We start from the raw sequence: 56,812 nt of genomic DNA, 5'->3' as shown, positions 1-56,812 counted from the left end.
GCGCGGGGTCGTCACCGACGAGGTGCGCGGCCATCCCGGCCACCGGCACGCCGCGCACGGGCCGGGCCGCCAGCTCGGTGCCGCGCCCGCCGGGCGCGGGCCCCTGCGCCACCTCCACCGCGCCGTCGAGCCGGCGCAGCGGCTCCGGCCACCGGCCCCCGGGCAGCACCCGTTCCGGCGGCCGGTCGATCGTGACCACCTGCCACCCGTCGCGCGGGCCGGCTTCGCGCGGGCGGCCACCCCGGAAGGGCCCGCGCAGCACCCGCGCCACCGCCACCCCGGCGACCGCGCCGGCCACCACCCCGGCGGTACGGGTCAGCGCCCGACCGCCCCGCCTGCCCCGTCCCATCCGTCCCACCCGCCTCTCCGGTGCCGGCGACGGGATCGCCCCGCCGCTGGTGGGCCGTCGACACGGGGGACCGCGCGGCCGACGGCCGGTGCCCCCAGCCTCGGCGGCGGCCGGGTGAACCGGGTTCCCCCCGAAGGGGTGAACCGGCCGGGGCCGGGTAACCGCCCGCCGCACGAGCCGGGGAGGGACGGGTGGCGTGGGGGTGCCGCATGACGCAGCACGAGGTGGACGGGACGACCGTGGCGGCTCCCGGCGTCGACCCCGCTCCCGCCGCAGCGGGCGCGACGCCGCTGCTGGCGTCCCGGCTCGCGCCGACGCCGCTGCCCGAGCCGGTGCTGGTCCGGCCCCGCCTGCTGCGCCGGCTGGACGAGGGCGCCGCCGGGGCGCTCACGCTGGTCACCGCGCCCGCCGGCTGGGGCAAGACCACCCTGCTCGGGTCCTGGGCCCGGACCGTCGAGCCCGCCCCGGCGTGGGTGTCGGTCGAGGCGGGCGACACGGGCGCGCGGCTCTGGGCGTACCTGACGACTGCCCTGCGCCCGGCGGACCCGCACGCCCCCGCCGGGCCTCCCGGTGACCCGTCCCGGCCCGACCGGCTGGAGCTGCTGGCCGCCGCGCTCGCCGCCCGGGAGCGCCCGGTGCTGCTGGTCCTCGACGACGTGCACCGGGTCGCCGACCCGGCGGCGCTGACCGGCCTGGAGTTCCTGCTCCGCCACGCCGGGGGGCGGCTGCGGGTGGTGGCCGGGGCGCGCACCGACCTGCCGGCGGGGCTGCACCGGCTGCGGCTCGCCGGTGAGCTGACCACCGTGGGACCCGGCGAGCTGGCCTTCACCGACGACGAGGTGGCCGACCTGCTCGTCGCGCACGGCGTGCTCCTGCCGGCCGCGGCGGTGCCGCGGCTGCGCGCGCGCACCGGCGGCTGGCCGGCCGGGCTGCGGATGGCCGCGCTGGCCGCGCGGGACCGGCCGGACCCGGTGCGCTGGCTGGAGCAGTTCGGCGGCGACCAGCCGGACGTGGCCGGCTACCTGCGCTCGGAGGTGCTCGCCCCGCTCGACGACGCGGCCCGCGACGCGCTGCGCCGGGGCGCGGTGGCCGACGCCGTCAGCGCCGGCCTGGTCGACGCGCTGACCGGCCGGTCCGACGCCGGGCGGGCGCTGACCGCGCTGGCCGCGGCCGGCGGCTTCGTGGACCGCGACGACAGCCGGCCGCCCTGGTACCGCTGCCATCCGCTGCTGGCCGACCTGCTCCGCGCCGAGCTGGGCGAGCTGACCGCCGAGGAGCGCCGCGACCTGCACCGGCGGGCGGCCGGCTGGTACGCCGGGCACGCCCGCCCCGCCGAGGCGCTGCGGCACGCCCTCGCCGCCGGGCACTGGGACGCGGCCACCGAGCTGCTGGTCACCGGCTGGCCGGAACTCGTGCCGTACGACCGCGAGGGCGCGGGCGGGCCCGTCCCCGCCGCGCCCCCCGAGGAGGAGGTGCGGCGGGACCCCGAGCTGGCGCTGGCCGCCGCCGCCGAGCGGGCCCACGCGGGCGACCGGGACGCCGCCGCCGCGCAGCTGCGCCGGGCCGCCGGGCACGCCCGGTCGCTGCCCGTGCCGCGCCGGGACCGGTTCCGCCGGCTGGCCGTCGCGCTGGAGGTCACCCTCGCCCGGTTGACCGGCGACCCCGACGAGGTACGCCGGGCGGCGGCGCGCCTGCTCGGCACGCGTACCCCCGGGGGGTCGGCCGACGACCCGCGCACCGGCGCCGCCGACGACGCCGACGTGCGGGCGACGGCCGGCGCGGCCCTCGGCCTGGTGGCGCTCGCGGGCGGCGACCTGCGCGGCGCGGCGGCCGAGTTCGACGGCGCGCTCGCGGCGGCCCGGACCGCCGGTCGGGCCCGCACCGAGCTGCTCTGCGTGAGCCGCGCCGCGCTGCTGCACGCGGCCCTCGGCGAGCTGCGGGCGGCCGAGCGCGCCGCCGGGGAGGCCCTGGCCATGCCGCCCTGCCAGGGCTGGTCCTGCCGCACCGACTGCGCGTACGCCCACCTGGCGCTGGCCGTCGTCGCGCTGCACCGGGACCTGCCCGACGACGCGCAGGCGCACCTGGCGCTGGCCGGCCCGGCCGCCGACGAGCCGGCGGCGGCGGCGCTCGCCGCGCTGTGCCGGGCGGCGCTGCTGCGCGATCGCGGCGACCCGGCCGCCGGCCTGGGCCTGCTGTCGGCCGCCCGGGACGCGCTCGCGCCCCCGCCGCCCGCCGGCGCCGCGCCGGAGCCCGGGCGGGGCGGTGGCGCGGGGGAGCTGCGTGGCTGGCTGCTGGCGGCCGAGGCGGACCTGCGGGCCGGCCCCGGCGACCCCGGTGCCGCCCGGGAGCTGCTGACCGACGCGCTGGCCCGGCCGGACGGCCCGACCGAGGCGTCCGCCGTGGCCCTGGCCCGGGTCGAGCTGCGCGCCGGCGACCCGGCCGCCGCCGCCCGCGCCCTGCCGCCCTGGGACGGCCCCGACGCCGCCGCCTGGCCGCTGCCGGTACGCCTCGACGCGGGCGTGCTCGACGCGGTGCTCGCCGGGCGGGCCGGGGACGCCCGGCGGGCCGGGCGGACGCTGGAACGGGTCCTGGAGCTGGCCGCCGCCGAGGGGTTCCGCCGCCCGTTCACCCGCGCCGAGCCCGGGGTGCGCGACCTGCTCGCCGCGCACCTGGACTCCGGCACGGCGCACTGGCCGACGGTGAGCGACCTGGTCCGGGCGGCGCAGGAGCCGCCCGCGCGGCCGGGCCCCGCGCCGGACCGGGCGCTGGACGAGCCGCTCACCGAGCGGGAGCTGACCATCCTGCGCTACCTGCAGAGCATCCTGTCCAACGTGGAGATCGCCGCCGAGCTGTCCCTGTCGGTGAACACCGTCAAGACGCACGTGCGCAACATCTACCGCAAGCTGGACGCCACCCGCCGCCGGGAGGCCGTCCGCCGCGCCCGCGAGCTGCGCCTGATCTGACCGCCCGCCTGCGCCGGGCCCGGGGCTCGGCGGTTAGGAGGGGTCCCTTCCTATGCAGAAAGCGTTAACAAGGTGCCCCTCCTTGCAGTGATGACGGTCGACAAGACGGCGCGTGGTCCGGCACGATCTCAGGCGGCGTTGACCGTCGGGAGCGGGGAGCAGGCGATGAGTGAGGTTCGCGAGGTGGCCCCGGCCGCCGCCGCCGGGCCGCCGGCCGACGGCCGGTGGTGGGCGATGGCGGGCCGGTTGGCCCGGCACGAGTGGACCCTCGCGGTGCTCGGGTCGCTGGTGCTGGCCGTGGTGTTGACCTGGCCGACCGTGCGCGACCTGACCGGCACCATCCCGCAGGACGTCGGCGACCCGACGTTGCAGGCGTGGCAGGTCGCCTGGGGCGGGCACGCGGTGCTCACCAACCCGACGCAGCTCTGGCACTCCAACACGTTCTGGCCGGAGCCGTACACGTACGCGTACTCGGACACGCTGCTCGGCTACGCCCCGTTCGGGTTCTTCGGCGACGGGCCGGTCGCCGCCGTGGTCCGCTACAACCTGCTGTACGTGCTGGTGCACGCGCTCGCCTTCGTCGGCGCGTACGCGCTGTCGCGGCAGCTCGGCGCGGGCCGGGCGGGCGCGGCGGTGGCCGGGGCGTCCTTCGCGTACGCGCCGTGGAAGCTGGCCCAGGCCGGGCACCTGCACGTGCTCAGCGTCGGCGGGATCGCCCTGGCGCTGGCCATGCTGGCCCGGGGCCACGGCTGGTCGCTGCGGCACGGCTACCGCCCCGACCGGGTGCGCCCCGGCTGGGCGGGGGCGGGCTGGGCGGTCGCCGCCTGGCAGGTCAGCCTCGGCTTCGGCATCGGCCTGCCCTTCGCGTACGCGCTGGCGCTGATCTGCCTCGGCGCGGCCGGCGGGTACGGCTGGTCGTGGTGGCGGCGTCGGCGGCGGCCGGCGTTCGGCCGCCGGCTGCTGGTGGCGGACCTGGCCGGCGGCGTGTTCTTCGCCGGGGTGACCCTGCTGATGGCCGCGCCCTACTTCGAGGTGGTGGCCCGGCACCCGGACGGCCGGCGCACGGTCGAGCAGATCGCGATGTTCTCCCCGCCGCTGCGCGGCTTCCTCACCGCGCCGCCGGAGTCGTGGCTGTGGGGGGAGCGGCACGAGGCGGCGCGGGCCTCGCTGAGCTTCGCCGGGGAGATGACGCTGCTGCCCGGGATGGTGCTGATCGGGCTGGCCGCCGCCGGGCTGTTCGTGTCGGCGTGGCGGGTGCGGCACCGGGTGGCGCTGGCCGTCGGGGCGCTGGTGACCGTGGCGCTGGCCGCCGGCAGCACGCTGGGCGGGGACGGCGACCCGGGGTACGTCACGCTGGTGGAGCACGTGCCGGGCTGGGACGGCGTGCGCACCCCGGGCCGGCTGGTGCTGTGGACGACGCTGCTGCTGGGCGTCCTGGCCGCCGGCGCGCTGACCATCGACACCGATTCGGAGCCGGCTGCGGCGGGGAGGCCCGGTGGCGGGTGGCGGCGCTGGGGACGGCTGGTGCTGGTGCTGCCGGTGCTGCTGGTGCTCGCCGAGGGCGTCAACCGGACCCCGCACGTGCCGGCCCCGGTCGCGCCGGCGGCGATGCACGGGCTGCGCGGTCCGGCGCTGGTGCTGCCCAGCGACGGCATCCGGGAGTTCCACGTGATGCTCTGGTCCACCGACGGCTTCCCGAAGATCGTCAACGGGCTGGCGTCGTTCGTCCCGGCCAAGCAGCAGGAGATCCGGGCGGCGAGCGCGGGCTTCCCGGACGCCGCGTCCGTGGCGTACCTGCGGGGGGTCGGGGTGCGTACGGTGGTGGTGCTGCCGGCGTACACGGCGGGCACGCCGTGGCAGGGCGCGGAGCTTCGGCCGGTGGACGGGCTGGGCGTGCGGCGCGAGGCCGTCGGCGACGGGTACGTCTACCACCTCGACTGATCGGCCGTCGCCGGTCCGCCGGCCGGGCGAGTTTGTTTGGAGTGCTTCCTAACTCGGCCCGGTAGAGGTTACCGTGAATGCCTTCCTCGGCAGCGGGAGCCGCGCGTGCCGGTGGGAAGCCCGGGCAGGCTTCCCGCGCCCCGACGTCGGGTCCGGGCACGGTCGTCCGTCGACCGCCGACGTCGTGCTCGTCCCACCATCACGGGCATCCCCGAGAGGAAACCGCAGATGCGGAGAGGTCTCGTCGGCGCGGTCACCACCGTGCTGGCCGCCGCCACGGCAGTCGTGGCCGTTCAGTTCACCGTCGCCCCGTCCACCGAGGCGGTCGCGGCCGCCGCGGAGCCGTACTCGTTCAAGAACGTGCGGATCGACGGTGGCGGCTTCGTCCCCGGCGTCGTCTTCAACCCCACCGAGAAGAACCTGATCTACGCCCGCACCGACATCGGCGGCCTGTACCGCTGGGAGCAGGCCAGCCAGTCCTGGACGCCGCTGCTGGACTGGGTCGGCGCGGACAAGTGGGGCTACAACGGCGTGGTCAGCGTCGCCACCGACCCGGTGCAGACCAACCGGGTGTACGCCGCCGTCGGCATGTACACCAACGACTGGGACCCGAACAAGGGCGCGATCCTGCGTTCGTCGGACAAGGGCGCGACCTGGCAGGTCACCGAGCTGCCGTTCAAGAACGGCGGCAACATGCCCGGCCGGGGCATGGGTGAGCGCCTCGCCGTCGACCCGAACAAGAACAGCACGATCTACTACGGCGCCGAGGGCGGCAACGGCCTGTGGCGCAGCACCGACTACGGCGCGACCTGGGCCAAGGTCGCCAACTTCCCCAACGTCGGCAACTACCGGGCCGACCCGAACGACAGCACCGGCTACCAGAGCCAGAACCAGGGCCTGACCTGGGTGTCGTTCGACAAGAGCACGGGCACGGCCGGCAACGCCACCCAGACGATCTACGTCGGCGTGGCCGACAAGGCCAACCCGGTCTACCGCAGCACCAACGGCGGGGCCACCTGGGAGCGGATCCCCGGCCAGCCGACCGGCTACCTCGCCCACAAGGGCGTCGTGGACCCGGTGGGCGGCTACCTGTACATCGCCACCAGCGACACCGGCGGCCCGTACGACGGGGCCAAGGGCGACGTGTGGAAGTTCAACCGGGCCACCGGCGCGTGGACGCAGATCAGCCCGATCCCGTCGTCCAGCTCCGACGCCTACTTCGGCTACTCCGGCCTGACCATCGACCGGCAGAAGCCGAACACCCTGATGGTGGCCACCCAGATCTCCTGGTGGCCGGACGCGATCTTCTGGCGCAGCACCGACGGGGGCGCGACCTGGTCCCGGATCTGGGAGTTCACCAGCTACCCGGACCGCAGCAAGAAGTACACCATGGACATCTCCTCGGTGCCGTGGCTGACCTTCGGCACCAACCCGGCCCCGCCGGAGGAGACGCCGAAGCTGGGCTGGATGAACGAGTCGGTCGAGATCGACCCGCACGACTCCAACCGGTTCATGTACGGCACCGGCGCGACCATCTACGGCAGCACCGACCTGACCAAGTGGGACACCGGCGGCCAGTTCACCATCAAGCCGATGGTCAAGGGCCTGGAGGAGACCGCCGTGTTCGACCTGGTCAGCCCGCCCACCGGGGCCCCGCTGGTCAGCGCGCTCGGCGACCTCGGCGGCTTCCGGCACACCGACCTCGACGCCGTGCCGGCGAAGATCTTCAGCCAGCCGGTCTTCACCAGCACCACCAGCATCGACTACGCCGAGACCAACCCGGCCGTGCTGGTGCGGGCCGGCAACTTCACCGACGCCGACCGCCCCAACGACAGCCACGTCGCGTTCTCCACCGACGGCGGGGCCAACTGGTTCCAGGGCAGCGAGCCGGGCGGGATCAACAACGGCGGCACCGTCGCCGCGTCCGCCGACGGCAGCCAGTTCGTCTGGTCGCCGGCCGACCCCGGCCAGCAGGTCGTCCGCTCGGTGGGCTTCGGCAACTCGTGGACCGCGGCGACCGGCATCCCGGCCAACGCCGTCGTCGAGTCCGACCGGGTCAACAAGAACAAGTTCTACGGCTTCTCCGGCGGCAAGTTCTACGTCAGCAGCAACGGCGGGGCGAGCTTCACCGCGTCGGCGGCCACCGGGCTGCCGAGCACCGGGAACGTGAAGTTCAAGGCGGTGCCCGGCAAGGAGGGCGACATCTGGCTGGCCGGCGAGGGCGGGCTGTGGCGTTCGACCGACTCCGGGGCCACCTTCGTCAAGCAGGCCGGGGTGTCGTCGGCGGTGAACGTGGGCTTCGGCAAGGCGGCCCCCGGGCAGACGTACCCGGCGGTGTTCACCTTCGGCACCGTCGACGGGCAGGCCGGCCTGTTCCGGTCGGACAACACCGGCGCGGCCTGGGTCCGGATCAACGACGACAGGCACCAGTACGGCAACGCGGGCGAGGCGCTGACCGGCGACCCGCGCGTCTACGGGCGGGCCTACCTGGGCACCAACGGGCGGGGCATCATCGTCGCCGACCGGCTCGGCGGGACGACCACCCCGCCGGCCACGACGCCGCCGGCCACCACCCCGCCGGCGACGACCCCGCCGGCCACCACCCCGCCGGCGACGACCCCGCCGGCCACCACGCCTCCGGTCACGACGCCTCCGGCGACGGGCACGCCCGTTCCGGCCGGGGCCTGCTCGGCGACGTACAAGGTGACCACCTCCTGGTCCGGCGGCTTCCAGGGCGAGGTGACCGTGAAGAACAACAGCGGCACGCCGAAGAGCTTCTGGGGAGTGGTCTGGAACTTCCCCGGCGGCCAGCAGATCACCCAGCTCTGGGGCGGCACCTACACCCAGACCGGGGCGCAGGTCGTGGTGCGGGACGCGGGCTGGAACGGGACGCTGCCCGTCGGCGGCAGCACCACCTTCGGCTTCGTCGCCAGCGGGACCGGGGCTGACTCGACCCCGGCGATCCTGACCTGCACGGCCAACTGACCGCCACCTGACCGCCCCGCGCGGGCCCGAAACCCCGGGCCGGCCTCCCCGCACGGAGGCCGGCCCGGTTCACGTCTCGAAGGGCCTCGGGTGCTCGCCGGGCCTCAGGGTCCTCGCCCGAGCCTCGGGCGCTCCTCGGCGGGGCCTCGGGGTCCTCGCCCGGGCCTCGGGCGCTCCTCGGCGGACCGGCGGCGACGGCCGGCCGTCCAGGCTCAGCCGTCCAGGCCGACCGGGGAGTTGGGCCGGTCGACGTCGACGAACTCGATCTCCTCGACGTCGCGCTCGCCCCGACGCCCGGCGGCCCGCGCCGCCGAGCCGGCGGCCCAGCCGATCGCCGCGCCGGCCAGGGCGGCCCCGATCAGCAGCCCCCAGGGCAGGGCGGGCCGGCGACCGGCGAGCGCGTCGAAGGCCAGCACCGCCCGGCGGCGCGCCTCGTCGGCCGCGGAGCCGACCAGCTCACCCGCGGAGCCGACCAGGTCGCCCGCGTCGTCGGCGAGACCCGAGCCGCTGCGCCGGGCGGAGCGGGCGGTGCCGCGGACGCTGTCGCCGGCGGAGACGACGGCGGAGGCCAGGTGCTGCCACGCCTGGTCGGCGATCCGCTCGGGCTTGCTGCGGCGCTCCAGCAGGTTGGTTCCGAACATCGTGCTACCTCCTCGGGTGCCGAAGCTTGCGGCCACTTCGGACTGCGGCGTGAGACCGGTGGGCGGTCCGCCGGCACGCCCGGCGCGGTCCGCCCACCGGGGCAGTGCCCCGCCCGCCGCCGCCGCAAACCCCCGGCGTGCCGGCCGTGCCCTCAGCGTACGGACACCACCGCCGAGCCCCGGGCGAAGTCGTCGTCGTCATCGTCATCGTCGTCCCCGGCGCCGCCGAAGCCGCAGGCCAGCATGAGTGCGAGCAGCGCGCCGACGCCGGCCAGGCCGGCCAGTCTCCGGATCATCAGGTGGTCCCTTCCGTGTCACGGGTGTGGACGCCGCCGATGCTAGGCGGGGCGGGCAACGGCGGCGAGTCGCGCGGGTGGCGGCCGGGTGGGGCACACGCCCGAAGTGCGGGGTGCGCGCAAAGGTCGGAGGAGACCGCTACCCTGGGTCGGCGACACCGGCCCCGGGCCGGTCGTCCGGCAAACAGGATCTGAAAAGTCCGGATAAGGGCAACGTGTTTTGCCCTGATCCACGAATTGCTCATCCCGAGGGGTGGCGACCGAGGCCATCGGAGGAATACTCTCGGTCGCGGCCCGCGTACTGATGAGGCGCCCGTCAACGGGCGAGTGGAGGTGCTCGCGTGAGCCTGTCGATCGTGAAGTCGGTTCTTTCCGGTGGTGTCATCGAGATCGCCCCGCGCGGCGAGATCGACGTCGACACCGCGTACGAGGTGCGTGAAGCCATCGCCGAGGTGCTCACCAAGGGCCGGCCCGCCCGCATCGAGCTGAACATGCGCCTCGTCACCTTCATCGACTCGGTCGGCATCAGCGCGATGGTGGCCGGCTTCCAGACCGCCGAGGTCAGCGGGGTGAAGCTGATCGTCACCGAGCCGAGCCGGTTCGTGCACCGGCAGCTCTGGGTGACCGGCCTGCTCGGGCTGTTCGGCGCCCCCGAGCCCTACCTCGCCGGCACGGCCACCCCCGAGGTGCTGCCGGGCGCCTGACGAGGCCGCCGACGCTGGTTTCCGGTGCCGGGGCGGCCCGACTCTTCCCCCACGCCCCCGGGTGGGGGACGATCGACGGATGCCCCGGCGCGACAGCTTCCAGTACTCGGTCCAGGCCCGCTGCCCGCGGGCCGAGGCGGTGGCGCTGCTCAGCGACCCCGCCCGGCAGACCGAGCTGCATCCGTTGATCACGCGGGTGCGCCGGCTGCCGCCCCGGCCGGGCGCCCTGGCCAGCTACGCGATCACCGACCAGCTCGCCGCCGGGCCGCTGCGCTTCGGCGTGACATACCAGGCGGACGTGCTGGTGGTGACCGACGACGAGATCGTCACGGTGGCCCGGCAGCGGCCCTCCACGACGGTGCGTAATCACACGCGGCTGCGCGACGAGCCGGACGGCCTGCTCCGCGTCGACGTGGAGATCACCCTGGCCGCGCCGACGCCGCTGTTCACGTACGCCTTCCGGCAGGCCCGCTCGGCGCACCTCGGGCTGGCCCGCCGGCTCGGCGAGGTGCTTGGTCGCACGGCGTAGCGCCCCGGGCGGCCCGCCCCGACGGGGGAGGGCCGCCCGGGGCGGGCGCGGGTCAGATCACCGACAGGTGCACGTGGTTGGTGTGGTCGCTGGACGGGTCCCCGTTTCCGCCGCTGTACGCCTTCCAGCCGCTGCTGGGCAGCCAGATCTGCTTGAACCAGATCACGTACAGCACGGCGAGCCGGTCGGCGTTGCGCACGAAGTACGCCGCCAGGTTGTTGCCGTAGGTGCGGTCCCCGCCCGTGGCCACGCCGCCGAAGCCGCCCTTCTGCGCGGCGAAGTCGCAGGCCCGGCCCTTCGGGTGCTCGCCGGAGCCACCGGGCCGGTAGCAGGAGACGTACCGGGTGAAGCCGGCGGCCTTGGCCTGGTTGAGCGCGTGCAGGGTGCGCGGGGTGATGCAGCCGTTGGCCGGGGTGGGATCGTTGACGCTGCACGACTCCGCCGGCCAGGAGCCGTCGGCGTTGCGCTTCGCGGGGGTGGCGTTCGCGCTGGAGGAGCCGCCCGGGCTGGACCCGCCGCCGCTGCTGCTGGCCTTGTTGTTGGCCACGGTGAGGGCCCGCTCGGCCTGCTCCTTGCGCTTGCCCATCAACGCGACCTGCTTGCGCTGCTCGCGGATCTCGCCGTCGAGGGCCTGCCGGGTCTTCGTCGCCTCGTCCCGGGTGGTCAGCAGCTCGCGCAGCGCCCGGTCCTCGTTCGCGGCGATCGTGTCGAGCGCGGCGGCCCGGTCGAGGAACCCCTCGGGGGAGCTGCTGTCGAGCAGCACCGAGGCGGCGGTGAGCCGGCCCTTCTTGTACGCCACCCCGGCGATCTCGCCGACCTTGGCGCCCCGGGTGACCAGCTCGGCCTCGACCGTCTTGAGCTGGCCGCCGAGCTGCTGCTGCCGCTTCACCGACCGGTCGAGGGCGGTCTTGGCCTCCAGGTAGCCCTTGCTCGCCGCCTCGAGCTGGGCGCGCAGGGCGGGCGTGCCGCCCTCCTCGTCGTCGCCGGGTGCGGCGAGCAGGCCGACGGGCGGCGCGGCCCCGGCCGGCGTCACCGGCGCGACCCCGAGACCGACGGCGAGCGTCAGCGCCAGCGCCGCCGCCACCCGGGCGGCGATCCTTCCTACAGGTGCCACTACTGGCATGTGCGTGTCCTTCCGTCAGCCGCCGACCGGGTTAGCTGACGGGTTCGGGACGGAAGATCCCTACCGCTCTGGAGCGGATGCACCCCACACACATGGTTCCCCGGCTCGCCCGCGGGCGATTAGGCGGCGGCCACCACAGGCGCCGGAGGGCGCCGCCCGGCGATGGCCGGGGCCGAGCCTACCGGTGCGTGTGGGGCCAGCGCTGCCTCCGTGACGGAGGGTACGCGGATGAAACCTGTCAAGTCGGCCATTCGACCGCGAATGTCGCGAAAATTGATGGCTCTCGGTCTCACCAGCCGGCCGGCCCGCAGCCGTCGCGGGACGCTCCGGGCTCGACCTGCAACGTGGCGTGCTCGATGTGGAAGTCCTCGTGCAGGGCGGTGCGGGCGGCGGTCAGCACCGCGCCGACCTCCGCGCCGGGCGCCATGGTCAGGTGCGCCGAGGCGACCTCCATGCCGGAGGTCAGCGTCCAGACGTGCAGGTCGTGCACCTCGACCACGCCGGGCACGGCGGCCAGCCGGTCGTGCACGGCGGTCACCTGGAGGTGCTCCGGCGCGGCCTGCACCAGGATGCGCACCGCGGCCCGCCCGAGCCGCCAGGTGCGGGGCAGGATGAACACGCCGATCGCGACGGCCACCGCCGGGTCCGCCCACCACCAGCCCGTGGCCATGATCAACACGGCCGCCCCGATCACGCCGACCGACCCGAGCAGGTCGCCCAGCACCTCCAGGTACGCCCCGCGCAGGTTGATGCTCTCCTTCGCCCCGCTGCGCAGCAGGGCGAACGCGGCGACGTTGGCGAGCAGGCCCAGCACCGCCACCACGAGCATCGGGCCGGTGGTCACCTCGGGCGGGTCGCCGAAGCGCCGGACGGCCTCGACCAGGACGTAGACGGCGACGCCGCTGAGCAGCAGGGCGTTGCCGAGCGCGGCGAGCACCTCCAGCCGGTAGAGCCCGAAGGTGCGCTGCGGGTCGGCGGTGGCCCGGCGGGTGGCGGTGATCGCGGCGAGCGCCATGCCGATGCCGAGCACGTCGGTGAACATGTGCCCGGCATCGGAGAGCAGCGCCAGCGAGCCGGTGCCGAGCGCGGTCGTCGCCTCGACGATCATCAGCGCGGCGAGCAGCGCGAACGCCGCCCAGAGCCGCCCCGAGTGGCGGGCCGACACGTTCGCCGCCCCGTGGTGGTGGTCATGCCCTGCGCCCACGCCCACACCCTCCGTCCGTGACCCCTCGACCGGCCCAATCTATGCTCACATCGCAATATGTGCAAGTGATCGACAGCGGTCCGGCCAGGGCACGGCCGGGGCGGGCGGTCAGCCCGTCGGGTCGATGGTGACGAGGCGCTGGGTCGCCCGGGACAGCGCCACGTACAGCGTCCGCACGCCCGAGCCCGGGTCGGCCCGGATCTCGCCCGGGGCGACCAGCACCACCCCGTCGTACTCCATGCCCTTGGCCTGGAGGCTGGTCACCACCTGCAGGCGCGGCGCGGCCCGGCCCGCCAGCCAGCCCGCGACCTCGTCGCGGCGCGGCACCGGCGTGATCACCCCGACCGTGCCCTCCACCTCGCCGAGCAGGTCGCCGACCGCCGCGACGGTCGCCGCCGCCAGCCCGGCCGCCGGCACGGTCAGCTCGACCGGGGCCACGCCGGTGGACCGCACCGCCCGGGGCAGCGCCAGGTCCGGGTAGAGCCGGCGGATCTCCGCCGCCGCCACCGCGAAGATCTCCGCCGAGTTGCGGTAGTTGGTGGTCAGCTCGAACTCGTGCCGCCGCCGGCGGCCCAGCGCCGCGTCCCGCGCCCGGGTCAGCTCCTGCGGGTCCCCCGTCCACGCGGTCTGCGCCGGGTCGCCCACCACCGTCCAGGACGCCAACCGGCCGCGCCGGCCGATCATCCGCCACTGCATCGGCGACACGTCCTGCGCCTCGTCGACCACCACGTGCGCGAAGTCGCGGTAGTCCTCCGGCCGCTCCCGGGCCGCCTGGCGCGCCGCCCGCTGCCGGTCGGCGTGCGTGCTCAGCTCGCGTACGCCCCCGGCGAGCTGGAACGGGTCGCGCTTCGCCCGCTTCGGCTGCACCGGCTTGCCCAGCAGCGCGTCCAGCTCGTCGAGCAGGGCGATGTCGGCGATCGTGAGCCCCTCGGCGTCCAGCGTCCGGTACGCCTCGACGAGCAGGCCGACCTCCGCCCGGGACAGCACCCCGGCGGCGTACCGCCGCAGCCGGTCGGGACGGGCCAGCCAGCCCAGCACGTGCCGGGGATGCAGCCGCGGCCACCACGCCTTGAGGAACTCGCGGAACTCGGGCCGCTCGGCGATCTCGTCCTCGAACGCGCGCTGCTCCGGCAGCCGGCCGATGCCCAGCCGCCGGGCCTGGGCCCACAGCGCCGCGAACACCCCGTCGAAGCCCGCCCGGCGCGACTCGTTGCGGCGGGCCCCCCGGCCCAGCGCCCGGTCCCGGATGCCGTCGAGCTCCCGGCGGTCGAGCCGCAGCAGCTCGCCCCGGTAGAGCAGGCGCAGCTCGCCCGGCCCGCCCGGCACCGCGTCCCGCGCCGCCCGCTCCAGCACCCGGCGCATCCGCAGCGACCCCTTCACCGCCGCCACCTCCGGCGGGTCGGTGCGCGTCGCGCCCATCCCTGGGAACAGCGATCCGAGCGAGCGCAACGTCGCCGTCTCCTCGCCCAGCGACGGCAGCACCGAGGCGATGTACTCCACGAACACCGCCGACGGGCCCACCACCAGGATGCCGCCGCCGGCGTAGCGGCTGCGGTCGGAATAGAGCAGGTACGCCGCCCGGTGCAGGGCCACCGCCGTCTTGCCCGTGCCCGGCCCGCCCGAGACGATCGTGACCCCGGAGGCGGGGGAGCGGATCGCCTCGTCCTGCTCGCGCTGGATCGTGGCCACGATGTCCCGCATCCCCCGGCCCGTGGCCCGGGACAGGGTTGCCAGCAGCCCGCCGTCGCCCACCACCGCCATGTCCGGCGGGGCCGCCGCCGGGTCCAGCAGGTCGTCCTCGATCCGGGTCACCCGCTCCGCCGCCGAGGAGATGGTGCGCCGCCGCACCACGCCCAGCGGCTGGGCGGGCGTCGCCTGGTAGAAGGCGGCGGCGGCCGGGGCCCGCCAGTCGACCACGAGGGTCTCGGCGTCCTCGCCGCGCACCCCGAGCCGCCCCACGTGCAGCACCTGCCCCTCCCGCAGGTCCAGCCGGCCGAAGACCAGCCCCTCGTGTTCGGCGTCGAGCACGTGCCGGCGCTGGGCGGCGTGGAAGACCATCGCGTCCCGCTCGACGAGCGCCCCGAAGTTGCCCACCCGGGCCAGGCGGTAGCCGTCCTTCTCGGCCTGCGCGGCAAAGCGGCGCAGCTCGGCGAGGCGGGCGTACACCCGGTCGAGGTGCCGCTGCTCGGCGGCGATCTCCTGCTCCAGGGTCGTGCGGTCGGTCAACGTACGGGCTCCTCGCAGACGGCGGCGTCGGCCGCGCCAGGGGCGCGGCGGCGCGCCGGGGTGACCGGGTGAGGGTACGGCCAGCAGCCGACGGCTTCGCGGGGCCATGCCGCCGCCGCGATCCACCCCACGTCCCGGGCGGCCCCTGGTCAGCGCCGGCGCGGCCCCGGTCAGGTCCGGTGCGGCCCCCGTCAGCGCCGCGCGGACGCCTCCCGCGCGCCCGCCAGCGCCCGGCCCAGCACCTCGGCCAGGGCCGCGTTCACCTGCTCGGGCCGCTCCATCATCAGCATGTGCCCCGCGCCCGGGCAGACCGTCAGCGCCGTCGCCGGCAGGGCCGCCGCGATCGACTCGGCGCACGGCGGCGGGGTGAGCCGGTCCCGGTCGCCGACCAGCGCCGCCGCCGGCAGGTGGGCCAGCGCCGCGAGGGTGTCCAGCCGGTGCTGGGCCCCGATCGACGCCCGGAACCCGCCGATCGAGCGGAGCGTGGCCCGGGCCACCGCCGACGTGACCAGCCGGATGTCGGTCGGGTCGCAGCGGTCGCCGAAGAGCATCCAGCGGATGCTGGGCCGCAGGGCGCGCAGCAGCGCCCGGGGCGGACGCCACGCGCCGCAGCGGGCCAGCACCCCCGCCCCGGTGGTCTCGGCCAGCCGGATCAGCCGGGCGATGCGGGGGGAGAGGCCGTACACGGTGTGGGTGTGCCCCTCGGCGGTGGTCGAGACGAACACCAGCCCCGCCGCGCGGGCGGCGAAGTGCCCGGGGTGCCGGTGCGCGTACTCCATGATCGTCATGCCGCCCATGGAGTGCCCGGCCAGCACCACCGGCCCGGCCGGGGCGACTGCGTCGAGCACGGCGGCCAGGTCGTCGCCGAGCTGGGCCAGGGTGGCGGTACGCAGCGCCATGCAGCCGGACCGACCGTGCCCCCGGGCGTCGTAGGTGACCACCCGGACCCGGTCGCCGAACCGCTCGCGCAGGGCGGCGAGCTGCCGGTGCCAGCTGCGCCCGTCCAGCGTCCAGCCGTGCAGCAGGACAACGGTGACCTCGGCGTCGGCCGGCCCGGACGCCTCCACGTGCAGGCGCACGTCGTCTGCGAGCCGCACCTCCACGTGTTCCGGCATCGCCGCCTCCCCTCGGGCCGCCACGGAAACGTCACCCCCGGGTGACCCGGCGGTAACAAACCGACTACCCGCCATGACATCACGCCAACCCTGTGCAAGGAAGGGCCCCTTCTTAACGCCTGCGGTAGAGAAGGGTCCCCTTCTCACGCACCCGCGGCCCGGCGGCGGGGCGCGGCCCGGCGGGCGCGGGCCGGCGGAGGCGGGCCGGCGGAGGCGGGCCGAGGTGGGGGCCGCGGACGCGGCCCGGCGGAGGTGGGGCGGGGGCGGGCGCAGACGGCGAACCGCCCGCCGGGTGGCCCGGCGGGCGGTTCGGTGTGGCGCAGGTGAAGCGGTTGGCGCAGGTGAAGCCGTGTCGCGGGCGGGCTCAGCCGCCGAAGACGCCGGCCTCGGCGAGGCGCTTCTCGGTGGCGTCCCAGCCGTGGTCCGGGTGGGCGGCGGCGAGGTTGTTCAGCTCGGCCCGGATCTTGGCGGCGTGGCCGGCGGCGGCCAGCGTCCGGATCTCCTCGACGAAGGCGTCGGAGTCGGTGCGCAGGTGCGCGGTCTTGCCGTTGGTCAGGTTCCGCACGTAGGCGTGCTTGCCGCCGTTGAGCGGGATCAGGTACTTGAACTCGCCCAGCACGCTGAGGGCCCCACCCTGGCCAGCCTGGCCGGCCCGGACTGACGCGCGCGCGGTCTTAGAGGTGTTGCTCGCCACGGAGGTACTCCTTGGAGACGTACGGGAGGACGGGAACGTCCGGGGGCTGTGACGGGTGACGCCCGGGAAGACCTCGACCCGTCGAAGATGTGCGCGGCACAAGCCGCCGAGAGAACTGTACACGACCACGATGCCTGGCCGGTCACCGTGACTGTCACCAGGACACAACCGGGGCCACCGGCCCGACATTCCGCCCCGGCCGGGGCGGCGAATTCTGCGATTCCCTGGCGCACCATCCGTCCCACCAGTCATCATGTGTTCCAACAGCCACTCGGGTGTCGAGGTCGTAGGGGAAGACGCACCTCGCTCTCCGGGAGGTCACCGTGCCAACGCGTGGCGTCGTATACGTCCACTCCACCCCGCTCGCCGTGTGCTCACACGTCGAGTGGGCGATCGCGCGCGTCCTCGCCGCGCCGGTCAACCTGCAGTGGACGGCCCAGCCCGTCGACCCCGGCGCCCGCCGGGCCGAGTGCGGGTGGACCGGTCGCCCGGGGACGGGCGCCGAGCTGGCTGCTGCCCTCCGGCAGTGGCCCATGATCCGTTTCGAGGTGACCGAGGAACCCAGCGCGGGCGTCGACGGCGAACGCTTCATGTACGTTCCGGGGCGGGGCCTGTTCCGGGCCACCGTCGGCGCGGCCGGCGACATCCAGCTCGGCGAGGACCGGCTGCGCGGCATCATGGCCGCCGCCCGGGCCCCCGAGGCCCTCGCGCACGCGCTCGACAAGGCGCTCGGCACCGCCTGGGACGCCGAGCTGGAGCCCTACCGGTACGCGGGCGACGGCGCCCCGGTGACGCTGCTCACCCGCGTCGGCTGAGCGCCGCCCCTCGCGCGTCCCACCCGACGTGGCCGGCCACCCGCCCGGCCCCGGCGCGGCGGCTTGACCGGGCCGAGTTGCCCCGATAAGGGGTGAACTGGTGGGATGGACCGCGTGTCGAACTCCCCGCGACGTGCCGGCGTCGCGCTCGCCGCCCTGACCGCCGTGCTGCTCACCGGGTGCACGAAGGAGCCGGACCGGCCCCGCCCCGCCCCGTCGGCCAGCGCCGTCGCGGCCGACCCGACCCCGTCGGGCGCGCCGGCCGCGACCACCGACCCGGCCGCCCGCGCCGCCGCCCTGGTCGGCACCCTCGCCGACGAGGACCTGGTCGGCCAGGTGCTGATGCCCTACGCGTACGGCGACAACGCCACGAAGGTCTCCACCGGCTCCGCCGCCGGCAACCGGGCCCTCGCCGGGGTGGACACCCCGGCCGAGATGGTGGCGAAGTACCGGCTGGGCGGGCTCATCCTGGTCGGCTTCAGCGCCGACGACCCGACCTCCGGCAACCAGGAGACCACCAACGTCGACAACCCGCAGCAGGTCCGCGAGCTGACCGCGGGGCTGCGCGACGCCGCCGGGAAGCTGCCCGCCGGCGCGGCGCCGCTGCTGATCGGCACCGACCAGGAGTACGGGGTGGTCACCCGGATTACCGACGGGGTCACCCTGCTGCCCAGCCCGCTGGCCGCCGGGGCGGCCGGGGACCCGGCGCTGACCGAGGCCGCCTGGCGGGCCGCCGGCCAGGAGCTGGCCGCGATGGGGATCAACCTGGACTTCGCCCCCGTCGCCGACGTGCTGGTCACCCGCAGCACGGTGATCGGCTCCCGGTCGTTCGGCGCGGACCCGAAGCGCGCCTCGGCGCAGGTGGCCGGCGCGGTGCGCGGGTTGCAGGGCGCCGGGGTGGCGGCCAGCGTCAAGCACTTCCCGGGCCACGGCCTGAGCGCCGCCGACTCCCACGAGGAGCTGCCGGTGATCGACCAGAGCCGCAAGGTCCTCGACTCCACGGCGTTCCCGCCGTTCTCCGCCGGCATCGACGCCGGTGCCCTCGCCGTGATGTCCGCCCACCTCGACGTCACCGCCGTCGACCCGGGCACCCCGGCGACGTTCTCCCACAAGCTCCTCACCGGCGTGCTGCGCGGCCAGCTCGGCTTCCAGGGCGTGGTGATCACCGACGGCATGAACATGGCCCCCGCCAAGCGCTGGTCGCCGGGGGAGGCGGCGGTGCGGGCGCTCAAGGCCGGCAACGACCTGATCCTGATGCCGCCCAACGTCACCCAGGCGTACGACGGGCTGCTCGCCGCCCTGCGCGACGGCTCGCTGCCCCGGGCCCGGCTGGTCGAGGCGGTGACCCGGGTGCTGACCATGAAGTTCACCCTGGCCGGCACGCCCGCCCCGGCGATGTCCACCCTGAACGACGCGGAGCACCGTAGGGCCGCCGAGGCGCTTGCCGCCGGCGCGGTCACCATGCTGCGCGGCTCCTGCACGAAGGGGGTCGCCGCCCCCGTCACGGTCACCTCCTCCGGCGGCCGGGAGAAGACCCGCGACCTGCTGACGCAGGCGCTCACCGCCGCCGGGGTGCAGGTGGTGCCGAGCGGCGGCACCCGGGTCCACCTCGTCGGGTACGGCGACGGCAGCGGCGACCTCGCCGCCGACGCCGCGGTGACCGTCGCGATGGACACCCCGTACGTGCTGGCGAAGGCGAAGTCGCCGACGCTGCTGGCCACCTACTCCTCCAGCGCCGCGTCGATGACCGCCCTGGCGAACGTGCTCGCCGGCCGGGCCCGCCCGACCGGCCGCTCCCCGGTGCCGGTGCCGGGGCTACCCGCGACGACCTGCGGAAACTGACCCCAGCCGGCGGCCGGCGGTCGGCGCGCGAGGGCCCTGCGGGCCGGGCCCGGCTGGTAGCGTGCGGCTGTCCGAGCGCCGCAGACGAGACGGAGGCGAGCCCCGTGACGCCACCGGAGCCGGCGCTGTCGGTCGTGGTGCCGATGTTCAACGAGGAGAGCGTGCTGCCGCTGTTCGCCGCGCGGCTGCGCGCCGTCCTCGACGCCCTCGGCGAGCCGTACGAGGTGCTGGTGGTCGACGACGGCAGCACCGACGGCACCGCCGCCGGCCTGGCCGGGCTGCGGGCCCGCTGGCCGCAGGTGCGGGTGCTGCGGCTGCGCCGCAACAGCGGCCACCAGGCGGCCCTGGTCGCCGGGGTGCTGCGGGCCCGGGGCCGGTGGGTGGTCAGCCTCGACGCCGACCTCCAGGATCCGCCGGAGACCGTCGCCGAGATGCTGCGCCGGGCCCGCGCCGACGACCTCGACATCGTGTACGGGGTGCGCGCCGACCGCAGCCGCGACACCCGCTTCAAGCGGTGGACCGCCGCCGGCTACTACCGGCTGATGCGCCGGCTGGTCGGCAAGCAGGTGCCCGCCCAGGCCGGCGACTTCCGGTTGCTCAGCCGGGCGGCCGTGGAGGCCCTGCGCGAGCTGCCCGAGCGCAGCCCCGTGCTGCGGCTGGTGGTGCCCTGGCTCGGCTTCCCCAGCGGCGAGGTCACCTACCAGCGCGCGGAGCGGGCCGCCGGCCGCACGAAGTACCCGCTGTCCCGGATGGCCGGGCTGGCCGCCGAGAGCGTCACCAGCTTCTCCGCCGCGCCGCTGCGCGTGGCGACCTGGCTCGGGCTGGCCGGGGTGGCGGTGTGCGGGGTGCTGGTGGTCGTCGCCGTCGCCGCCTGGCTGGCCGGCGCCACGGTCACCGGCTGGCCCTCGCTGTACGTGGCGATCCTCTTCCTCGGCGCGGTGCAGCTGCTCTGCCTCGGCCTGCTCGGCGAGTACGTGGCCCGCATCTACACGGCCGTGCAGGGCCGCCCCGCGTATTTCGTGGCCAGCGACACCGCCGAGCCGGGCGCGGCCGACGCCGGCGGTCCGGCGGCCGGCGGCGCGGCCGAGCTGGCCGACAGCCTCCGGTGACCGCGCTCGCCACCGGCGGTGCCGACCCGACCGGCCCCCGCCGCGACGCGACCGCCGACCGCTCACCCGGCGGCCGGGCCGGGGCGGCCGGGCCGACCCGGCGCAGCGCCGCCCTGCGGTACGCCCCGGCCGCCGCCGGCTACGCCGTCGTCGTCGCCGCGCTGCTGGCCACCGGCACCCCCGGGCCCGATGTGGCCCGCTGGACCGGGTACGCGCTGCTGGCCGTGCTGCTGCCGGGCACGCTGGTGTTCCGCGCGCTGCGCCGCCGCCCGCACACCCTCGTCGAGGACGTGGCGTTCGGCGCGGCCGTCGGCCTGGTGCTGGAGCTGGCCGGGTGGGCGGCGTTCACCGCCGCCGGCCTGCCCCACCTGCTGTGGCTGTGGCCCCTGGCGGTGCTCGTGCCGTTCGCCGTCGTGCCCCGGCTGCGCCGGCACTGGCGGGCCACCGGCCACAGCCCGGTGCCGACGGGCTGGGCCTGGGCCCTCGCCGGGGTGGTCGCCGGCTTCACCGGCTACCTCTACGAGTCGTTCCTGCGGGTCAACCCGGTGCTGCCCACCGACGAGGGGCAGGCGCAATACATCGACCTCGCGTTCCAGCTCTCCCTGGCCGGGGCGGCCACCCACCAGGTGCCGCCGGACGTGCCGCAGGTCGCCGGGGAGCCCCTGCACTACCACTGGTTCGGCTTCGCCCACTTCGCGGCGGCCAGCCTGGTCAGCGGCGTGGACCTGCCGACGGTGTTCTTCCGGCTGGGCGTGCCGACGCTCTGCGCGCTCGCGGCCGTGCTGGCGGCGGTGGTCGGCTGGCGGGTCACCGGCCGGCCGTACGCGGGGGTGGCCGCCGCCGCGCTGATGTTCACCGCCGGCGAGTTCGGCTACGAGAACGGGATCCGCCAGCTCTTCGGCACCCAGGCCACGTTCATCGTGTGGGGCAGCCCGTCGATGACGTACAGCTGGGTGTTGCTCCTGCCGCTGGTGGCGGCGCTCGGCGAGCTGGTCGGGCGGGCCCGGGGCTCGACGGCGCCGGCGCTGGGACGCGGCGCGTGGGTGCTCGCGGCGCTGTTCCTGGCCGCCTCGACCGGGGCGAAGGCCAGCTCGGTGCCGGTGGTGCTGGCGGCGCTGGCGTTCACCGCGGCGGTGTCGCTGGCGTTCCGGCGCACCCTGCCCCGCGCGGTGCTGGCGGCGGCCGGGCTGGCGCTGGCCGCGCAGCTGTTCGCCACCGCCGTGCTGTTCGCGTTCGAGAGCCACGGGGTGACCGTCGACCCGTTCTCGGGGCTGCGGCCGTACGTCGGGACGGGCCGCCCGGCGGGGACGACCGCGCTGCTGTGGGCGGCGGTGTTCGTCGCGTTCCTGCTCAACCTCCAGCTCCGGCTGGCCGGGGCGGTGGCGCTGCTGCGGCTGCGCCGGTGGCGGCTGGAGCCGGTGCAGGTGTTCCTGCTCGGCGGCGCGCTCGCCGGCCCGGCGATCTACCTGCTGGTGGGGCACCCGGGCAGCAGCAACCAGTACTTCACCCGGGCCGGGTTCGCGTTCGGGGTGATCCTGTCGGCGTGGGGCTGGGCCGAGCTTGTCGACTCCGCCGCGCTGGGCGCGCGGGGCCGGGCGCTGCTCGGCGCGGGCGCGGCCGGGCTCGCCGTGCTGCTCACCGCCGTCCAGCTCTGGCGTCCGGCGGCGTCGCCGTCGACCCCGGCGTACGCGCCGGTGCTGCCGCTGCTGACCTGGGCGGCGGCGCTGGCGGCGGTGGCGCTGCTGGTCGGGCTGTGCTGGCCGGCGCTGGTCGGGCGCTGGCCGGGGCTGGCCGGCCGGGGCGGGGCGGTGCTGCTCACGGCCGCCCTGGTCGCCGGCGCGCCGGGGCTGGTGCTGGACGCCGCCGCCGCGCGCCGGTTCCCCAACGGCGGGGCGTACCCGGTGGAGCGGATGCCGGCGTCCCGGGTGGCGGCGGCCCGCTACGTGCAGGAGCACAGCGCACCCGGCGACGTGGTGGCCACCAACGCGCACTGCCGGGCGGTGGTCAACGGCTGGTGCGACGCCCGGTCGTTCTGGGTCAGCGCCTACACGGAGCGCTCGGTGCTGGTGGAGGGGTGGGCGTTCGCGCCCCGCATGGTGGGCCTGCCCGGCGGCCCGTACGCCCCGTTCTGGGACGCCGAGCGGCTGCGCGCCAACGACGCCGCGTTCACCGCCCCCACGGCGCAGGGGCTGGCCGACCTGCGCGACACGTACGGCGTGCGCTGGCTGGTCGTGGACCGGCGGGTCGCGCCGGAGTCCCCGGCCCTGGCCACGCTCGCCGACCTGCGCTACACGAACGCCCGGACGGCCGTCTACCGCCTCCGCTGAGGCGCACGGTGAGGCGCAAGGAAGGGCCCCCTGTTAACGCTTTCTGTTGCACAGGGGGCCCTTCCTAACACAGCGCTGGCGAGCGCGTCAGCACGCAGCGCTGGCGCGCGTCAGCGTCAGCGTCGGAGTCAGCGCAGCGGGAGGCTGCGGGCCAGCGCCGCGCCCTGCGACTCGTACGCGGCCAGCAGGGCGGTCGGCCGGCCCGAGGCGACCGGCACGACGACGGTCACCGACCGGTTCGCCTTCAGCTCGACCGTCCGGTCACCGAGGGCGGCGGAGCCGTCCCAGGCGTACAGGTAGGCCGTGCCGGAGCGGTCGGCGCGGAGGGTGACCTTCACCCCGCCGGGGACCCGGCGCTGGTCGGTCAGCCGCAGCGCCTTCTCGGGCAGCCCCGCCACGGCGGCCGGGGCCACCCCGTCGACCGCCGACTGGGCGATGGTCTGCGGGCTGTGCACGCTGCGGGCGGCGGTGTCCGGGAAGACCGGGGCGCTGGGCTGCCGCGCCGCCGGGGTGTAGCCGGGCAGGGTCGCCAGGCCGTAGCGGTACGGGTCGGCCCGCACCCCGGTGAACGTGGACCAGCCCAGCCGGGACTGGGAGCTGAGGTCCTGGGTGTCCGAGTCGTAGACCAGGACGTTGAAGCCCATCCGGTCCGGGTCCACCGCGTCGGGCAGCACCGCGAACGGGATGCTGGCCTCGATGGTGTAGCCGGCGTACGGGCTGGTCACCTTGCTGACGACGGTCATGCCCGGCGCGGTCGTCGCCCCCGGGCCCTGCCGGTTGTCGGCGTCGCGCTGCCAGCACGGCGGGTCGCCGTTGGCCGGGTCGTCGGTGACGGGGAAGATGCCGGCCTTGAACACCGTGGAGGTGTCGGTCGAGTTCCCCTTCGGGTCGACGATGATCTCGACGCTGTCGGTGCGCCGCTGCCGCTTGCAGTCCTGCGGCACGACCTTGCGGCCGAGCACGTCGTCGGTGACCTGCACGTACACCTTCAGGGCGTCGGCGGTCCAGGCGATGCGGCCCTTCGCCGAGGCGTCCTGCGGCGTGGTGGCCTGCCCCTCCCAGATGCGGGAGAAGTCCAGCTCCTCGCCGGGGTACTCGCCGGGCGAGGCCACCCCGTCGACGGCGTGGCCGGCGCCGGCCCGCGGCACCTCGGTGGTCGGCACGATCTCCAGCGCGCCGGTCTCGACGGTGCTGCCGGCGGCGCTGGTGGTGGTGATGGTGATGCCGTAGTCGCCGTCCGTGCCGCCGGCGTTGGCGGTGGGCAGGGTGGCGTCGGTGTTGGTGACGGTGAAGGTGACCGCCCCGGTCGCGCCGGGGGCCAGGCCGGTGTAGCTCTTGGTCGCCGCGTCGGCGGCGAAGCCGGCGGGCAGGCCGAGGGTGACGGTGCCGCTGCGGGTGGCCTTGCCGTGGTTGCGCAGGTCGACGCGGACCGACCGGCTCTTGCCGGAGCCGATGGTGAGCACCGGCTTGATCAGCGTGTCGAGCTGCGGGTAGCCGCCCTCGCCGGCCCACTCGCGGAACAGCCCCACCTCGGGCAGCGGCTCCAGGGTGCCGCGCACGTCGGCGACGACCCGTACGGCCCGGTCGGTGCGCCCGACGCCCTGGCGGGTGGTCAGGGTCGCGCCGACGAGCTGCTGCTGGTTGGTGTCGGCGTCGGCGGGGACGGTGACGGTGAACGTCGCGGTCCGCTCCTTGCCCGCCGGTACGTTGCCGCGCAGCGCGCCGGAGCCCTTGGCGGTCCAGCCCTGCGGCAGCCGCAGGTCAATCCGCGGCGCGGCCAGTGCCCGGTCCCGGGGCGCTCGCACGTGCGCGGTGACCTTGACGGTCTCGCCGGGGGCGAGGTCGAACCGGTCGGTGGTGAGGTACAGCTCGGTGCCCCGGGGCAGCCCGCCGGCCGCGTTCGGCAGCACGGAGCCGCGCAGGATCGCCTCGGGGGAGGTGTCCGTCGGGTCGTACGGGACGCGGCTGTCGACCAGGGTGTAGAAGTCGCAGCGCATCTTCGTCGGGTCGGTGGGGGCGGCGGCGGTGCCGGCCCAGCCCTGGGTGACGTACTCCCGGCGGGCGTCGACCTCGATCTCGGCCCACGTCTTGCCGGTGGCGCTCGGCGTGCCCTCCCAGACCCCGAAGACCTGGTCGGTGGGGACGGTCGGCACGAAGCTGGCCGCGCAGTCGGGCCCGGCGGCCGACGTGCCGGTGCCGCCCGTACGCAGGAACTTCGCGGCCCGGAACGGCTTGAGCCCCTCCTTGCGGAGCTGCTCGGGGAACGCGGCCGGGTCGGCGGCGGCGTGGAACGCCTCGGCGGCGAACCGGGCGGCCTGCTGGTGGTTGCCGTGGTTGCCCGGGGTCGGCGAGGGGTTCATGGTCATGACGATCTCGGGCCGGGTCTGCCGGATCACCCGGACGATCTGGGCGAGCGTGTCGTCGTGGCCCCAGATCCGCTCGGACAGCGGCGCGGACGCCGTGTACCAGAAGTCGACCCGGTCGAGGTTGTAGAGGTTCTCCACGCCGGCCCGGCCGATCGCGGTGCGCTCCTCGCGTTCGCGGATGATGCCGAGCGGGGGGCCCTCTTCGAGGCCGACGGCGTTGCCGCCGCCCTCGCCGCGGGTGATGGTGACGACGCCGGCCTTGGCGCCGTGCTTCTCCTTCCACTGTCCGAGGGTGGCGAGGCTGCCGGCCTCGTCGTCGGGGTGGGCGCTGACGAAGAGGACGTCGAGGTCGACGGTGTCGCCCGCCCGGCCGCCGTGGCGGTCGGCGGCTGCGTCGGCGGGGGAGGCGAGGGCGGCGGCGGGCACCCCGGACAGGGCCAGGGCGAGCGCCGTGGGTAGCAGGAACGCCTTGATGCGCATGCGGATCCTTCCGGAACTGTCCCGGGTCCGGGCAGCGGCCATCGCCGTCGGACGCGCGGCGTCGACGCGGGGTCGCTGATCGGGCGGCGGGACGGTGGGGCGGAGGCGGCGGCCACCGGCGGTGCCGGGCCGCCGCGTGGGTAGCGGCAGGAAACATCGCGGTACGGCGGCGGCGGGGATGCCGTCACCGGGGGTACGGCAGCGGCGCGGACTCCGTCACCGGGTACACCGGCGACGCGGGTGTCCGTACACACTGGAAGGCCTTCGCCCGGTGACGCTAGGGACCGGCGCGGCGGCCCGTCAATGCTTTGCAAGGTCTTTCTTCCTTTGCGGAAGAAATTAATCCAGGCCGGTCCACCTCTCTCGGGTGCCGGTTCCGCCGCGCGCCCTTGATCCGACATCGGTGCCGAAGCGGGGCGTTATCCCTGTTCGCGAGGGTGTCTCGGATGGGTCGAGACGTTTTCGTTACTTGACTCGATAGTTCGTTCGCCGTAGGAAGGAAGTGTGACTGACGTGGTGACGCCACCAACGAGCCCGGTGAGCCGGGAGCGGTCGAAGGAGATCAAGCGGTTGTCCGTGATCTCCACCGCCCGCCAGGTGCGGGTGCTCTCCCGCGCCGAGCTGACCGAGCTCACCGGCCTGAGCCCCGCCACGCTCACCCCCCTCGTGCGCGAGCTGATCGCCGAGGGCTACCTCATCGAGCGGGGGCCGGGGGCGTCCCGCGCCGGCCGCCCCCGGGCGATGCTGGAGTTCAACCCGCGCGCCGAGCTGGTCGCCGCCGTCTCCCTGGAGCCGTCCCGGCTGAGCTGCGAGATCGCCGACAGCGACGGCACGGTCGTCGCCCACCGCACCGTCCGCCTCGCCGGCGACATCGTCGACACCGTCTGCCGGTCGGTGCCCGAGCTGGCCGGCGACGGCCTGCCGGCGCTGCGCGGGGTCGCCATCGCCGCGCCCGGCGTCTCCTCCGGCGGGGCCGTCCGGCTCGCCCCCTCGGTCGGCCTCGTGGAGGGGCGGCCGATAGGGGAGGCGGTGCAGCGGCACCTCGGCGTGCCGGTGGTGGTGGACAACGACGTCAACCTCATGGCGGCCGGCGAGCACGCGGCCGGCGCCGGCAGCGACGTCGCCGACCTGCTGCTGCTGCACGTCGCCGACGGCATCGGCGCGGGGCTGGTGCTCGACGGCCAGGTCCGCCGGGGCGCGGGCGGGGCGGCCGGCGAGGTCGGCTTCCTGCCGCTGGACCCGGCCGACCGGGGCCACGACGGGGTCGGCCCGTTCGAGGCCCGCTGGTCGGAGAACGCCGTCGCCGAGCGGGTGGTGGCCCTGGCCCCCGGCCGGCGGCCCGACGCCCCCGTGGCCGCCCTGGTCGAGCTGGCGCGCGCCGACGGGCGCGCCGCCGCGTACCTCGACGAGCTGCTGACCGCGTGGTCCCGGCTGATCGTCTCCTGCGTCTGCGTCATCGACCCCGGCCGGGTGCTGCTCAGCGGTGCCGCCGCCCAGCTCGACGACCCGGCCGTCGACCGGCTCCAGGCCCTGGTCGCCGCCGCCGCGCCGAGCACCACCGAGGTACGCCGGGCCGTGCTCGGCGACCGGGCCGTGCTGCACGGCGCGGTCAGCTACGCCCTCTCCGCGGCGGCCACCGGGCTGCCCACCCTGCTTCCCACCCCCTAGCTCCGCCCAACCCGAACCCCTCGGAGGTACCCATGAGACGTCGCCTTCTCCTCGCCGGTGCGCTGGCCACAGTCCTCGCCGCAGGCACGGCCTGCGGCGGCGGTGGCGACGACGCGTCCGGCGACGCGAGCGCCGAGAAGCTCACCATCTACACGGCCCGCGACAAGAAGGTCTCCACGTTCGTGGTGGACCAGTTCACCGCCAAGTACCCCGAGTACAAGGGCAAGGTGGAGATCCTCAACCTGGGCGCGCAGGAGATCCTGGAGCGGGTCCGGGCCGAGAAGGCCAACCCGCAGGCCGACGTCTGGTGGGGCGGCACCCAGCAGGGGCTCTCCGCGGGCGCGTCCGAGGACCTGCTGACCAGCTGGCAGCCGGCGTTCGCCGCCAAGATGGACGCGAAGTACAAGGACGCCGAGGGCCGCTGGTTCGGGGAGATCCTGCTGCCCGAGGTCATCATGTACAACAACAAGGCGCTCACCCCGGAGCAGGCCCCGAAGGACTGGGACGACCTGCTGAAGCCGGAGTGGAAGGACAAGATCGTCATCCGTGACGTTGCCGCGTCCGGCACCATGCGGTCGATCTACGCGTCGATGATCATGCGACAGTCCCCGGACGGCAGCAACCCGCAGCCCGGCTACGACTGGCTGAAGAAGCTGGACGCCAACACCGGCTCGTACGCGGCCAACCCCGCCGACCTCTACCTCAAGCTCTCCCGCCAGCAGGGCGTGCTCAGCGCCTGGAACCTCCAGGACGTCCTGCTCCAGGCCAACCAGTCGAACATGCCGTTCGGCTACGTGATGCCGGCCTCCGGCGCACCGGTGCTCGTCGACGGGATCGCCGCGGTCAAGGGCGGCAACACCACCGGCGCGCAGAAGTTCATGGAGTTCCTCTTCGACGACGCGCTGCGCGCCAACCTGGCCAAGGACTACTACCAGATCCCGGCCGTGGAGATCGCCGAGAAGCCGCAGTGGCTGGCCGAGCTCAACCTCAAGCCGCTGGACGTCGACTGGGACGTGATCGGCAAGAACGAGACCGAGTGGATCAACCACTGGAACAGCCAGATCAAGAACAAGGGCTGACCACGGCGGCACCGGGGCGGGCGCGGCGCGCCCTGGGCCCCGCCCAGCGGGGGTGAGAAGGGGACCCTTCTCTACCCCAGGCGTTAACAAGGGGCCCTTCCTTGCACCGCGACCGCCCCGGAACCACCAGCCCATACAGGAGAGGACGCCATGATCGATGTCACGCTGGAGTCGGTGAGCAAGCGCTTCGCGCGCGGCGGCGACACCGCCGCCGTGGCCGACGTCGACATCACCATCGCCGCCGGGGAGTTCTTCACCCTGCTCGGCCCGAGCGGCTGCGGCAAGACCACCACCCTGCGCATGGTGGCCGGGTTCTACTTCCCCACCTCCGGCCGGATCCGGTTCGGCACGGAGGACGTCACCCGGCGTCCGCCGAACAAGCGCGACACCGGCATGGTGTTCCAGAACTACGCGCTCTTCCCGCACCTGTCCGTCGCGCAGAACGTCGCGTACGGGCTGAAGATCCGCAAGGTCGGCCGCGCCGAGTCGAGGCGGCGCGTCGAGGAGGCCCTCGGCCAGGTGCACCTCGCCGGCTACGGCGCGCGGCGCATCGACGAGCTCTCCGGCGGCCAGCAGCAGCGGGTCGCCCTGGCCCGCGCCCTGGTGATCCGGCCGAAGACGCTGCTGCTCGACGAGCCGCTGTCCAACCTCGACGCCAAGCTGCGCGAGGAGACCCGCACGGAGATCCGCCGCATCCAGCAGGAGGCCGGCACCACCGGCATCTACGTCACCCACGACCAGGCCGAGGCGATGGCCATGTCGGACCGGATCGCGGTCATGCAGGCGGGCCGGGTGCAGCAGATCGGCGCGCCGCAGGAGATCTACCACCGCCCGGCGACCAGCTTCGTGGCCCGGTTCATCGGGCGCAGCAACGTGCTCACCCTGCCCGTGCAGGGGGCCACGGAGCGGACCGTGACGGTGGGGCTGCCCGGCGGCGGCGAGATCGACGTGCCGGCACCGGCCGACCACGGGCTGCGCCAGGGCGAGACCGCCCAGGTGTCGGTGCGCCCCGAGCACATCGGCCTCACCTCGACCACCGAGCCGGGCGCGCTGCCCGGCCGCGTCGCCGAGCTGGAGTTCACCGGGATGGCCACCAACCTGGTGGTCGACACCGCCGGGGAGCGGATGCAGGTGGCCGCCGTCGACGTGCCGGCCGGCATCGCCGTCGGCGACCAGATCGGGCTGCGGCTCAACCGGGACCGGATGTGGGTGGTGCGTCCGTGACCACCATTCCCGCCACCCCGAGCCCGGCCACCGTCGCCCCGGTCACCACGCAGCCGTCGCCGCCGCCGGGCCCGCGCCGCCGGCTGGCCGACCGGTTCGCCGGGGGCACCGGCTCCCGCTGGTTCCCGTACGTGCTGGTCTTCCCGCTCGCGCTGGTCCTCTTCGGGTACGTCGTGCAGCCCATGTTCGCCACCTTCGCCGAGAGCGTCGGCGTGGACGGGGTGGAGAACTACGGCAGCTTCCTCACCGGCGACGGGGTGGCCCGGTCGTCGCTGGTCACCTCGCTGATCATCTCGGCGGCCAGCGTGCTGCTCTGCGGGATCGTCGGCGTGGCGATGGCGTTCCTGCTCAAGCGCTTCTCGTTTCCCGGCCGCCGGCTGATCGAGGCGATCATCCTGGTGCCGGCGGCCCTGCCGCCGCTGATCGGGGCGATCTCGTTCCAGCTCCTCTACAGCGAGACCGGCATCCTGCCGCGCGGCCTGCAACAGTTGTTCGGCGCGGAGAACCCGGTGCTGCCGTTCAGCGGCATCGCCGGGGTGCTGGTGGTGCACACGTTCACCATGTACCCGTACTTCTACCTGTCCGCCTCCGCCGCGCTGGGCGGGATGGACCCGTCGGTGGAGGAGGCGGCGTACAACCTGGGCGCCGGCCGGGTCCGGGTGTGGCGCACGGTGCTGCTGCCGATGCTCACCCCGGCGCTGGTGTCGGCGTCGCTGCTGGTGTTCATGACGTCGCTGGCGTCGTACACCGCCCCGCTGCTGTTCGGGGTGGACCAGACGATGACCATGCAGATCTACATCAACCGCACCAACGGCGACCTGCCGATGGCGTCGACGTACGCCTCCGTGCTCGGCGTGGTCTCGGTGCTGTTCCTGCTCGGCATGCGCTGGTACGAGGGGCGCCGCAGCTACCGCTCCCAGTCCAAGGGGATCGCCGCCCACCGGCGGGAGATCACCAACCCGTTCGGCCGGTGGCTCGCCCTGGCCGCGTCCCTGCTGGCCACGGCCGTGCTGCTCGCGCCGGTGGCGACGATCGCCCTGGTGGCGTTCTCCCGGGACGGCTCGTGGACCACCGAGGTGATCCCGGCGCGGTACACGACGCAGAACTTCGTCACGATCTTCGCGGAGCCGAGGGCGTTCCAGCCGATCCTCAACTCGCTCAAGATGAGCCTCATCGCCACCGTCGCCTGCGTCGTGGTCGGCGTGCTCATCGCGTACGCGGTGCGCCGGCTGGACTTCCGCGGCCGGGGCCTGCTCGACGTGGCGGTCATGCTGGCCTGGGCGCTGCCCGGCACGGTGGTGGCGATCAACCTGATCTCGGCGTTCAGCACCGGCAACGCGTTCAGCTTCGGGCAGGTGCTCATCGGCACCTTCTGGATCATGCCGCTGGCGTACTTCGTGCGGTTCCTGCCGCTGGTGTTCCGCTCCAGCTCGGCCGCCCTGGCGCAGCTCGACCCGTCGCTGGAGGAGGCCGCCCGCAACCTCGGGGCGTCCTGGTGGCGGGCGTTCGGCACGGTCACCCTGCGGCTGATGCTGCCGGGCGTGCTGGCCGGCGCGCTGCTCGCCTTCGTGCACGGGGTCGGCGAGTTCGTCGCCTCGGTGCTCATCTACACCTCGGAGACCGCGCCCATCTCCGTGGAGATCAACAACCGGATGTACTCGTTCGAGGTCGGCACCGCCGCCGCGTACGGCATGCTCCAGGTGGTCTTGATCTTCGTGGTGATGGTGGTGTCCGGCCGCCTGGAGGGCGGCCGGCGCTCGACCCGGGAGGCGGCGCGATGGACGGCGTGACGACACCGGCCGGCGACCACGTGGCCGCCTGGCTCGCCCACGGCGGGCTGGTCCCGGTCGCCCGGGTCCCCGGCGGGGAGCTGGCGGCGGTCGCCACCGCGGCGGACTTCGCGGTGCTGCCGGTCGGCGCGGTCGAGTGGCACGGCCCGCACCTGCCCCTGGGCACCGACCTGATCCTCGCCGAGGGCTTCGCCGCCGAGAGCGCGACGCGGGCGGCCGGCGAGGGCCGGGTGCGGGCGGCCGGCGAGGGCCGGGCGCGGTCGGCCGAGGGCGCGGCGCAGGCCCCCCGGGACGCCTCGGCGGCCCCCGCAGACGGCGCGGCCTCGTCCGGCGGCGGGACCCCGGACGAGGCCGCGCCCCCGGCGGCGGGCCCGCGCGGGGTGCTCTTCCCCGCCGTCGCGTACGCCGCCTGCCCCGGCCAGACCCGGCCGTGGCCCGGCACCGTGGCGATCCGGCCGGAGATCGCCGTCGGCTACCTCGCCGACGTGATCGAGGGCATCGTGGCGGCCGGCTTCCCCCGGCTGCTGATCGTCAACGGGCACGACGCCAACATGTCGACCGTCCGGGCCGCCATGGAGTGGGTCTCCGGCCGGCGCACCGCGAGCCTGCTGCTGGTCAACTGGTTCCAGCTCGTCACCCCCGCCGAGACCACCGAGCTGTACGGGCCGCAGGTCTCCCGCGGCCACGGCGGCGCGTACGAGACGTCCGGGGTGCTCGGGTTCGACCCCGGCGCGGTCCGCCTCGGCGCGGTCGACGACATCCCGCCGAAGCCGAAGCTGCCGGTGACCCACCCGTACGTGCTGGTGGAGTCCCGGCCCGACCCGTGGCAGGGCTGGTCCGGGCACGTCTCGCTGGCCGACGAGCCCGCCGGCCGGCGCGTGCGCGAGCTGGCCGGGGCGCGGCTGCGGGAGGTCGTCGCCGCCTGGGTGGCCGCCGCCCCGCCCGCCCCGCCCACCGCCGACCCGCTGCCCGGCGTCGGCCCGTTGCCCTGGGCCGACCCGCTGTCCGGCGTCGAGCTGCCCGGCGTCGGTGCGCTGCCCGCCGAGGGGGAGCCGTCGTGACCGTCGACCGGGGACTCGACATCGTCGACTTCCACCTGCACTTCCGCATCGCCGCCGACCCGACGATCCAGGCGTGCGAGCACGCCGCCGGGATGCACCCCGGCGGGGAGCACGAGCGGGCCGTCCGCGCCGCCGGCTCCGCCCCGTACGCGGCGAAGTGGCGGCGGGCGTGGGCCTTCGCCGACCCGGAGCCCCCGGCCCAGCGCTGGGAGGACGAGGCGGACCGGTGGGCCGAGGAGCTGCGCCGGGTGAACGTGCGGCGGGCCGTGTTCGTCACCGGCGGCGGCAACGACACCGTCGCCGACGTCGTCGACCGCCACCCCGACCTGCTGCTCGGCCTCGCCCACCACGACCCCTACTCTCCGGGGGCCGCCGCCGAGCTGGAACGCGCCGTCACCGAGCGGGGCCTGCGCGGGCTGAAGCTGTTCGCCCCGCTGCTGCGCGGCCCCCTCGACCACGCCGACCTCGACCCGCTGTGGGCCACCGCCCAGCGCCTCGGCGTGCCCGTGCTGATCCACATCGGGCACTACGGCAGCGCGGGCGGGCTGAGCTTCGGCCGGCACGGCGGCCCCGACGAGCTGGCCCGGATGGCCCGGCGCTTCCCCGAGCTGGCCGTGGTGGTGCCGCACTTCGGCGTCCAGCACGTGCAGGACCTCCTCTTCGCCGCCTGGGGCTGCCCGAACATCCACGTCGACACGTCCGGCTCCAACCAGTGGGTGCGCTGGATGCCCTACAAGCTGACGCTGGAGGACCTGTTCCGGCGCTGCTACGAGACCATCGGCCCGCACCGCATCGTCTACGGCAGCGACTCGTCGTGGTTCCCGCGCGGCTACGTCACCCGCTACCTCGACGACCAGCTCCGCGTCTGCCACGAGCTGGGCCTGCCCGACGACCACCTGCGGGCGATCTTCGCCGGCAACGCCGAGCGCCTGCTCGGCCTGGACACCACGACCGGCTGACGTCCCGGGCGCGGCGAGCGGCGTCGCGCCCGGCCCACGTCGTGCCCGGCACCGGAAGGAAGCAGAGACCCTGATGAGCACACCCGCGCTGACCACCTACCAGCGGCACCACCTGCGGCCCACGTACGACCACCACGTCGGGCGGCTCTTCCCGGCGATGGTGCGGGCCAGCCAGGCGCACGTGGTGATGCTGACCGAGCAGGGGCTGATCCCCGCCGACCGGGGCGCCCGGCTGCTGCGCGGGCTGGCGGAGCTGCGCGCCGACGCCACCACCGCGCCGCCGTTCGACGGCACCTTCGAGGACACGTACTACCTGCTGGAGAAGCGGCTGGCCGCCGCGTGCGGCGTGCCGGCGTCCGAGCTGGACGTGCAGATGGCCCGCAGCCGCAACGACCTCGACGCCGGGGTGTTCCGGATGCTGCTGCGCGACCAGCTCGTCGGGGTCCTCGACCGGGTGCTCGCCACCGGGGCCACCGCCCTGGACGCCGCCGACCGGTACGCCGACGTGGTGATCACCGGCTACACCCACCGCCGGCCCGCCCAGCCCACCACCATCGGCCACGCCCTCGCCGGGTACGCCGAGGCCCTGGCCGGCGAGGCCGTCGCCTACGCCGACCTGATCGACGCGCTGAACACCTCGCCGCTGGGCTCCTGCGCGTTCGCCGGCACCGACCTGGACATCGACCCGGCCCGGGTGGCCGAGCTGCTCGGCTTCGCCGGCCTGGTCGTCAACTCGTACGAGGCGGTGGCCGGCGCGGACCACCTGGTGCGGGTGGGCACCCTCAACGCGCAGGCCCTCGCCACCGGGGCGCGGCTGGCCCGCACCCTGATGGACTGGCTGAGCTGGCGGTGGGTGACCACCCCCGGCGACTTCACCCAGGGCAGCAGCATCATGCCGCAGAAGCGCAACCCGGTGGTGCTGGAGCACCTCGTCTCGTACGCCGGCGCGACCGCCGCCGACGCCGCGAGCGTGCTCAACAACGTCGGCGCGGCCTGGTGGGAGGACTCCAACAACGCCACCACCGACGTGCAGGTGCGGCTCTGGGAGAGCAACGACCGCACCGACCGGTTCTTCGCCCTGCTCGGCGGCTTCCTCGCCGAGATCGAGCCGCTGGAGCCGCCGTCGGCCGGGGAGATCGTCGCCTCCGGGGCCACCACCACCGCCGCCGCGGACGCGCTGACCCGGCACGGCGTGCCGTTCCGGGCCGCCCACTCGGTGGTCGGCCGGCTGGTCCGCGCCGGCGCGCCCGACACGTGGACCGCCGAGGGGGTCCGCGCGGCGGCGCAGGGCATCACCGACCGGCTCGACGACGACGCGATCGCCGACCTGCTCGCCGCCGCCGTCCGCCCCGACCTGGTGCTCGACCGGGCGCAGGTCGACGGCCCCGGCCGGTGCGCCGTCCGCAACCAGGTGGCCGCGCTGCGCGGCCAGTTCGACACCGTCGCCGGCCGGCTCGCCGCCGTGCGGGCCCGGCTCGCCGCCGCCGACGCGGCGCTCGACGCCGTCGCCGCCGAACGGGCCGCCCGGTGAGCGCGCGCGTCGCCACGACCGAGGGGACCGGCCCGTGAACCTGCGGCTGGACGGCCCCGCGACCCCGCCCACGCCGCTGACCGGCGACGAGGACGTCACCGGCGGCGCGCGGGTGACCGGCGACGACGGCGTGCTGCTCGGCATCGACTTCGGCGGCACCAAGATGGCCGTCGGGGTCGCCGACGCGGCGGGCCGGCTGCTGGCCCGCGAGCGGGTGCCCACGTACGCCGAACGGGGTGCCCCGCAGGCCCTGGACCGCGCCCTGGAGCTGGCCGCGAAGCTGGTGGGGCAGGCGGGCGGACCGCTCGCGGCGGCGGGCGTCGCCTCGCCCGGGGTGGTCCGGCCCGACGGGATCGACCTGGCCCCGAACGTGCCCGGCTGGGACCGGCTGCGGCTGGCCGACGCGGTGCGCGACCGGCTCGGCGCGCCCGTCGTCGCCGTCGACAACGACCTGAACGCCGCCGCCCTGGCCGAGCTGCGCCTCGGCGCGCTCCGCGACGCCGACCCCGGCCTGGTCGTCGGCATCGGCACCGGCGTCGCGGCGGCGCTCACCGTGCGCGGGGCCGTGCTGCCCGGCCACCACGGGGCGGCCGGCGAGATCGGGTACGCCGTGGCCGGCGGCCCGTGGCCCGGCACCATGCTGGAGCTGGACTTCTCCGGCCGGGCGCTGGACCGGCTCGCCGACGACCTCGGCGTGCCCGGGGCCGCCGCCGGGCTGGCCGCCGCCGCCGCTGCGCCCGGCCCGGCCCGGGACGCGCTGACCGTCCGCGTCGACGAGCTGGCCCGCCACCTGGTCACCTGCTGCCTGTTGGTCGACCCGCAGCGGGTGGTGCTGGTCGGCGGCGTGGCCGGCAGCGACCTGATCCGTGGCCTGCTCGTCGAGCGGCTCGCCGCCGTGCTGCCGTACCGGCCCGAGGTGGTGCTCTCCGGCTTCGCCGACGATGCCGCGCTGCTCGGCGCGGTCGTGCTGGCCGGGGAGGCGGCCTCGGCGGCCCCGGCGGCCCCTACGGTCCCGAGGGCCCCGGCGGTCAGTTGACCTGGAGCGTCCGCGTCGCGAGCTGGTAGGCCGGGAACATCGCCTCGAACTCGTCGGTGTCCATTCCGCCGAGGGTCAGCAGCACCGGCCCGCCGGCCGGGGTGTCCGCCACCAGCGCCCGCTGCCGGTTCGGGCCGCTGAGCTCGCTGCGTTGCAGGAACGTCGCCTCCACCAGGCGCAGCGGGCCGCGCGGCACCCGCCGGTACTCGATCTCGCTGACCCGGCCGTAGTCGGCGAGGAACCCCTCCAGCGTGGCGCGCCCGTCCCCGGTGGACCCGTCGGCCGCCCACACCCGCAGGAAGCCCACGCTGCCGGCCGGCTTCGCGTCGACCTCGCAGCGCAGCCGGGCCCCGCCCAGCGTGATCGTGGCCTCCTCCGCCACCGCCTCGGGCGTCCACCCGGCCGGCAGCGAGAACGTGACCGGCAGCTCGCAGGGGCTGCCCGGCGCGCCGATGGTGACGCCGGCCTCGGCGGGGGCCACCTCGTCGTACCAGGGCGGGCCCGTCACCACCGGGGACGGGCCGGCGCCCGCCGCCGTCCGCGTCCCGTCGTCGGCGCAGCCCGCCGCCGGCACCGTGCAGAGGACGGCCAGCAGGGCCGCCCCGATCCGTCGCAACACCGTTCGCACTTCCCCCGTGGTCGTCCACGCCGCCCGGTCCACCCCGGACGGGCCGATGGATGGTAACGGTGGGTGGTCAGGTTGGTCGGTGGTGGGGCGGTGCGCGTAACGGTCAGTCGTCGGCGGCGCGGTGCGGTTGACGGTCAGTCGTCGGCGGGGCGGGCCCGGCGGAACGGTCAGTCGTCGGCGGGGCGGTGGGCGCGCAGCATCAGCGACACCCCCGGCAGCGCCCGCACCGGCAGGTGCCGCTCGGCGGTGACGACGGCGCGCAACCCCAGGTTGACCAGCGGGTGCAGCTCGTCCAGGTCGCTGCCGGTGGACGAGCGCCGCCGCCACGCCGCGACCGGGCGCAGCAGCACGTTCCAGCTCCACAGCTCGTCGACGACCAGCCCGGCCTTCTCCACCACGTCCCGCAGCGACGCCCGGTCGTAGCGGCGGACGTGGCCGACCGCCACGTCGTGCGCCGACCACAGCGCCATGTCGGCCGGCACGGCGATCAGCGCGACGCCCCCGGGGCGCAGCGTGCGACGGATCTCGGCGGCGGCCAGGTGGTCCTCGTCGAAGTGCTCCAGGATGTCGAGCGCGGTGACCAGGCCCAGGCTCGCCGACGGCAGCGGCAGACGCCGGGCGTCGGCCCGGATCACGTCGAGCCCGCGCTCCCGGGCCACCCCGGCGCCCTCCGCGCTGTATTCCAGCGCCACCGGCCGCCAGCCGTGCGCCCGCAGCACCCGCGTGTTGCCGCCGCCGGCCGCGCCGACGTCGAGCGCCCGCCCGGGGGCGTGGCCGGCGGCGGCCAGCCGGCGCAGCGCCCTGGCCAGCAGGACCCGCCGCTCCCGGTACCACCAGTGGGTGTCCTCCAGGGCGGCGAGCTTGCGGATCTCGGTCGCTTCCACGGCATGCTCCTAGCGCGATCTCGACGAACCTCACCCTAGACGAGCACCCCCGAACCCAGGACTCAACGCCCCGCGCTGGCCCCGCCCAGCCCCCGCTCTGCCCCCGCCCCGCCCTGCGCCCGTCCCGCCCCGGCCCCGCGCTGGGCCGTACCTGACCGGGCCAAAGGCGAGGATTCCGCAGATCTTGGAGAGAAATGGCCCCTTCAGGGGCCATTTCTCTCCAAGATCTTTCATTTCCGCCCGCGATCTAGCAGTTGTGGCCCGGTTGGGTGGGTGGGGCGGCGGGCCCAGCGCAGGAAGCGGCGGAACAGCTCGCTGGGCAGCGGCGGGTTCTCCGGGTGCAGCGCCCGGAGGTCCTCGTTGGCGTCGAACATCCGCCAGGCCAGGAACAGGCACAGGCCGACGCGGTCACCGGCGTAGGCGGCCAGCAGGTCGTCGCGGGCCTGCGGGCAGGGCCACGGGGCCAGGCACGCCCGGCACAGCCACAGCGGGCGCAGGGGCGGGTGCGGCCGGCGTCGGTCGCCGTCGCGTCGGTGCTCTGCCATGCGCCTGCCTCCTCGTCGGTGGGGGAGGGCCGCCCCGCAAGGGGGGAGCGGGGCGGCCCCGCGCTGGCCCGGCCGCCGGGCATCGCCTCCACCAGCCGGACCGCGTGGTTCCACCCTGGACCGGGGCGGGCCGGACAAACAGGACCGCCGGGGGTACGGTGCGCAGCGTGACCGATGCGGAACCATCAGTGATGAGTGGTGAGGAATGAGTGCGTATCTCGCCCTGGTGCTGAAGCACGAGCGGGGCAAGCGGGGGCTGACCCAGGACCAGGTCGCCGAGGCGGTGCACGTCTCCGGCTCGCTGATCGCGATGTTCGAGACGGGGCGGCGCGTCCCGCAGCCCGACAGCGCCCGCCGGCTCGATGAGCTGCTGGGCACCGGCGACCTGATCGCCCGGATGGCCGTCGAGGCGCGCCGGGACGCCCAGCCCGGGTGGTTCCGCCCGTGGGCGGAGGTGGAGCGGGAGGCCACCTCGCTGCGCTGCTTCCAGGCGACGATCATCCCGGGGCTGCTCCAGACCGAGGCGTACGCCCGCGCGGCCCTCGCCAGCGGCCTGTTCGTGCCCGAGAAGGTGGAGGAGCACGTCGCCTTCCGGCTGGAGCGGCAGGCGCTGCTCGACCGCAAGGAGCCGCCGCTGACCACGTTCGTCGTCGACGAGGCGGCGCTGCGCCGGGGCGAGCCGGCGGTGCTCAAGGAGCAGCTCCTGCACCTCGCCGAGGTCGGGCTGCGCCCCCGGGTGCTGGTGCACGTCGTGCCCTGCGACGCGGGCCCCTACCTCGGCCAGTCCGGCCCGTTCACGCTCGCCGAGGCGGCCGGCGGCGAGCACCTGGCGTTCCTGGAGGACCAGTTGGAGGGGCGGGTTCTCGCCGACCCGAAGCGGGTTTCCACGCTGGCGCGGGCGTGGGAAGCTGTCCGTGCGGTCGCCCTGCCGCGCGACCGGTCGAGAGACCTGATCCTGAAGCAGGTGAACGAGCTGTGAGCACCCCTCGCCCCCGCTGGCGCACCGCCACCCGCAGCAACACCAACGGCGGTGAGTGCGTCGAGGTCGCCGACAACCTGCCGGGCGTCGTGCTGGTGCGCGACTCCAAGGCCCGCGACGCCGGCACCCTCACCTTCGCCCCGTCGGCCTGGCGCGCCTTCGTCGCCGACCTCCGCACCCCCGCCTAATGCCTGTCGTGCCGATCATCAAACGGTGCGGCAGGCGTCTTGGCTAGAGTCTCGCCGTGGTTGTGGGCAACATGGTGGAAAAGTTCGGCGCGGACGATTTCCTCGAACGCTCATGGGATCTGCCATCAGAGGTCATCGAGCCGTTGCGCGCGCAGGTCGAGGTGACGCCCGACGGGTGGGTCGTGGACATGTGGCCCATGACAGCGCAGCTCGCCGCCATCGTGCAGCCCTGGGTTGACGAGTCCATCGATGTCGAGTCGGATTCCTGGTTCGTCAGCTCTGCGCAGGTCGCTGCTTGAGGCGAGTCATCGGGGCCATCGGAGCCAGATGATGGCGGCGATGAGGACGAAGCTGGATCGGTAGAGGAATGCGCGCCGCCCCGCACACCGTCCGGCTCCGGCAGCAGCGGCGCGATCACCGCCCCCTTCAGCAGCGCCGTCTGCCCAACGCCTGCGCCGCCGCCGAAATCGAATGCGCGGCGCAGGCGGGGATGGGAGGGTGCCGGGCGTGGCGGAGGCGCAGGGATTCGCGTACGCCGAACGAGCGGACGGCACGGTGGTGATCACGCACCATGGGCGGGTCGCCGGGACGCTGCGGGGTGGCCGGGCGGCGCAGTTCCTCGCCGAGGTCGACGACGACCCGCAACTGGTGATGGCCAGGTGGACGGGCAACTACCGCCGGGGCAACGAGCGGCAGGCGCGCGGGCACCCCCGCAACCGCCCCTAGCACTCCCGACCGCGCCCCGGACGTGGAAGCCGGTGCCGCCGTGCGCCCGGTCGCGGTCGGGCGCACGGCGGCGGGGGTCAGAACCGGGGCGGGGTGGGGCTGGCCGGGGTGAGGATGCCGCCGGCCCGCGTACGGACGGCGTGCGCCGCAGCCGCCGCGTTGCGCACGACCGTGCCGGCGTCGTGGCTGACCATCTCCCGGTTCCGCTTCACGATGCGGCCGTCGATCAGCACCGTGTCGATGTTGGCCGGGGTGGCCGACCGCACGACGGTCGACTCCAGGTCGCCGATCGGGGCGATGTTGAGGTCGTCCGCCCGGATCAGGACGATGTCGGCCCGCTTGCCGGGGGTGATCGACCCGGTCACCGCGTCCAGGCCGAGGGCCTTCGCGCCGTTGATCGTGGCCATCTCGATCGCCTGCCGGAACACCACCGGCGGCAGCGCGGCGGTGTCCGTGCCCACCCACGGGATGCCCAGGTTCCAGGCCACGTTCATCGACTCGAACATGTTGATCGGGGCGAGCGAGCTGGCGTCGAACGACAGCGAGACGGTGACCCCGGCGGCCAGCATCCGCAGCAACTGCCCGTGGAACCCGCCGGCCGTGCCGAGGCGCAGTTCGGAGTGGACGGAGAAGCTGACCGGCGCGTTCGTCCGCACCATCGCCTGCCGGTCCGCCTCGTCGAACGGCAACGCGTGGCAGAGCAGGAAGTCGGGCCCGAGGAAGCCCATCTTCTCCAGGTCGGCGGCGCGCACCGCCGTGGTCGGCCCCTGCCCGGAGTGCACCGAGATCGGCAGCTTCCGCTTGGTGACCTCCGCCATCTCCGCCAGGAACGTCGGCATCTGGCCGGGCCCGCGCAGGTTCACCCCGAGGTGCACCAGGCCGTCGAACGGCGACTTCTTGCCGAACCACGTGGCCGCGACCCGGTCGATGTCCGCGAAGTCGATCGGCTGGGTGGCCGGCTGGCCGTCCCGGTGCCCGTACGAGTAGCGCGCCCGCACGAGGCCGTCGGCGTGGGCGTGCAGCTCCGCGTCGGCGTACTCCGGTCCGCGTACGTTGTGCGACCAGTTGTTGACGGTGGTGATGCCCGCGCTCGCGCACTCGACGAGGCCGAGCAGCACGCTGTGGTAGAAATCGTCCGGCTGGTACGCGGCGACGGTGGCCGACTTCGCCGCGAAGTACTCGAATCCGGTGGAGACGAAATTGCGGCCGAGCGCGCTCCACATGTGATAGTGGGTTTCCACGAAACCGGGCATCGCAATCATTTTCGACGCGTCGATGACGTGTGCGCCACGCGCCTTCAGGTTCGCGCCGACCTGGACGATCCGCCCGTCGCGTACCTCGATGTCGGCCTTGGCCTGGTTGCCGATGGCCGGGTCGACGGAGACCAGCGCGGCACCCTTGATCAGGTAGTGCCCGCGTTGCGGGCGTCGGCCGGGCTTTCCGCCGGGGGTGTGCGGGCCGGGCGAGGCGGCGGCCGGAGCGCCGAACGCGAGCGGGGCGATGGCGGCGGCGCCGGCGGCGGCGAGCAGCGCGCGGCGGCCGACCGAATGCGCGGGAACGGGTCGCCCGCAGTCGTCGAAAATTGTGTCTGTGTGATCGTCGCCGCTTTCCGGCGTCGACGGTGGATTCGCTGTGTGGGGCATGCGGGAAAGCTAGGTAGCACCGATTTCCCGCACATTGCCGGCCGGCTAGCATCGCGTGAACCCGCAGGTCGCGACCGCATGCCGGGAAGACCGCCGCCGAACGGCACGCAACGGCGTGACCCGCCTGCCGACCGTCACGACGGGGCAGGGCGTTAAGAAGGGCCCCCTGCTATGCAGAAAGCGTTAACAGGGGGCCCTTCCTTGCGCCTCAGGGGCGGGTGAAGACCAGCGCCACGTTGTGGCCGCCGAAGCCGAACGCGTTGTTCAGCGCGGCGGGGATCTCCAGGTGCCGTGCCTTGTGCGCGGCCACGTCCATGTCCAGCCCGGCGTCCGGGTCGTCCAGGTTGATCGTCGGCGGGACGACGCCGTCGCGGATCGACAGGATGGTGGCGATGGACTCCAGCGCGCCGGCCGCGCCGAGCAGGTGCCCGGTCATCGACTTGGTGGCGGTGAGCACCGGGTGGTCGCCGAGCGCGGCGCGCAGCGCGCCGATCTCCAGCATGTCGCCGACCGGCGTCGAGGTGGCGTGCGCGTTGACGTGCACGATGTCCTCGCGGGCGATGTCCGCGTCCGCGATGGCCTTGTTGATCGCGCGGATCGCGCCCTCGCCCTCCGCGTGCGGCTGCACGATGTCGTACGCGTCGGAGGTGATCCCCGCGCCGGCCAGCCGCGCGTACACCCGGGCGCCCCGGGCGGCGGCGTGCTCGGCGCGTTCCAGCACCAGCACGCCCGCGCCCTCGCCGAGGACGAAGCCGTCGCGGCCGGTGTCCCACGGGCGGGAGGCCCGCTCGGGCTCGTCGTTGCGGGTGGACATGGCCCGCATCGAGGCGAACCCGGCGATCGGCAGCGGGTGGATGACCGCCTCGGTGCCGCCGGCCACCACCACGTCGGCCCGGCCGGAGCGGATGATGTCCAGCCCGAGGGCGATGGCCTCCGCGCCGGTGGCGCAAGCGCTGGCCACGGCGTGCACCCCGGCCTTCGCGCCCACCTCCAGCCCCACCCAGGCGGCGGGGCCGTTCGGCATCAGCATCGGCACGGTGTGCGGGGACACCCGGCGTGGGCCGGACGCCTCCAGGATGTCGTCCTGGGCGAGCAGGGTGGTGGCCCCGCCGATGCCGGACCCGACGCTGACGGCCAGTCGCTCCGGGTCCAGCCCGGAGTCGGCGAGGCCCGCGTCCGCCCACGCCTGCCGGGCGGCGATGATCGCGATGGCCTCGGAGCGGTCGAGCCGGCGCAGCTTGACCCGGTCCAGCACCTCGGACGGGTCGACGGCGAGCTGCGCGGCGATGCGGACCGGCAGCTGCGCCGCCCACTCCTGGGTGAGCGGACCCACCCCGGAGCGGCCGGCGAGCATGGCGTCCCAGGTCGACGCGACGTCCCCGCCCAGCGGGGTGGTCGCGCCGATCCCGGTGACGACGACGTCGGAACGACTCATGTCAGGACTGCGCCTCGATGTAGCTGACGGCGTCGCCCACGGTCTTCAGGTTCTGCACCTCGTTGTCGGGGATCTTCACGCCGAACTTCTCCTCGGCGGCGACCACGACCTCCACCATCGAGAGCGAGTCGACGTCGAGGTCGTCGGTGAAGGACTTGCCCTCGGCCACGTCGTCCGGGTTCACCCCGGCAACCTCTTCGAGGATCTCGGCGAGGCCGGAGGTGATCTCGTCACGGGTCATGGTTGGTGCGTTCCTCTCCTGGGTGTGGAATCGCCGGCGGCGCGTGCCGCGCGGCGCGCGAACGGCCCCGGTGGGGGGCCGGACGTGTCAGGGGCAGCGGACGACCTGGCCGGCGTAGGTCAGGCCGCCGCCGAAGCCGAAGAGCAGCACCGGGGCGCCCGAGGGCACCTCCCGCCGCTCGATGAGCTTGGACAGGGCCAGCGGCACGCTCGCCGCCGAGGTGTTGCCGGACTCGACGATGTCCTTCGCGATGATCGCGTCGGGGATGCCGAGCCGCTTGGCGATGCCGTCGATGATCCGGGAGTTGGCCTGGTGCGGCACGAACGCGGCCAGCTCGGACGGGGCGACCCCGGCCCGCTCGCACGCCTGCAGGGCCAGCGGGGCCAGCGCGGTGGTGGCCCAGCGGAAGACCGTCTGGCCCTCCTGCTTCACGTACGGCCGCCAGCCCTCGATGCGTACGGCGTCGCTCTTGTCCGGCACCGAGCCCCAGACGACCGGGCCGACTCCGGCCGGCTCGCCCTCGGCGGTGGCGGTGACCACCGCGGCGCCGGCGCCGTCGCCGAAGATGATGCAGGTGGAGCGGTCGGTCCAGTCGGTGAAGTCGGAGAGCTTCTCCGCGCCGATGACGATCGCGTTGCGCGACGCCCCGGCCCGGATGGCGTGGTCGACGGTGCCCAGCGCGTACGCGAAGCCCGAGCACGCGGTGTTGATGTCGTACGCGCCGGGCGCGGTGATGCCGAGCTTGGCGGCGACCCGGCAGGCGACGTTCGGGCTGCGGTCGATGGAGGTGCAGGTGGCGACCACGACGAGGTCGATGTCGGCGGCGGTGAGGCCGGAGTTGGCCAGCGCCTTGCCGGCGGCGGCGGCGGCCATGTCGGACACCGTCTCGTCGCCGGCGATGCGGCGGCTGGCGATGCCGACGCGGTCCCTGATCCACTCGTCGTTGGTCTCGACGAACTGCGCGATGTCGTCGTTGGTGACGATCCGGGAGGGCTGGTAGTGCCCCAGGGCGAGAATCCGGCTACCTGTCATGAGTGACCCCCGATCCGGGCGAGCGGTTGACCCGGGGCGACCGGGGCGTCGTGGTGGGCGAGCCACTCGGTGAGCGGGCCGCCGTCGTGCGCGGTCACCTCGACCGGGCCCCGCCCGGTGACGACGTGGCCGATGACCTGGCCGATCTTCAGCGCCTGGCCCTCGGTCAGCCCCTGCGCGGGCTGGAAGACGCCCGGCGCGTGGGCCGTCACGACCCGGGACCGGGCGGTCGGCGCGGGGCGGGCGGCCGAGCCGTGCCGGGCGATCAGGTCGCGGGCGGCGGGCAGGTCGTCCGGCGTCTTCAGGGTGACGATCTCGGGCAGCGAGTCGGCGAGCTCCCGCTTGATCAGGCCGGCCAGGGTGCCGGCCGGCGGCAGCTCGACCACCCCGGTCACGCCGAGGTCGGCCAGGGCGCGCATGCACAGGTCCCACCGCACCGGGGAGGTGACCTGGCGGACCAGCCGCTGCACCAGCTCCCGGCCGTGGTCGACTGCCGTGCCGTCGAGGTTGGACAGCAGGATCCGGGCCGGGCGGGCCGGGGTGATCCCGGCGGCCACGCCGGCCAGGGCGGCCTCGGCGGGGGCCATGTAGGGGGTGTGGAACGCGCCGGCCACCTTCAGCCGGACGACCCGGGCCTTCGTGGGCGGCTCGGCGGCGAGCGCGTCCAGGCCGGTGGTCGACCCGGCGGCGACGATCTGCCCGGCGCCGTTGCGGTTGGCCGCGTGCAGCCCGTGCCTGTCGAGGGCGGCGAGCACCTCGTCGGTGTCGCCGCCGAGCACGGCCGCCATGCCGGTCGGCTCGATCGCGCAGGCGGCGGCCATCTCCCGGCCGCGCACCCCGGCGAGGGTGATCGCGGTCTCGGCCGGCAGGACCCCGGCCAGGGCCGCCGCGCCCAGCTCGCCGACGCTGTGCCCGGCCGTGAGGGTGACGTCGTGCATCGGCAGGTGCTCGGCGGCGAGCAGCGCCGCGGCGACCAGCAGCGGCTGGGTCCGGGCGGTGTCCTGGATCTCCTCCGCGCCGGCCGTGGTGCCCAGGTGGACCAGGTCGACGCCGGCCAGCGCCGACCACCAGCGCAGCCGTGCCTCGGCGTCGGTCAGGTCGAGCCACGGTGTCAGGAAGCCGGGTTTCTGGGAACCCTGTCCCGGTGAGAGTACGGCGAGCACGTCTATGACTCTTCCGGATACTCGCCAGTCACGGTGTTACCGGCCGCAACCAAACCGCACTAGAACCTTTGGAGGAACCCTACAGAAATAGGTGACCGTGATCATCTCTTTGCGGAGATTTGCCGGTTTGGTGCCGTTATCGGCTGAGGTGTCATGACGGGCACCACCGGATCGAGCCGCCCGACGGTCAGCGCCACCTGCAACGCGAACGCGTCCCGGGGCGTCAGCGGCGACAGCCCGGTCACGTCGGCGATCCGCCGCAGCCGGTAGCGCACCGTGTTGGGGTGCACGAACAGCGCCCGCGCCGCGCTCTCCAGCGTGCCACCGGCCGCGAAGAAGGCGTCCAGGGTCTCCAGCAGCTCGCCGCCCGCCCGCGCCAGGGTCGCGTACACGTCGTGGCGCAGCCGGCGGCGGGCCTCGGCGTCCCCGGCGAGGGCCCGCTCGGGCAGCAGGTCACCGGCCGGCACCGGGCGCGGCGCGGTCGGCCAGGCGGGGGCCGCGCGGTACCCGGCGAGCGCGGCGCGCGCCGAGTCCGTCGCCTCGTCGAGGCTCGGCACCGCCGGCCCGACCACCACCGGCCCCTCCCCGAACGCGGGCAGCAGCTTCCCCGTCGCCGCCATCGGGTCGGCCGCGCCGCCGAGCACGATCACCAGCCGGTCGCCGTGCACCCCGCCGATCACCTCGACGCCGACGCGCCGGGCCAGCCGGTGGACGGTGTGCAGCACGGCGGCCACCTCGCCGCCCGGGGACCGGCCCACCGCCACCGCCACCGGGGGCGCGTCCGACCAGCCCAGCGCCGCGCCCCGGCTGGCCAGCACGTCCGGGGAGTCCCCGCGCAGCAGCGCGTCGACCAGCAGCGCCTGCAACCGGGCGTCCCAGGCGCCGCGCGACTCGGCGGCCCGCGCGTAGACCCGGGCGGCGGCGAAGGCGATCTCCCGGGAGAAGCGCAGCACCGCCTCCCGCAACTGCTGCTCCTCGCCCTCGGCGGCGAGGGTGCCCACCTGCTCCTCGACCACGTCGATCGTCACCTTGATCAACGCCACCGTCTGCTGGAGGCTGATCGAGCGGGCCAGGGCCAGCGGGGCGGTGGCGAAGACCTCGTCGGAGACCTCCTGGGTGCTGTCCGCCGTGCCACCGCCCTCGCGCAGCCACTGCACCAGCGACCGGGCGCCGGCCTGGGCCACCAGCATGACCCAGGACCGCTGGTCGGCCGGCAGCGCCCGGAACCAGGGCAGCGTCTCGTCCATCCGGGCCACGCTGGCCGTGGCCAGGGCCCCCGCCGCCCGCTCGATCCGGCGCAGCGTGGCCGACAGCTCGATCCCGTCCGGCTCGCTCACCCCACCAGCCTTGCAGAAAGGAAGGGCCCCCTGTTAACGCCCCCGGTAGAGAGGGGTGCCCCGCTCACCCCGCACCACCCGCCGGCGGCACCGGCGGGAAAGGCGGCGGGCCGGGCGGCGAGCCCGGCGGCGGCTGCGGGGGCGGCGCGGGCAGGGCGATCTCCTGGGCCAGGATCGCGGCCTGGACGCGGCTGCGCAGGTCGAGCTTCGCCAGGACCCGGCTGACGTGGGTCTTCGCGGTGCTCTCCGCCATCGCCAGCCGGTCGGCGAGCTGCTGGTTGGACAGGCCCAGCCCGAGGCAGGCCAGCACGTCGCGCTCCCGCGCGGTGAGCGTGGCGACCGCGTCCCGGGTCGCGGCCGGCGGCCCCGGCGCGGTGGCGGCGAACGCGCTGATCAGCCGCCGGGTCACCGCCGGGGCGATGATCCCCTCGCCCCGGGCCACCGTGCGCACGGCGGCGACCAGGGCGTCGGCGTCGGTGTCCTTGAGCAGGAAGCCGGCCGCCCCGGCGCGCAGCGCGCCGAAGACGTACTCGTCGAGGTCGAACGTGGTGAGCACGAGCACGTCGGCGAGGCCCCCGGCGACGATCTCCCGGGTGGCGGAGATGCCGTCGAGCCGGGGCATCCGGACGTCCAGCACGGCGACGTCGGGGCGCAGCTCGGCGCAGAGCCGCACCGCCGCCTCGCCGTCGGCGGCCTCGCCGGCCACCTCGACGCCCGGCGCGGCGGCCAGGATCAGCGCCAGCCCGGCCCGCACCGCCGGCTGGTCGTCGGCGAGCACCACCCGCACCGGACCCGCCGCGTCCGCCGCCCGCCCGGTGGCGGCCCGGCCGGTCACGCCGGCTCCCCGGTGGGCAGCCGCGCCCGGACCCGCCAGCAGCCGTCCGCCGGGCCCGCCGTGAAGCCGCCGCCCAGCAGCACCGCGCGCTCGCGCATCCCGACCAGCCCCGCGCCCGCGCCGGGCGCCGCCGCGCCGCCCCCCGCCCGCAGCGGGTTCGCCACGGCCACCACCACCTCCGTCGGCCCGTACGTCACGACCAGCTCCGCCTCGCCCGCGCCGTGCTTGAGCGCGTTGGTCAGCGACTCCTGCACGATCCGGTACGCCGCCAGGTCCACCCCCACCGGCAGCGGACGCGCCCCGCCGGTCACCTCGGTCCGCACGGCCAGCCCGGCGGAGCGCATCCGGCCCACGAGGCGGTCCAGCTCGGCGAGGCGTACCCGGGTGGCCTCCTCGGCCGGCTTCACGGCGTCGCCCGCCGCGGGTCCGCCGCCCGTCGTGGGCTCCCGCAGCAGCCCGATGAGCTGCCGCATCTCCGCCAGTCCCTGCACGCTGTTCTCCCGGATGACCCGCAGCGACGAGGCCACCTGCTCCCGGTCCAGCCCGGGCACGGAGAGCGCGGCGGTGGCGTGGATGGCCACCGCGCCGAGGTGGTTGGCCACCACGTCGTGCAGCTCCCGGGCCATCCGGGACCGCTCGGCGCGGACCGCCTCGCGCCGGTCCAGCTCGGCCAGCCGGGCGGTCTGCTCGGCCCGGGCCCGTTCCTCGGCGGCCCGCGCCCGCTCGGCCGCCGCCTGGTCCCGGTACTGCCGCACGCTGATCCCGGTCAGCACCGGCACGACGCCGACCAGCACCACCGGCACGCCCAGCGCCACCCCGCGCCAGTGCCCCCACACCAGCGCCCCGCCGACGGCGGCGAGCAGGCTCAGCGCCACGGTGACCCGCAGCAGCCAGCGCCACAGCCGGGGCGGGCCGAACACGCAGGAGTCGTAGAGCACCTGGGTGTAGATCAGCGCGGTGCCGAGGGTGGTGCCGAGGGCGACGTCGACGCCGAGCGCCGCCGTGCCGAGGGCCAGCCCCGTGCGGGTGGCCACCCGCCGCAGGGCCACCGCCGCCGACACGGCCACCAGCGACGGCAGGAAGGCCGCCGCGGGCACGCCGGGCCGCGGGGTGATCGCCAGGTGCGTGCCGAGGCCGAGCAGCGCCAGCCCGCCCGCGAGGGCCACGCCGGCCAGCGCCAGGTCGCGGCCCGTGGCGCCGGGCCGGAGCCAGGGCGGCAGTCGCATTCCCCGATCCCACCACACCCGCCGCCGCGCCGGCTCCGACCAGGGCACGAGGCCGCGTCCCCCGAAGGAGGTACGCCCCGACGCGGTCCATCGTTCGGCGTACCCGGATCTCGTCGCCCGGGTCGAGGGCGGGGCGCGCGGCGGGCGGCACGCTGGACCACACGGACAGGGGGAGGTCGTCGTGCTGGTCGCGGTCATCGTCGGGTGCGAGATCGGGTTCTGGGTGCTGCTCGTGGCGGGGCTCGTGGCCCGCTACCCGCTGCGCCGGCCCCGCCTCGGCGCGGCCCTGCTGGTCTGCGTACCCCTGGTCGACCTGGTGCTGCTCGCGGCGGCTGCCCTGGACCTGCGGCGCGGGGCCACCGCGGACACCACCCACGGCCTGGCCGCCGCGTACCTCGGTTTCTCGGTGGCCTTCGGCCACTCGATGATCCGCTGGGCCGACCAGCGCTTCGCCCACCGGTTCGCCGGCGGCCCGCCCCCGGTCCGGCCGCCGCGCCACGGCTGGGCCCGGGCCCGGCACGAGTGGCGGGAGTGGGCCAAGGGCCTGCTCGGCTGGGCCGTGGCCTGCGCACTGCTCGGCGCGGCGATCGCCTTCGTCGGTGACGCCGAGCGCACCCGCGCCCTGTGGGACTTCGCCCGCGCGCTCACCATCGCCCTCGTGATCTGGCTGGTCGCGTTCCCGGTCTGGGAGACGATCTTCCCGCGCCGCCCCCGCCGCTGAGGTGGGGTACGCGCCGCACGGCGCGTCCGCCCGCACCAGTACGGTGACAGGGCACGCGGGCCAGGGGCCGGCCGGCGGGCGAGGAAGAGCGTGAGGAGACCGGGATGGCGCACGGGGAGGCCGAGCCGGGCTGCGCCCAGGGGGAGCCCTGCCGGCCGGGCCACCACGAGCCGGCGGCGAAGCAGGCCCGCCGGCTCACCGGGACGACCCATCCTGCCGAGCCGGCCTGCGGCCGGGCCGCGGAGCCGGGCTGCGGCCGGGGCGCCGCGCCGGCCGACGAGGATGCGCCGGTGCCCCGGCAGCGCGCCGCCGAGCCGCCCGCCGACGACGAGTCGGGCCGGGCCGGGGCCTGCCGCAGCGACCTGCCCGGCTGGGCCGGCGCGCACCGGCACGGCCCGGTCCGCCCCCGGCACCGGGCCCTGCGCCGGGAACGCCCGCCGCGCCGCTGGTGCTGAAAGCGCCCAGGTCCCGCGCCGACCGGCAGGGGACCTGAGCCGCGTCCGTCAGCGGGTGCGGCGGCGGATCAGCAGCGCGATCCCGGCCAGCCCGAGCGTGATCACCAGCATCACCCCGACGTTGAGCAGCAGCAGCCGCTGCAACTCGGCGAGCGCCTCGTCGATGTCGCCGGCCGGGTTCAGCGACTCGTCGGGCAGCACCCGTTCGCCGCCCCCGACGCCGCCGCTGACCGTGTCGAGCTGCCGCTCCAGCGGCACGCCGACCGTCCGCAGCGTCTCGGACATGCTGAGCCGGCCGAGGAACCAGCCGGCCTTCTCCTTGCGGGCCGGGTCCGGCTGCTTCGCCGGCCGGTAGACCCGGGGGCCGCCCTTGGCCAGCGGATAGAGGTCGTACGTCTGGGTGGCGGTCTCCCCGACCAGCACCACCACCGTGTACTTCGGACCCAGGTCGGCGGGCTTCGGCCCGCTGGCCGCCCCGGTGCGGCCCAGCCAGCTCACCTGGTCGATGACCGCGACCACCTCGACGGGGTGGGCGGTGGCCCGCAGCCGCAGCGGCTCGGTCAGCCCCACGCCCGTGATGTCCACCCCGGCCGGCAGGGTCTTCTTCGGCACCCTGCGGGCCAGCGCCGTGCTGGCGGCGGCAGCCGCGTCGGCCAGCGCCGCGCCCGTCGTCGCCGGACCCGTCGTCGCCGGACCCGTCGTCGCCGGACCCGTGGCCGTGCCGGCCGCCCGGGCCGGCCCCGCCAACGCCGTCGCCAGCGCCGCGGCCAGCAGCGCTCCCGCCGCTGCCCCGCACAACCGCCGTACCTGTCGGACCATCGCCGCCTCCTCGCCCCGTTCGATTTGGATGGCTTCGCTGCAGGTCACGCGTTGGTCGGTCGATGGCGGTGACCATGCCCACAGGGCGGGGCGCCCACCTGAAAGACTGCGCAGAACGTCGATCGGTTGCAGCTGCTGGATCGGGAATTGGAACTATCTGCGATCTCGGCTCGACTAATCAGTCAGCCGTAGATCAGCGGGCGGATAGTACCTTTACGGAGGTGTACATGGGGGGCAGGTTCCCACGCGCGGCGCGCACCTGGTTGGCCGTGCTCGGTGTGTCGCTCGGTGTGTCGCTCGCGCTCCCGGCCGCGCCGGCCGCCGCGCACAACTCGCTGAGCGGCAGCAACCCCGAGAACGGCGCGCGGATCGCCGCCGCGCCGGAACGGGTCGAGCTCCGGTTCCTGGCGAAACCCGACCCGGGTACGACGAAGATCACAATCACCGGGCCGGACAACGTGGCCGCGCTCGGCGGGGAGCCGACCTACTCCGGCTCGCGGGTGCGGATCCCGTTCGCGCCCGGCAAGGCCGGCCTCTACATCGTCGGCTACCAGCTCGCCTCCGCCGACGGCCACCCGATCAAGGGCGAGGTGCGGTTCACCCTCACCACCGACACCCCGGCCGAGCCCCCGTCGCCGTCGGCCGCCGCGCCGGAGCCCGCGCCGCCGTCGGATGCCCCGTCGGCAGCCGCGCCGTCATCGGCCGCCGCGACCCCGGACGACGCGGGCAGCCCCGTGCCGGCCGCCAGCGAGTCGACCGACGGGGGCCCGCCCGGCTGGCTCTGGGCGCTGGGCGGGGGCGTGCTGCTGCTCGCCGCCGCTGCCGTCGGGTTCGCCGTGCGCCGCCGCCGCGCCGACGCCTGAGCGCCGCGCAAGACGCGCGTAGGGGCCCGCCGGTCCACCGGCGGGCCCCTGCGGTCGCGTACCCGATCAGGGCAGGCGCAGGCGGGCGGCGCGCAACCGGGCGAGGGTGCGCTCGCGGCCCAGGACCTCCAGCGACTCGAACAGCGGCAGCCCGACGGTGCGGCCGGTGACCGCCACCCGGACGGGCGCCTGGGCCTTGCCGAGCTTGAGGCCGCGCTCCGCGCCGACCGCCTCCAGCGTCGCCTTCAGCGACTCGGCGTCCCACGAGGCGAGCCCCTCGTAAGCGGCGACCGCCGCGTCGAGCAGCTCGGCCGCGCCCTCCTTCATCGCCTTCGCCCACGCCGCCTCCTCGATGCTCGGCGAGGCCAGGAAGAGAAAGTCGACGTTCGGCACGATCTCGCTGAGCACCGCGATGCGGGTCTGGGCCAGCGGGGCCACGGCGGCGAACGCCTCGGCGTCGAACTCCTCCGGCTGCCACGGCGGCGGCGCGATGGTGTCGGTGCCGGTCAGCCACGGCCCGCACGCGGCCACGAACTCGTCGACCGGCAGCGCCCGGATGTAGTCGCCGTTGAACGCGCGCAGCTTCTTCTCGTCGAAGAACGCGGGGGAGGGGTTGACCTCCTCCAGCCGGAACTCGTCCTCGATCACCGACCAGGGCACGATCTCCCGGTCGCCCGACGGCGCCCAGCCCAGCAGCATCAGGTAGTTGCGCATCGCGGCGGCGAGGTAGCCCTCGTCCCGGTACGCCTCCAGGGCGACCTTGTCCCGCCGCTTGGACAGCTTCTGCCGCTTCTCGTTGACCACCACGGGCACGTGCGCCCAGACCGGCGGCTTCACGCCCAGCGCGTCCCACAGGAGCTGCTGCTTGGGCGTGTTGGGCAGGTGCTCCTCGGCCCGGATCACGTGGGTGATCCCCATGGTCATGTCGTCGACCACGTTGGCCAGCAGGAACACCGGCGACCCGTCGCCCCGGGCGATGACGAAGTCCTCGATCAGCCTGTTCTCGAACGTCGGCTCGCCCCGGATCAGGTCGACCACCACGGTCTCGCCGGTGTCCGGGGTGCGGAACCGCAGCGCGCGCCCCTCGCCGGCGGCCAGGCCCCGGTCGCGGCAGAAGCCGTCGTAGCCGGAGTACTGCGAGCCGGTGCGCGCCTGCACGGCCTCGCGGGTGCAGTCGCAGTAGTACGCCCGGCCGCCCTCGTGCAGCCGCTGCGCGGCGGCCCGGTGCTCGGCCGCGTACGAGGACTGGAAGTAGGGGCCCTCGTAGCTGCCCCGGGCGATGCCGATCCAGTCCAGCGCCGACAGGATGCCCTCGGTCCACTCGGGCCGGTTGCGGGCCGCGTCGGTGTCCTCGACGCGGAGCACGAACACCCCGCCCTGCTGCCTGGCGAAGATCCAGTTCTGTAGGGCCGAGCGGGCGCCGCCGACGTGGAACATTCCGGTCGGGGAGGGGGCGAAGCGTACACGTACCGTCACGTCTCCCAGCGTACGGCCGCCGGGAAGAGGTTTAAGGAGGGGCCCCTTGTTAACGCTTTCTGTATAGGAAGGGCCCCCTGCAATCACCCGTCACGCCACGCCGCGGATCCTGACGACGAGGGCGCTGCCGAGCAGGGTGACCGCCGCGGTGGCCGCGTACAGGGTGGGGTAGCCGCCCAGGTGCACCACGACCGGGGCGGACAGCGCCGGGCCCAGCACCTGCGGCGCGGAGTTCGCGATGTTGATCACCCCGAGGTCCTTGGCCCGGTCGGTGGCCGCCGGCAACACCTCGGTGATCAGCGCCGCGTCCACCGACAAATAGACGCCGTAGCCCGCGCCGAGCAGCACTGCGGCGACCATCGCCATCGGCCAGACCGGCGCGACGGCCAGCAGCAGCGCGGCCACGGCCATCACCAGCCCGGAGACGATCACGTAGACCTTGCGCCGGCCGGAACGGTCGGAGAGCCGGCCGGAGACCACGGCGGTGAGGATCATCCCGAGCGTGTAGAGCAGGATCAGCACCAGCAGCCCGCCCTCGGGGTCGGGGTAGCGCACCCCGTCGGCGAGGAAGTACAGCAGATACAGGGTGCCCAGCGCGTTGCCGAGCTGCACCAGGAACCGGGTGAGCCAGGCCCAGGCGAAGTCCGGGTGCCGGCGCGGGCTGATCCACATCGAGGCGAGCAGCGTGCCCACCCGCAGCGGCGGCCGGTGCGCCCGGGGCAGCGGGTCGTCGGCGGTGAGCAGCGCGAACGGCAGGGACAGCAGCAGCACGGCCAGCGCGATCGCGGCGTACCCGGCGGCGTTGCCGGTCACCACCGCGGTCACCAGCACCGCGCCGAGCACCAGGCCGAGCGACTGCGGGATGCCCACCCAGCCGGAGACGCCGCCGCGCTGGAGCACCGGCACTCGGTCGGGGATGCCGGCGGTGAGGCTGGCCAGCATCGCGTTGAAGCAGACCTGGGCGGCCACCCAGCCGACCGCGACCCCGGCGATGGTGTCCTGCCGGGCCAGCAGCACCAGGGCGAGCGCGCCGAGCACCGCGCCGCCGGCCGTCCACACGTGCCGGCGGCCCAGCTCCCGGCCGCCCACCCGCAGGCAGGTGCGGTCCGACAACGCCCCGGCGAGCGGGTTGGCCAGCACCGCGGCGAGCGCGCCGAGCCCGGTGACCACGGCGAACATGGCCTCCTTGTCGCCCGGGGAGATCCGCTCGATCTGCTGGGGCAGCAGCACCTGGATCGGGGTGAAGAAGGCCATCCACACCCCGAGGTTCGCCGCGAAGATCAGCGCGATCCAGCTCCGCCGCACCGGGACGGTCGGCTCGGCGAGCGCGGCGGGCAGCGCCGCCGGCGTCGGGTCGACGGTGGTCACGGCCGCTACTCCGCGTCGGCTGTGCCGCGGCGGGCGGCGGGCGCGGCGGACCCGGCGCCGAGGGCGGCGGGCCGGATCGCGGCGTCGCGCAGCCAGGCGTACGACGACTTGGGCGTGCGCGCCCCGGTGCCGAAGTCGACGTGCACGAGGCCGAAGCGCTTGGTGAAGCCCTCCGCCCACTCCCAGTTGTCCAGCAGCGACCAGACGAAGTAGCCCGTGACGTCCACGCCGTCGTCGATCGCCGCCCGCAGGGCGCGCAGGTGGGCGTCGAGGTAGGCGATCCGGTCCGGGTCGTGGACCCGGCCCTCGGCATCGGGTACGTCGTCGTAGGCGCAGCCGTTCTCGGTGACCTGGATCGGGGGCATCCGGTCGCCGTAGCGGTCGCGCAGGCCGGTGAGCAGCTCGCGCAGCCCGTCGGGGGCGACCGGCCAGCCGAACGCCGTGCGCGGGTAGCCGGCGAGCTCCACCAGCTCGAACGGCAGCGGCGAGCCGGCCTCGGGCGCGCGTACCCCCGAGGGGTTGTAGTAGTTGACGCCGAGCACGTCGAGCGGCGCGGCGATGACGGCGAGGTCGTCGCCGCGCACGAGCCCCGGGTCGAGGCCGAGCAGGTCGGGGTAGCCGAGGCCGAGCAGCGGGTCGGTGAACAGCCGGTTGTGCAGCGCGTCGTACGCGGCGGCGGCGGCCCGGTCGGCGTCGGTGTCGCCGGCGGGGCGCACCGGCGAGTAGTTGTTGGCGATGGCGACCGGGCTGCCGGTGCGGGCGCGCAGCGCGGCGACGGCCAGCCCGTGCCCGAGGAGCTGGTGGTGGGCCGCCGGGAACGCGTCGAACAGCAGCGTCTGGCCTGGGGCGTGCTCGCCGGTGCCGTAGCCGAGGCTCATGTGGATGAACGGCTCGTTGAGGGTGATCCACAGCTTCACCCGGTCGCCGAGCCGGGCGGCGACCAGGTCGGCGTACTCGGCGAACCGGGCGGCGGTGTCCCGGTGCAGCCAACCGCCGGCGTCCTGGAGGGGCTGTGGCAGGTCCCAGTGGTAGAGGGTGGCGACCGGGTCGATCCCGGCGGCGGTCAGGTCGTCGACGAGGCGGTCGTAGAAGTCGAGGCCGGCGGCGTTGGCGGGCCCGGACCCGCCGGGCTGGACGCGGGGCCAGGCCACCGAGAAGCGGTACGCCGACACCCCGAGCCCGGCCATCAGCGCGACGTCCTCGGCGTGCCGGTGCCAGTGGTCGCAGGCGACGTCGCCGGTGCTGCCGTCGGCGATCAGCCCGGGGGTGTGCGCGAACGTGTCCCAGATGGAGGGGCCCCGGCCGGCGGCGGTCGCCCCGCCCTCGATCTGGTAGGCGGAGGTGGAGACTCCCCAGCGGAATCCGGCCGGGAACTCGGGCAGCGGCTCGGTGGTCATGCGCTCTCCAGGCGGCAGGGGCCGGCGGCGTCCGCGGGCGCGGGACGCGCGACGTCCGACGTTCGTTCGGCCGGGCGGCCAACGAACATGAAACGTGTTCGGACTCTAGGCCGCGGCGGAAGTTTGCGCCATAGGCCGCCAGCGATCGCCGCGCAAGGGTTTTCGGCGTGTCTTTTCCAAACTTGTCCGGTTGCGTCCGATTTGGCGCATAGAGTGCCGAATATCGCGGATGTCCTCAGTGGGGGAAAGAACGAAATGATCCTCGTGGAACGCAGTGCGCACGTGATGGCGCCGGTGGAAGCGGTCTGGGAAGTCGTGCAGCGGGCCGAGCAGTTGCCGGCCTGGCTGGCGGGAGTTCGCGCGGCGGAGGTCCTCTCGGGGGAGGGCTTCGGCCGGCGACAACTGGTCCAGGCCGGGCGCGGGTCGGCGCACGAGGCCGAGGTGATCGCCTACCAGGAGCCGACCCTGATCGGCTGGCGGGAACGCGCCAAGGGCGCCGGTGCCCGGGCCGAGGCCCGCACCGAGATCTACGTCCAGCTCACCGCGGACGAGGAGGAGGGCGGGACCATCGTGCGGCTCATCGTCGTACGCTGGCCCGCCGGCCCGGTCAAGGCCGCCCTCCTCCGGCTCGGACTGCGGCGGGTCGGCGCCGACCTGGAGGACTCGCTGGCCCGGCTGACCGACCTGGCCGCCGTCGGCTGAGCGGGCACGTCTCACGGCGCCATCCGCGACGGCGGTGGGGGCCGGCCGGCGCCCCCCCCGCCCCCCCGCCCCCCCCCCCCCCCGCCCGCGGG

The 56,812-nt window shown here is 75.3% G+C and carries 47 protein-coding genes, 2 pseudogenes and 1 riboswitch (1 of these 50 cut by a window edge); of the genes and pseudogenes, 25 read left to right on the top strand and 24 right to left on the bottom strand.

Features of this window, described 5'->3' with window-relative positions; all coding sequences use genetic code 11:
• Positions 1–349, bottom strand: a pseudogene (locus ACFYWL_RS25815) (hypothetical protein) (its annotated part extends 74 nt beyond the left edge of the window); the annotation flags it as partial.
• A gap of 209 nt (positions 350–558) precedes the next feature.
• Here ACFYWL_RS25815 and ACFYWL_RS25810 point away from each other — a divergent pair.
• The 3 genes from ACFYWL_RS25810 to ACFYWL_RS25800 all read left to right on the top strand — a co-directional run bounded on the left by ACFYWL_RS25810 (position 559) and on the right by ACFYWL_RS25800 (position 8,238).
• A complete protein-coding gene (locus tag ACFYWL_RS25810) occupies positions 559–3,312 on the top strand; it encodes a LuxR C-terminal-related transcriptional regulator (protein WP_386977517.1) in 2,754 nt (917 codons plus the stop codon).
• Positions 3,313–3,477: 165 nt separating this feature from the next.
• Positions 3,478–5,253 (top strand): hypothetical protein, encoded by a 1,776-nt coding sequence (locus tag ACFYWL_RS25805; protein ID WP_386977514.1) that lies wholly within the window; start codon positions 3,478–3,480, stop codon positions 5,251–5,253.
• Positions 5,254–5,481: 228 nt separating this feature from the next.
• A complete protein-coding gene (locus ACFYWL_RS25800; RefSeq protein ID WP_386977511.1) occupies positions 5,482–8,238 on the top strand; it encodes a cellulose binding domain-containing protein in 2,757 nt (918 codons plus the stop codon).
• A 212-nt stretch (positions 8,239–8,450) separates the two neighbouring features.
• Here the strand turns inward: ACFYWL_RS25800 and ACFYWL_RS25795 are convergent, their stop codons facing one another.
• On the bottom strand, positions 8,451–8,879 hold the full coding sequence (locus ACFYWL_RS25795; protein WP_386977508.1) for a hypothetical protein: 429 nt from the start codon (positions 8,877–8,879) through the stop codon (positions 8,451–8,453).
• Between the two features lie 152 nt (positions 8,880–9,031).
• Entirely contained in the window at positions 9,032–9,175 is a 144-nt protein-coding gene (locus ACFYWL_RS25790; RefSeq protein WP_386977505.1) for a hypothetical protein, read from the bottom strand.
• A 341-nt stretch (positions 9,176–9,516) separates the two neighbouring features.
• Here ACFYWL_RS25790 and ACFYWL_RS25785 point away from each other — a divergent pair, with 341 nt between their 5' ends.
• Entirely contained in the window at positions 9,517–9,879 is a 363-nt protein-coding gene (locus tag ACFYWL_RS25785) for an STAS domain-containing protein (protein WP_386977502.1), read from the top strand.
• Positions 9,880–9,958: 79 nt separating this feature from the next.
• On the top strand, positions 9,959–10,408 hold the full coding sequence (locus tag ACFYWL_RS25780) for an SRPBCC family protein (RefSeq protein ID WP_386977500.1): 450 nt from the start codon (positions 9,959–9,961) through the stop codon (positions 10,406–10,408).
• Positions 10,409–10,460: 52 nt separating this feature from the next.
• On the opposite strand, the gene ACFYWL_RS25775 is transcribed toward ACFYWL_RS25780, so the two are convergent.
• The 5 genes from ACFYWL_RS25775 to ACFYWL_RS25755 all read right to left on the bottom strand — a co-directional run bounded on the left by ACFYWL_RS25775 (position 10,461) and on the right by ACFYWL_RS25755 (position 16,770).
• Complete coding sequence (locus tag ACFYWL_RS25775) at positions 10,461–11,531, bottom strand: coiled-coil domain-containing protein (RefSeq protein WP_386977497.1); 1,071 nt, start codon at positions 11,529–11,531, stop codon at positions 10,461–10,463.
• A 4-nt stretch (positions 11,532–11,535) separates the two neighbouring features.
• A riboswitch (cyclic di-AMP (ydaO/yuaA leader) is annotated at positions 11,536–11,667 on the bottom strand.
• Between the two features lie 153 nt (positions 11,668–11,820).
• Positions 11,821–12,735 carry a cation diffusion facilitator family transporter gene (locus ACFYWL_RS25770; protein ID WP_386977494.1) on the bottom strand — a complete coding sequence of 305 codons (915 nt, stop codon included), beginning with the start codon at positions 12,733–12,735 and terminating at the stop codon, positions 11,821–11,823.
• A gap of 108 nt (positions 12,736–12,843) precedes the next feature.
• Complete coding sequence (locus tag ACFYWL_RS25765; RefSeq protein WP_386977491.1) at positions 12,844–14,961, bottom strand: HelD family protein; 2,118 nt, start codon at positions 14,959–14,961, stop codon at positions 12,844–12,846.
• Positions 14,962–15,152: 191 nt separating this feature from the next.
• Complete coding sequence (locus tag ACFYWL_RS25760) at positions 15,153–16,076, bottom strand: alpha/beta fold hydrolase (RefSeq protein ID WP_386977489.1); 924 nt, start codon at positions 16,074–16,076, stop codon at positions 15,153–15,155.
• Between the two features lie 364 nt (positions 16,077–16,440).
• On the bottom strand, positions 16,441–16,770 hold the full coding sequence (locus tag ACFYWL_RS25755) for a hypothetical protein (RefSeq protein ID WP_282327715.1): 330 nt from the start codon (positions 16,768–16,770) through the stop codon (positions 16,441–16,443).
• A 323-nt stretch (positions 16,771–17,093) separates the two neighbouring features.
• On the opposite strand from ACFYWL_RS25755, the gene ACFYWL_RS25750 reads away from it, so the two are divergent.
• The 4 genes from ACFYWL_RS25750 (at position 17,094) to ACFYWL_RS25735 (ending at position 22,863) form a co-directional block, all read left to right on the top strand.
• On the top strand, positions 17,094–17,585 hold the full coding sequence (locus tag ACFYWL_RS25750) for a DUF3145 domain-containing protein (protein ID WP_043966937.1): 492 nt from the start codon (positions 17,094–17,096) through the stop codon (positions 17,583–17,585).
• A 105-nt stretch (positions 17,586–17,690) separates the two neighbouring features.
• The gene (locus ACFYWL_RS25745; protein WP_386977485.1) at positions 17,691–19,427 is read left to right on the top strand and encodes a glycoside hydrolase family 3 protein; all 1,737 of its coding nucleotides are present in this window, start codon (positions 17,691–17,693) and stop codon (positions 19,425–19,427) included.
• A 104-nt stretch (positions 19,428–19,531) separates the two neighbouring features.
• Complete coding sequence (locus tag ACFYWL_RS25740) at positions 19,532–20,536, top strand: glycosyltransferase family 2 protein (RefSeq protein WP_386977483.1); 1,005 nt, start codon at positions 19,532–19,534, stop codon at positions 20,534–20,536.
• Positions 20,533–22,863 (top strand): hypothetical protein, encoded by a 2,331-nt coding sequence (locus tag ACFYWL_RS25735; RefSeq protein ID WP_386977480.1) that lies wholly within the window; start codon positions 20,533–20,535, stop codon positions 22,861–22,863. The genes ACFYWL_RS25740 and ACFYWL_RS25735 overlap by 4 nt, the downstream gene beginning before the upstream one ends.
• A gap of 128 nt (positions 22,864–22,991) precedes the next feature.
• Here the strand turns inward: ACFYWL_RS25735 and ACFYWL_RS25730 are convergent, their stop codons facing one another.
• Positions 22,992–25,709: a sugar-binding protein gene (locus ACFYWL_RS25730; protein WP_386977477.1), complete on the bottom strand. Its 2,718-nt coding sequence runs from the start codon at positions 25,707–25,709 to the stop codon at positions 22,992–22,994.
• Between the two features lie 504 nt (positions 25,710–26,213).
• On the opposite strand from ACFYWL_RS25730, the gene ACFYWL_RS25725 reads away from it, so the two are divergent.
• From ACFYWL_RS25725 to ACFYWL_RS25690, 8 genes are all read left to right on the top strand, one after another.
• Positions 26,214–27,377: an ROK family protein gene (locus tag ACFYWL_RS25725; protein WP_386977474.1), complete on the top strand. Its 1,164-nt coding sequence runs from the start codon at positions 26,214–26,216 to the stop codon at positions 27,375–27,377.
• Positions 27,378–27,409: 32 nt separating this feature from the next.
• The gene (locus tag ACFYWL_RS25720; protein ID WP_386977471.1) at positions 27,410–28,456 is read left to right on the top strand and encodes an extracellular solute-binding protein; all 1,047 of its coding nucleotides are present in this window, start codon (positions 27,410–27,412) and stop codon (positions 28,454–28,456) included.
• A 150-nt stretch (positions 28,457–28,606) separates the two neighbouring features.
• Positions 28,607–29,680, top strand: a complete 1,074-nt coding sequence (locus ACFYWL_RS25715; protein WP_386977469.1) for an ABC transporter ATP-binding protein — start codon at positions 28,607–28,609, stop codon at positions 29,678–29,680.
• Entirely contained in the window at positions 29,677–31,470 is a 1,794-nt protein-coding gene (locus ACFYWL_RS25710; protein ID WP_386977466.1) for an ABC transporter permease, read from the top strand. The genes ACFYWL_RS25715 and ACFYWL_RS25710 overlap by 4 nt, the downstream gene beginning before the upstream one ends.
• The gene (locus ACFYWL_RS25705) at positions 31,458–32,531 is read left to right on the top strand and encodes a creatininase family protein (RefSeq protein WP_386977463.1); all 1,074 of its coding nucleotides are present in this window, start codon (positions 31,458–31,460) and stop codon (positions 32,529–32,531) included. The genes ACFYWL_RS25710 and ACFYWL_RS25705 overlap by 13 nt, the downstream gene beginning before the upstream one ends.
• Positions 32,528–33,490, top strand: a complete 963-nt coding sequence (locus ACFYWL_RS25700) for an amidohydrolase family protein (RefSeq protein WP_077938861.1) — start codon at positions 32,528–32,530, stop codon at positions 33,488–33,490. The genes ACFYWL_RS25705 and ACFYWL_RS25700 overlap by 4 nt, the downstream gene beginning before the upstream one ends.
• Before the next feature lie 73 nt (positions 33,491–33,563).
• Positions 33,564–35,021 (top strand): argininosuccinate lyase, encoded by a 1,458-nt coding sequence (locus ACFYWL_RS25695; protein WP_386977459.1) that lies wholly within the window; start codon positions 33,564–33,566, stop codon positions 35,019–35,021.
• Positions 35,022–35,055: 34 nt separating this feature from the next.
• Positions 35,056–36,057 (top strand): ROK family protein, encoded by a 1,002-nt coding sequence (locus tag ACFYWL_RS25690; RefSeq protein WP_386977457.1) that lies wholly within the window; start codon positions 35,056–35,058, stop codon positions 36,055–36,057.
• Here ACFYWL_RS25690 and ACFYWL_RS25685 read toward each other — a convergent pair.
• From ACFYWL_RS25685 to ACFYWL_RS25675, 3 genes are all read right to left on the bottom strand, one after another.
• Positions 36,050–36,676: a lipoprotein gene (locus ACFYWL_RS25685; protein ID WP_386977454.1), complete on the bottom strand. Its 627-nt coding sequence runs from the start codon at positions 36,674–36,676 to the stop codon at positions 36,050–36,052. The two genes, ACFYWL_RS25690 and ACFYWL_RS25685, sit on opposite strands and share 8 nt — an antisense overlap.
• A gap of 176 nt (positions 36,677–36,852) precedes the next feature.
• A complete protein-coding gene (locus ACFYWL_RS25680) occupies positions 36,853–37,569 on the bottom strand; it encodes a class I SAM-dependent methyltransferase (protein ID WP_386977451.1) in 717 nt (238 codons plus the stop codon).
• 230 nt (positions 37,570–37,799) lie between these two features.
• Positions 37,800–38,114 carry a hypothetical protein gene (locus ACFYWL_RS25675; RefSeq protein WP_386977449.1) on the bottom strand — a complete coding sequence of 105 codons (315 nt, stop codon included), beginning with the start codon at positions 38,112–38,114 and terminating at the stop codon, positions 37,800–37,802.
• Between the two features lie 205 nt (positions 38,115–38,319).
• Between ACFYWL_RS25675 and ACFYWL_RS25670 the strand changes: the two genes are divergently transcribed.
• The 4 genes from ACFYWL_RS25670 (at position 38,320) to ACFYWL_RS25655 (ending at position 40,007) form a co-directional block, all read left to right on the top strand.
• Entirely contained in the window at positions 38,320–39,093 is a 774-nt protein-coding gene (locus ACFYWL_RS25670; protein ID WP_386977446.1) for a Scr1 family TA system antitoxin-like transcriptional regulator, read from the top strand.
• Entirely contained in the window at positions 39,090–39,281 is a 192-nt protein-coding gene (locus tag ACFYWL_RS25665; RefSeq protein ID WP_386977443.1) for a DUF397 domain-containing protein, read from the top strand. Before ACFYWL_RS25670 ends, ACFYWL_RS25665 begins: the two co-directional genes overlap by 4 nt.
• Positions 39,282–39,337: 56 nt before the next feature.
• Entirely contained in the window at positions 39,338–39,580 is a 243-nt protein-coding gene (locus tag ACFYWL_RS25660; protein WP_386977440.1) for a hypothetical protein, read from the top strand.
• A 208-nt stretch (positions 39,581–39,788) separates the two neighbouring features.
• On the top strand, positions 39,789–40,007 hold the full coding sequence (locus tag ACFYWL_RS25655) for a hypothetical protein (protein WP_386977437.1): 219 nt from the start codon (positions 39,789–39,791) through the stop codon (positions 40,005–40,007).
• A 77-nt stretch (positions 40,008–40,084) separates the two neighbouring features.
• Here the strand turns inward: ACFYWL_RS25655 and ACFYWL_RS25650 are convergent, their stop codons facing one another.
• The 8 genes and pseudogenes from ACFYWL_RS25650 to ACFYWL_RS25615 form a co-directional block, all read right to left on the bottom strand.
• Positions 40,085–41,650 carry an amidohydrolase family protein gene (locus ACFYWL_RS25650; protein ID WP_386977435.1) on the bottom strand — a complete coding sequence of 522 codons (1,566 nt, stop codon included), beginning with the start codon at positions 41,648–41,650 and terminating at the stop codon, positions 40,085–40,087.
• 208 nt (positions 41,651–41,858) lie between these two features.
• Positions 41,859–43,085: a beta-ketoacyl-ACP synthase II gene (gene fabF, locus ACFYWL_RS25645; protein ID WP_386977432.1), complete on the bottom strand. Its 1,227-nt coding sequence runs from the start codon at positions 43,083–43,085 to the stop codon at positions 41,859–41,861.
• Position 43,086: 1 nt separating this feature from the next.
• Positions 43,087–43,326 carry an acyl carrier protein gene (locus ACFYWL_RS25640; RefSeq protein WP_074474691.1) on the bottom strand — a complete coding sequence of 80 codons (240 nt, stop codon included), beginning with the start codon at positions 43,324–43,326 and terminating at the stop codon, positions 43,087–43,089.
• Between the two features lie 87 nt (positions 43,327–43,413).
• Complete coding sequence (locus tag ACFYWL_RS25635) at positions 43,414–44,358, bottom strand: beta-ketoacyl-ACP synthase III (RefSeq protein ID WP_043966966.1); 945 nt, start codon at positions 44,356–44,358, stop codon at positions 43,414–43,416.
• A complete protein-coding gene (locus ACFYWL_RS25630) occupies positions 44,355–45,521 on the bottom strand; it encodes an acyltransferase domain-containing protein (RefSeq protein ID WP_386977427.1) in 1,167 nt (388 codons plus the stop codon). The genes ACFYWL_RS25635 and ACFYWL_RS25630 overlap by 4 nt, the downstream gene beginning before the upstream one ends.
• Positions 45,522–45,622: 101 nt before the next feature.
• A pseudogene (locus ACFYWL_RS25625) lies at positions 45,623–46,867 on the bottom strand (PucR family transcriptional regulator); the annotation flags it as partial.
• A 55-nt stretch (positions 46,868–46,922) separates the two neighbouring features.
• A complete protein-coding gene (locus ACFYWL_RS25620; RefSeq protein ID WP_386977424.1) occupies positions 46,923–47,693 on the bottom strand; it encodes a response regulator in 771 nt (256 codons plus the stop codon).
• The gene (locus tag ACFYWL_RS25615) at positions 47,690–48,919 is read right to left on the bottom strand and encodes a sensor histidine kinase (RefSeq protein WP_386977421.1); all 1,230 of its coding nucleotides are present in this window, start codon (positions 48,917–48,919) and stop codon (positions 47,690–47,692) included. The genes ACFYWL_RS25620 and ACFYWL_RS25615 overlap by 4 nt, the downstream gene beginning before the upstream one ends.
• A 181-nt stretch (positions 48,920–49,100) precedes the next feature.
• On the opposite strand from ACFYWL_RS25615, the gene ACFYWL_RS25610 reads away from it, so the two are divergent.
• Together ACFYWL_RS25610 and ACFYWL_RS25605 are read left to right on the top strand one after the other, a co-directional pair.
• Positions 49,101–49,640, top strand: a complete 540-nt coding sequence (locus tag ACFYWL_RS25610; RefSeq protein WP_386977418.1) for a hypothetical protein — start codon at positions 49,101–49,103, stop codon at positions 49,638–49,640.
• A 104-nt stretch (positions 49,641–49,744) separates the two neighbouring features.
• A complete protein-coding gene (locus tag ACFYWL_RS25605) occupies positions 49,745–50,095 on the top strand; it encodes a hypothetical protein (protein ID WP_386977416.1) in 351 nt (116 codons plus the stop codon).
• Between the two features lie 48 nt (positions 50,096–50,143).
• Here ACFYWL_RS25605 and ACFYWL_RS25600 read toward each other — a convergent pair whose 3' ends face one another.
• Positions 50,144–50,914, bottom strand: coding sequence for a hypothetical protein (locus ACFYWL_RS25600; protein ID WP_386977413.1), 771 nt, complete (start codon positions 50,912–50,914; stop codon positions 50,144–50,146).
• A 227-nt stretch (positions 50,915–51,141) separates the two neighbouring features.
• Between ACFYWL_RS25600 and ACFYWL_RS25595 the strand changes: the two genes are divergently transcribed.
• Positions 51,142–51,777, top strand: a complete 636-nt coding sequence (locus ACFYWL_RS25595; protein WP_386977410.1) for a copper resistance protein CopC — start codon at positions 51,142–51,144, stop codon at positions 51,775–51,777.
• 66 nt (positions 51,778–51,843) lie between these two features.
• Here the strand turns inward: ACFYWL_RS25595 and gltX are convergent, their stop codons facing one another.
• The 3 genes from gltX to ACFYWL_RS25580 all read right to left on the bottom strand — a co-directional run bounded on the left by gltX (position 51,844) and on the right by ACFYWL_RS25580 (position 56,018).
• Complete coding sequence (gene gltX, locus ACFYWL_RS25590) at positions 51,844–53,253, bottom strand: glutamate--tRNA ligase (protein ID WP_386977408.1); 1,410 nt, start codon at positions 53,251–53,253, stop codon at positions 51,844–51,846.
• A gap of 90 nt (positions 53,254–53,343) precedes the next feature.
• Positions 53,344–54,621, bottom strand: coding sequence for an MFS transporter (locus ACFYWL_RS25585; protein WP_386977405.1), 1,278 nt, complete (start codon positions 54,619–54,621; stop codon positions 53,344–53,346).
• Between the two features lie 5 nt (positions 54,622–54,626).
• Entirely contained in the window at positions 54,627–56,018 is a 1,392-nt protein-coding gene (locus ACFYWL_RS25580) for a GH1 family beta-glucosidase (protein ID WP_386977402.1), read from the bottom strand.
• A gap of 255 nt (positions 56,019–56,273) precedes the next feature.
• Here ACFYWL_RS25580 and ACFYWL_RS25575 point away from each other — a divergent pair, with 255 nt between their 5' ends.
• Positions 56,274–56,720, top strand: coding sequence for an SRPBCC family protein (locus ACFYWL_RS25575; protein WP_007072337.1), 447 nt, complete (start codon positions 56,274–56,276; stop codon positions 56,718–56,720).
• Positions 56,721–56,812 lie beyond the last annotated feature (92 nt).

It is taken from the genome of Micromonospora sp. NPDC002575 (assembly GCF_042889525.1).
Taxonomy (GTDB): Bacteria; Actinomycetota; Actinomycetes; order Mycobacteriales; family Micromonosporaceae; genus Micromonospora; species Micromonospora carbonacea.
This window is presented reverse-complemented; position numbering and strand designations above follow the sequence as displayed.

What these genes read in the sequence shown, in the direction of transcription:
- ACFYWL_RS25790 (WP_386977505.1), bottom strand. Translation starts at nt 9,175, where the DNA reads ATGATCCGGAGACTGGCCGGCCTGGCCGGCGTCGGCGCGCTGCTCGCA.
- ACFYWL_RS25595 (WP_386977410.1), top strand. Translation starts at nt 51,142, where the DNA reads ATGGGGGGCAGGTTCCCACGCGCGGCGCGCACCTGGTTGGCCGTGCTC.
- ACFYWL_RS25605 (WP_386977416.1), top strand. Translation starts at nt 49,745, where the DNA reads ATGGCGCACGGGGAGGCCGAGCCGGGCTGCGCCCAGGGGGAGCCCTGC.
- ACFYWL_RS25745 (WP_386977485.1), top strand. Translation starts at nt 17,691, where the DNA reads ATGGACCGCGTGTCGAACTCCCCGCGACGTGCCGGCGTCGCGCTCGCC.
- ACFYWL_RS25615 (WP_386977421.1), bottom strand. Translation starts at nt 48,919, where the DNA reads ATGCGACTGCCGCCCTGGCTCCGGCCCGGCGCCACGGGCCGCGACCTG.
- ACFYWL_RS25715 (WP_386977469.1), top strand. Translation starts at nt 28,607, where the DNA reads ATGATCGATGTCACGCTGGAGTCGGTGAGCAAGCGCTTCGCGCGCGGC.
- ACFYWL_RS25810 (WP_386977517.1), top strand. Translation starts at nt 559, where the DNA reads ATGACGCAGCACGAGGTGGACGGGACGACCGTGGCGGCTCCCGGCGTC.
- ACFYWL_RS25580 (WP_386977402.1), bottom strand. Translation starts at nt 56,018, where the DNA reads ATGACCACCGAGCCGCTGCCCGAGTTCCCGGCCGGATTCCGCTGGGGA.
- ACFYWL_RS25695 (WP_386977459.1), top strand. Translation starts at nt 33,564, where the DNA reads ATGAGCACACCCGCGCTGACCACCTACCAGCGGCACCACCTGCGGCCC.
- ACFYWL_RS25635 (WP_043966966.1), bottom strand. Translation starts at nt 44,358, where the DNA reads ATGACAGGTAGCCGGATTCTCGCCCTGGGGCACTACCAGCCCTCCCGG.
- ACFYWL_RS25800 (WP_386977511.1), top strand. Translation starts at nt 5,482, where the DNA reads ATGCGGAGAGGTCTCGTCGGCGCGGTCACCACCGTGCTGGCCGCCGCC.
- ACFYWL_RS25650 (WP_386977435.1), bottom strand. Translation starts at nt 41,650, where the DNA reads ATGCCCCACACAGCGAATCCACCGTCGACGCCGGAAAGCGGCGACGAT.
- ACFYWL_RS25575 (WP_007072337.1), top strand. Translation starts at nt 56,274, where the DNA reads ATGATCCTCGTGGAACGCAGTGCGCACGTGATGGCGCCGGTGGAAGCG.
- ACFYWL_RS25775 (WP_386977497.1), bottom strand. Translation starts at nt 11,531, where the DNA reads ATGCCAGTAGTGGCACCTGTAGGAAGGATCGCCGCCCGGGTGGCGGCG.
- fabF (WP_386977432.1), bottom strand. Translation starts at nt 43,085, where the DNA reads ATGAGTCGTTCCGACGTCGTCGTCACCGGGATCGGCGCGACCACCCCG.
- ACFYWL_RS25780 (WP_386977500.1), top strand. Translation starts at nt 9,959, where the DNA reads ATGCCCCGGCGCGACAGCTTCCAGTACTCGGTCCAGGCCCGCTGCCCG.
- ACFYWL_RS25600 (WP_386977413.1), bottom strand. Translation starts at nt 50,914, where the DNA reads ATGGTCCGACAGGTACGGCGGTTGTGCGGGGCAGCGGCGGGAGCGCTG.
- ACFYWL_RS25720 (WP_386977471.1), top strand. Translation starts at nt 27,410, where the DNA reads ATGAGACGTCGCCTTCTCCTCGCCGGTGCGCTGGCCACAGTCCTCGCC.
- ACFYWL_RS25795 (WP_386977508.1), bottom strand. Translation starts at nt 8,879, where the DNA reads ATGTTCGGAACCAACCTGCTGGAGCGCCGCAGCAAGCCCGAGCGGATC.
- ACFYWL_RS25730 (WP_386977477.1), bottom strand. Translation starts at nt 25,709, where the DNA reads ATGCGCATCAAGGCGTTCCTGCTACCCACGGCGCTCGCCCTGGCCCTG.
- ACFYWL_RS25805 (WP_386977514.1), top strand. Translation starts at nt 3,478, where the DNA reads ATGAGTGAGGTTCGCGAGGTGGCCCCGGCCGCCGCCGCCGGGCCGCCG.
- ACFYWL_RS25640 (WP_074474691.1), bottom strand. Translation starts at nt 43,326, where the DNA reads ATGACCCGTGACGAGATCACCTCCGGCCTCGCCGAGATCCTCGAAGAG.
- ACFYWL_RS25670 (WP_386977446.1), top strand. Translation starts at nt 38,320, where the DNA reads ATGAGTGCGTATCTCGCCCTGGTGCTGAAGCACGAGCGGGGCAAGCGG.
- ACFYWL_RS25705 (WP_386977463.1), top strand. Translation starts at nt 31,458, where the DNA reads ATGGACGGCGTGACGACACCGGCCGGCGACCACGTGGCCGCCTGGCTC.
- ACFYWL_RS25760 (WP_386977489.1), bottom strand. Translation starts at nt 16,076, where the DNA reads ATGCCGGAACACGTGGAGGTGCGGCTCGCAGACGACGTGCGCCTGCAC.
- ACFYWL_RS25675 (WP_386977449.1), bottom strand. Translation starts at nt 38,114, where the DNA reads ATGGCAGAGCACCGACGCGACGGCGACCGACGCCGGCCGCACCCGCCC.